Genomic DNA, 51,015 nt, shown 5'->3' on the forward strand with positions numbered 1-51,015 from the left:
TACCTGGCGGTTTCCTGTACTAAAGCAGTAAGGCTCGCCCTATTTTATGGCGATTTTTACAATAGAGACTCGTTTTACCATTTTTCATTACTAATGAAAACGAGCATGATTGATTTACTTCCTTTTCTGTTGCAGACAGTAGCCTGTAGGATCCGCAGGTTGGGAGGGTATGCTTTGCTGGTAAGCGGGTCATTTAGTTCTTTACCTATTTATTGTAAATTATTACCAATGGTACATGGGATCACTGCGATAGATCGTCTGTATCCTATCAAACCTAAGCAGCCTGTTTGAGGCTTAACCCTTTTTTTACCCTGATTGATTCTGTAGATTTTTTGTATTCATCTGCGGGACTATCAAACCTAATCAGGGGCGAATCGGAGTATGAATCTGTTTCCGCCATGGAGAATTCAGATTTCCTCTCTGATTAATTCTAACCAATCCTTTCACATTTTACAAAGCCCCTAGGGCTTGCTGGGAGAAGTCTGCCTTGTAAGTATTGCTTCTGGTGGTGACCCTTGGGCATTTCAAGCATATGAAAAAATTACTACTACTATGCTTACTGGGAGGGGTATGCCTTTTCAGTAATGAACTAAGTGCACAAAATATAGTTGCTGATCCACCCGGGACGAACTTTCTTCATAGGTTCATGTCCCTTCGGGGCGGGGAGACCCGCTCCGACCTATTCTCTAAGGGATTTAGTTTAATTGATGATTCTATTTCTCTAGGGCAGGAGGGCGATAGTCCTTCTGCCCGCATGGGGAAGGCCGCTCCGGTGCTGATCTATGGGGAGTTTATGGGGATGATTCCGGATAAGGAAGTCTATCTGTACACCTGGCCCAGGTATACCGGAAATGGATTTATCTATCAGGAATCCACCAAACAAGAAGTTTCCCTGGACAGACCTACCCTTCAGCGGGGAGGAGCAGGAGAAGTTCGGAGAATATTTAACGCAAGCAGTCCGTCCTATATGGATCCCTTTTATTTTTTACTAAGGGATGAAGACACCCGGCTTACTTCTCACTTTCTGGCCTTTCCCGGAGATTCCCTGATGTTGAGATGGTATAGGTTTACGAACAGGGTTTCCTTTTCGGGGCCTCAGGCTAAACAGTTTGAATTACAGCATGTATTGGCTGGTTTAACGGCCAGTTCGAAATACACGACCGCCCAGAACATCATCGTCAAGGACAGAGAGAAATTCCTGGCAGAATATAACCCAAAGGGAGAGTTGGAAGCTGCCAAAAAGCAGTTGGGACGCCATCTTGAGGTGGTAGTTATGGGCAAGGAAGAACTTGACCTGTTAGAGCATAGTATGGGCGACAGGGAATTTGCTGATCAGGTGGAAAGGATGGTAGAGGCCTACCGGGAAGATATCCCTGCCACCCGGCTTGCCCTGATACAGACAGATGTGCTGAGCAATCATTATGCGTTACAGGCAGAGTCCCTGAGCCGTTTATTGATCCGGTTTCCGGAATGGTTAAAGGAAGCAGAAACAGCAGGTAGAATTACCGATATGTTGACGGACTTGGATCAGAAACTCAAGTCCAAAACTGTTCCGCAAGCCTTGGTTACTTCCGGGTATATCGAGTTTTGGTACCACTATTCAGAAGCTTCAGCCAGTGCTGCGGGGATCGATTTTTTTGATTGGATCGTCTCCCAGGAAGCTGGACTTCCAAGGGATGTTCTCTTTGAGAATTATCTACTGAGGAAAGAGCGCAGACTTCCGGATTTTGATGAAAAGTTGGGACTCATTGCCATTGAAGTCAAAGATCCGGTCATTAAAGCCCGGATTCTGGGAATTCAGGCCAATAAATCCGCAGGGGCCACTATTTCCTCTTCCCCCTTACTTAACTCGGAGGGAAACCCAATCAGTCTGACCGATTATCCGGATCAGGTAATGCTGCTGGAATTTTGGGCTCCGGGCTGTGGTGCCAGCAAGACTTTTTATGAAAAGATAATGAAAGGGCTCCATGAAAGATTTCAGGGAGAAGAACGGTTGCAACTGGTATCCATCGGAGTGGATGTGCCTGAAGGAACACTGGACAGCTTCCTGGGAGAATACTACAGCGATTCCGGGATCAACCTGCAGGCCGAAGACACCACTCCTCCGCTATTGACCCAGTTGGGAATCAGAAGCTATCCCTCCTTTGTCCTGGTCGGAAGAGATTCCCGCCTGTTGAAAGTTTCAGGCTTTCCGGACAATGATCCCAAAGCGTGGGTCAAGCTGTTGGAGGAAACTTTAAATAATGAATTCAAAGACTAAACTGGAAGAGATTAACATGAAAAAATATCTGAATAAACTTGTATTGAGTATCCTGGTACAGCTTTTTGTTGGAGGATTGTATGCCCAAGAAGGAAAGCCCGTTTCAGGAGAAGTGAAGTCAGCAGCAGACAGACAGGCACTTCCCGGAGCCAATGTCCTGATCAAAGGAACTGTTCAGGGGACCGTAACAGATGCCGAGGGAAAATTCTCGCTATCCGTAGCTTCCGACAGCATAACACTGGTGGTTTCCTATCTGGGATTCATCAATCAGGAAAAGGTAGTGGCATCCGGGTCTGCCAGTCCCTTAATTTTCTATCTGGAACCAGACCAGGTGATCTTGGGAGAAGTAGAGGTGCTGTCCACCGGCTATCAGGAGTTGCCCCGAGAGCGTGCCAGCGGATCATTTGTTCAGCTGGGGCAGGAAATGGTGGACAGAAGAGTCAGTACGAATATCCTGGACCGCCTACAGGATATCACCCCGGGTCTGATCTTTAACCGCAGCGTTGAAAGTCAGGATCCCATCAGTATCCGGGGGCGGAGCACCATTTTTGCCAATACCATGCCTTTGGTCATTGTGGATAACTTCCCTTATGATGGACCCTTGGAAAACATCAATCCCAATGATGTGGCATCCTTCACCATCCTTCGGGATGCAGCAGCAGCTTCCATCTGGGGAGCAAGAGCAGGGAATGGAGTGATTGTCATTACCACCAAAAAAGGAACAGCAGGCCAGACTCCCCAGGTGAGCTTTAATTCCAATGTTATCCTCAGTGAAAAGCCTGATCTGTTTTATGCGCCCAGAATGGAAAATACTGATTTTGTGGAGGTCGAACGGATGCTCTTTGACAGAGGGTATTACCTGAACAGCGAAAACTCCAACAGTAAGACGGCACTTTCCCCTGTGGTGGAAACACTAATTGCAGAAAGGGACGGAATCATTACTCCCGAGGAAGCAGAAAGGCGTATCACAGGATATAAAGGCCATGATGTCAGGAATGAGCTTCAGGCATTGTATTACCGTCCCAGAGCGAGCCAACAATATTCACTGGGAGTAACAGGAGGGGGTGCCAGAAATACCTATTCCATTTCTGCTGGATACGACCGGACTGATGAAAGTATCGTCGGAAATTCCCGGGAAAGGGTGACGCTCAACGCCAAGAACTCCTGGCGATTCATCAAGGATAAGCTGCAGGCCAATCTGGGAATGTATTTCGCAGGATCCGGAGTCTCCACTGGAACGGCTCTTCCGTCTCCCTATTCCTATGATTACCTGCAGGATGCCGCAGGAAATCCCTTGCCGATTACCCGGGGATACAGCAGAAGATATATTGAAGGAGAGCTGCCACTTGGTCTTTTGGATTGGAACTACATTCCTTTAAATGAAATAGGTAAGATGCAGAATACCACCCGGGCTTCAGATTTACGGGTCAATGTGGGACTGTCCTATCAGATCCTTCCGGACCTGAAGGCGAGCCTGTCCCACCAGTATTGGCAGAATAACAGTACGCAGCAGAATTATCAGCTTCCAGATAGCTACTTTGTCAGGGACTTGGTGAACCAGTTTTCAGTGCTGGAGGAGGATGGAAGCATCACCCGAAACATTCCCGAAGGAGGGATAGAGGATCGGGTGTCTAATTATGGATACAGCCATAATTTTAGAGCCCAGTTGAATTATCAGAAGAGTTTTGGTAAAAATGAACTGAACATCCTGGGCGGTTTTGAGTCCAAGTCCCTCCGAAGGGAGGGGAGTGCTACCCGTTTTTACGGCTACGAAGAGGAATTGGGAATCAGCAGACAGGTGGATTACATTACCCGTTTCAGACGTTTTTACAATAATTCACTGGCCAATATCCCATCAGTAGATGGACATAACGGGACAGTCGACAATTTCCTGTCGGGGTATTTTAATTCCTCCTTTACCCTGGACAAAAAACTGGTTCTGAATGCCAGTATCCGCAAAGACGCCTCTAATTTATTTGGAGTACGGACCAATCAAAAAGGAGTACCGTTGTGGTCAGCAGGAGCCTCCTGGGTGATCAGTGAGGAAGGGTTTGTTTCAGGATGGAACCTTCCCTTTCTAAGGTTGAGATCTACCTATGGCTATAATGGCAATGTGGACCGGTCCGTCAGTGCCTTCACTACCGCCCAATACATTGCAGGGGGACCCTTCTCCCTGATACCGAGTTTACCTTATGCAGTCATCACTTCTCCACCGAATCCGGATCTGAGATGGGAGAAAATAGGGATTCTGAACTTTGGTCTGGATGTGGAGACCACTGACGGAAGAATTCGTTCCAGCCTGGAATATTATGTCAAAAAAGGAGAAGACCTGCTGGGGGATTTTCCGGTCGCAGCATCCAACGGACTGAGGCAGTTTCGGGGGAACTTTGCCAATACGCTGACCAAAGGGTTTGATTTTGAAATCTCCACCCTGAATACCCAAGGGGCAATCCGATGGGATACCAGGCTGTTTGTAAGTTATGTCAATGAGAAAGTCACCGAATATGAACGGGAGTTTGGCGTAAATTCAGCTTTGCTGGGAGGCATAGGAGCAATTCCATTGCCAGGGAAGCCTCTCTTTTCAATTTTGAGTATTCCATTTGCGGGCTTGGACCCAACTAACGGCAACCCTTTGGGTTATATGGATGGGGAGCCGTCCGATGATTACTCGGCCATTCTGGGGTCCCTGAAGACTTCGGACCTTCGCTACCACGGCCCTTCCAGACCTACGGTATTCGGTTCTATTACCAATAATGTTGGATGGAGAGGTTTTTCCCTTTCAGTGAATATTACTTATAGACTGGGCTATTACTACAGAAGACAAACCGTCAATTACGGGGACTTGCTGACCGGGAGAATCAGTCATTCCGATTATGCGGAGCGATGGACAGAACCCGGAGATGAGTTGGTGACCGATGTGCCTTCCATGCCGGAGATCAATAACGGCAACAGAAACACATTGGTGTTGTATGGATCCAACCTGGTGGAAAAGGGAGATCATATCCGCCTTCAGGATATCCGGCTTTCCTACAGGCTCAATCAAAGTGAGGTGACCTGGTGGCCATTTCAGCAAACGGAATTCTATAGCTATGCAGACAACCTGGGAATAATCTGGAAAGCATCCGAGGATCCATTGGATCCTGATTTCAGAACAGCCAGACCGTCCAGAAGCATTTCTTTCGGAATGAGAATAGGCTTCTGATTTTCCTTTCGATCCATGTTTTCAATCATTCCAAAACCAATCAATAGAAAGATGAAAAAGATAATCAATACGATACTTATACTATTTCTGCTGACATCCTGCGAAGGATTTCTGGAGGAAAAGCCATCCGTGGATATTGTAGTGCCTGACACCTTGCAGGACCTGCAGGCATTGCTGGATAACAGCAGTATGAATTCCTCTTCAGGAATCAGTGTGATAGGAACCGATGATATTGTTACTACCCAAGAAGGCTTGCTAAGTCTGACAAACCAGATAACAGAAGGGAATTCCTATCTCTGGGAAGAGGAGATTTTCGATGGGGGAACTTCCAGTGACTGGAATACCGATTACAACAATATCCTGACAGCAAACCTTGTGTTACAACTAGTGGAAGGTGTTGAAAGAACCAGTCAGAATGAAAATACGTGGAATGGGGTTAAGGGAGCAGCTCTTTTCTATAGGGCATTTAGTTATTATGACCTGTTGCGCTTGTTCGCAGCCCAATATGATCCCGCTTCTGCCTCTACTCAACTGGGAGTCCCGTTGCGGCTTAACCCGGAAATCACCAATAAAGAACCCAGAGCAGATCTGGAAACCTGTTATCAGCAGATCCGGATGGACCTGTTGAGCTCTCTGGAATTGTTGCCGGATTTGCCGGTTGCCTATCCGACCAGAGCCAGTAAGTGGGCGGTTTATGGACTACTTGCAAGAATGTCTCTTCAAATGGGGAACTATCAAGAGGCATTGGAATTTGCGGCAGCCTGTCTGGATATCCAATCAGATCTGATCGATTACAATACCCTTGATCCCGGGGCTACCTATCCCTTCTCCCAATTTAACCAGGAAGTGATTTTCCACAGTTCTATGGTCACGTACTCTTATATCAGTCGGCCCTTGATTCATGTGAATCCTGAATTGGTGGATTTATATGATTCCACAGACTTAAGAAAAAATCTCTATTTAAGACCTGCCAGTGAGGAGGGAAAAAATAATTTCAAAGGCCATTATACTGGGGGAAGGAGTGGCTTCAGTGGGATAGCCTTGGATGAAATCCTATTAATCAGGTCTGAGGCGCTGATCCGGACGGGCCGGGTGCAAGAGGGGATGGAGGAGTTAAATAGATTGCTGGTCAAGCGATATACGATTGGTGAGTTTGAACCACTGGCAGCAGATACCGAACTGGCAGCATTGAGGATCGTCCTGGAGGAAAGAAGAAAGAGCCTAGTCTTTAGAGGACATCGCTGGGATGACCTGAGGAGGTTAAACAGGGAAGAAGAGTTCCAGACCACCTTGGTACGGGAAATAGTGGGGGTTACTTATACCCTGTTACCCAACAGCAACCGGTATGTGTACCCCATCGCACTGAATGAACTGGATTACAATGATATTCAGCAGAACGACAGGAAATAAAAAGAGGCCGTCTCTTGTTAGGGAGACGGCCTCTTTACCGTTTACTCAATCCTATTCTCAGGGAGTCCAGCTGATTTTTCTGTCCTCATTCATAGCTCCTGGAACCGGATCATTGATATCATTGCTTTGGTAGAGACAATGTGTATCAGGGTTTTCAGGACAAGAATACTCGCCTGATGCCACTACATCAGTCACATCAACAAGATTGTTGTTGCTGTCCAGACCGAAGTAAGTCTGTCCCTGTGGAGTTGGCTGCGTAAAGGCAAATGCAGCAATAACAGCCATTGAAAATACCCCTCCCCGTAGGAGATTAAGTGTTGTAAGTTTCATAATTTTAATAATTAAAGTTTACTAATAACTCCGGTCGCTTTTGAATCGCTTCCTAACCACGAATTTGGAAGTTTTCTTTCCGAGAGGGGCGGCCGGTGTTTTAAGCCCCCTGCTGTTGTCCGGCAACCACCTGGTGGCTTCACGGACCGTGTTCTGTTTTTTTTTCTATCGATTAAAAACCGCTCTCAGCGAATGTGCTGAGCAACTCTGGCCAGGTAATATTGTGATATGTTAGGTTGTCCTTTATTTGTTGTTTTTTGAGTCAATTTATTTTTTGGGTTTCAAACCATATTCCATACCCGGTTATTCCCAAAAACACGAGGTTGAAAAGGAAATGCTCTCCCCAATCCATGCTATTCAGGACTCCACCGCATGAACAGGGGATTCTCTCTGTAAGACCTAAACTGATCCATCCGATATAGGCTGTAAATAGGAGCAAGAGCATCCCACTCAACAGGAATCCAAATTTTCTCCAAGCTGAAATAAGGAGCATACTTGCAATTCCGAGTTCAAGGGCAGGAAGTAAAAAGAGCAGAATATCAGCTATCCAAATAGGGAATGCCTGGTTATACATGGCTTTTTGGGTCCCTTGCCAATCGTATACTTTGCTAATAGAAGTGTAGATGAAAAGAGCCACCAAAAGCAGGGCCGCCCCTTCCGCAATCACTGATTGAACAGATCTTATGTAGGTTCCTCTTTTCGTTTCTTTATTTTCCATCGATTTCATTTTTAGGTCAATGTTTAATAAGGTGCTCCGCCCGATTTCAGTAGTTCCTCCAGAGGTGGGGAGAAAAGTAAGTGTTGAGAAGCCCAGCTTCAAAAGGCTGAAATAGGCAGGAGCAATGAGGTAAGTAGAAAATTCACCGTTAACCCGAAATAGGTTTTCTGATTTGCTTCCTGGCGGAAATTCTTTCCTTTTAATTTTTCTTTCTTGTTTGAAATTAAAGACTTCTAACTCATGAATCACCTGTCAAATGTCTGAATATTAGTCGTTTACATATATTTCCGGCATTTGTCGCATTCGGCCGGAAAGGTTGTTCATGGCATTTAGAATGTACTACCATACCAGCCTGAGGACTAGGAAGAATATCAGTAAGATTTCTTTTGGAAAGTAAAAGTTGGTATAATTAGCAGGGATTTCAGTATAACTTGCGGAGTAGAAAGGGATTTTGGCGGGGTTTTTCTCCTAAAAGTCATGTAAAAGCACTGAAAACACGCAAAGGAAAATCTGATCAAATGTTTTCCGAAGCAAAGGGACTACAGTATTGTATGGCGGAAGGATAATTTTGAAAAAATAATGACACTTAATCGTCTAATTAGCTAAACTGAGGTCGATTTTTATGGAATAGAGAGTTTATTCTTAAAAGCCAACGAAGGTTTGCGCTCTTACAAAAAAATTCAATACGATTTACAAATGTGGTATAAACAACAGGGTTATAGGTGAAATTAACATTCTGTAAGGTCCTTAAGGATTTCTTTACTGCTTACAATAGGTATAAATAGATAAATCAATTAAAGGTTTTGGTCCTTACAGAATGTTTTGGTCCTAAATCGTGATGAGTTGTTCGAGGTAAACTTTTTATTCCTCGATATAATATAAAAACCGACTTCGGAGGATTTTCCCCACCACAACCCCGGCAGTGGTGGGCAAGATCGGATTGGCGTCAGACAATCCTACATCTTGCTCATTGCTAAGATGCAATGCTAGAATCTATCATAAAAATGATTCTTTCTCTGAATGTGAGTATTTCTGTTTGGAAAAGAAGTGATGTCCATCTAAAATAAGAAGTTGCACCTTAATTGACCATAAGGACATTATCATTTAATATAAAGACGAATAACCGTTCGAAACAAAATTCAAGCTTATGGAGATGGACAAAAGAATAAAACATAGTTTCAAGTAGCCGTATGATGTCTAGAAGCCAGTCGGATTGGTTATTTGATAATACACCGAATGGGTATCGTCTTTTTTTAGATAAAGGCCTATCGTAGCTCTTGATTAATAAATTTTTGTTTATTCCAATTGGCGATATTTAACTTATATTGAGATATGGAGGTAGCTAAAGGATACATTTCTAATGATTACAACAATCTGGACCTATCAAATCAAAAATCCGCAGATTGGAAAGTAGCAATCAAAATTTTCCAAACCAGAATAGAACTTAGATACCTGGAACCTATCCGTTTACTAATAGCCCATGAAAAGGATCTTCCAGCAAGAGATCAGAATTACGGGTTCACAATCATGGCAATTATTTGCCTTTTGATTGAGACGTTGTACAGTTTTAGAAAGGGAATTACAGATAATTCAGGAAGGGGGAAAGCTAAGGCGGCATTTGTGTCATTTTTGACGGAGTCACAGTCCTTCAAGAAATTTTTTACAGAAGACACAGCTGCCATTTTCTGTGACCATTTCAGAAATGGGATACTCCATCAGGCAGAAACTAAAAGTAAATCACGAATACGGGCAATTGGTCCGGCAGTTAGAATAATTGGGGATAGCATCGCAGTTAATAGAACCATAATTTTCGAGTTATTGGAAAAGGAAATCCGTGATTTCATTAGCGAACTGGAAGATCCTGACAATGTGGAATTACATCAAAGTTTTAAGAAAAAGATGGACTTCATTTGCTCTCGATAAAATGATCCGAATCTTCATAGGGAATGATTCTATAATTCTAGGGTTGATTAGCAGTTTTCAATTGATGAAATAAAAAATTAAATAGTGTCGCAAAGACTAGACGGACTCTTCAAGCCCATAGCACAGTTAAAAGCAAGGGGATGAGCAAGGTTTAATTTTAATGGTTTATTCTCTTTCTTTTCACCCAAGCCTGCCTAATGGATTAACTTTCTATTTTCCTTTAAAATGTATTATCCTAGAGAAGACGTGACCTTAAGGTAAGAATTGCCTATTTTGTAAGTTTTAATACCTAGATTGTTTAAAATGCCTGAACAACAAATATCGAATACAGACCAGTTTGAAAAAGGAATACTTAAAATGGATTTGCTGCTTTGCAAATGCATTGGGCGGTAAAATTAATATAGGCTTTACCAATGTGGGTGTAATTGGTTTCGTTAGTATTATCAGCAGCTTCAAAAATTGTTTGAATGTCTATGTGAACGAGCGTTCCATTCAAAAGATTTTTTAAAAAGAGCAAAAAAATAAGAAGAGTTTCAAAGCAAAATGATTAAGCTTTTTAGACTTTTCCCAATCTGGAATACAACCAGGAGGAGGCTTTTGAGTGGCTAGAGGAATCATTAACAATGAAAATGGTTTAGAGTATGATTTATGATCAGCAGGAAAAGTTCAAAGAATTAATAAGCTTTATATCAACCCATACTATTGATAGAAGCATCAGTCGTGCTGATCAGAATGCCGTAGAAGAAAATCTCAAATGGAATACTTCATTGTTCTTTGCAAAAGTTATTCATCTGGCAAAGCCCAGGAAACAGGAGCTTACACTGGAAGAATTTAACCAGTTCAAAAAAGATTACGAAGGCCGAAGTAGCGTAAAAATCGATTCTGACAACCTGTTTCGAAAATATTGGTTGAGAAATGTACTAGGAAAAATAAAAATCGCAGGAACTGTATGGTCCGCTTGCTACCAGTTTAGTAGAATATCAGGTTTCAAGAATGAATTAATATTCCTGTTTGATCAATATGCTGAAGGGAGAGAAGGCAAGGAGAAAATACCCAGGAAAGATTTTGATCAAATCAGACACAAATATGAGAAGGACAATGATTTGACTTTAAGTGATGAAGGTTTGTTTAAATCAAACTGGCTTTCTGAATCTGGTGATGTCATTGAAATTTCCAACATCAATTTTTACTTCAAGCCCTATATTGATCACTGGGAAGATTTTGAATTTCTTGCTGCTTATAAAGAGCAAATATCAAATGATGCAGAAAAAGGGCTCAAGATTGTTAAAAGTGATTTAGTACAACTAAATGAATCATTCAAACAATTCTATACCCGAACACCTTCTATTGATGATCTGATTAAGCAAAAGATTCTTCGTCAAAATGAAGGAGTTTATTACCTAAATTTCTTCAATACTGAAATTAGCTATTGGTCAACACTAAGTGATTATATCACTGCTTTTTACTGGCAACTACTAATCGAGGATAATCGCTTTTCAGACGACAAAGTCAGAGTAAAGAGGCTTCTTCAACAAACACTATATTGGGGTTGGCCTTCTCATTTTTTATTCCATTCTCTTGATGAATCAAAAAAGCGGTTTTTAGATGCGGCTAGTGACTTGGTTAACGATGAAACCGATTTGGATGGTTTAGAATCAGAGTTCAAAAAGGTTTGCATTGATGGAAATATTGGTTCACGTGAAGTTCAATCACTTTTCCATAGCCGTGAAGAGTTTGACGATTTTTCATTGAATAACTCAGATCACTTTGAACTACTGGAAAGTCTAGATAATTGGGAGAAAAAAGCTCATACTACTTACTTGCATGGACAGAGTTCACGAGATGAACTTTCCTTTCTCATGAAGATAATAATTCTTCATGACTATGAGTTTGAAAGAGAAGAGGCTGAGGATCTGGACAATCCTATAATTCATAATTACAAGAGAATCTTCACACTTCTCGAAAAATCATTGACCAAGCCAACCCTACTTTGGGATATTAAATGCTTTGTCATTATGTGTCGAAGGGAATTCATTCCTTACCTTATAAAAGACTCCAAATACACCTCCTTGGCGTTTCAATTGATTGATCGAATTGGTGAATATCTATTACATGAAGATAGGGAAACGATCCACAAAAATCTCTGGGTAAAATCAATAGAACAAGCTCTTTTTTCCATTCGCTCAACTAATCAAGATACGATAACCTCTAAATTGATTTTTCAGATTTATAGACAACTTAATTCCAATAAATATGATTTACCATACAACCGGCAGCCTCATGCCGAAAAATTAAGCCGAAACCAGAAAAAGGAAAAAGAAGCGGCTGTTCTCTCTTTGATTGAAGATAGTTCCCTACAAAATCATAAAATAAATGGAGGTAATAGCCAATTTTTACTCCCCAAGCTATTTAATGAGTTGGTAAAGCTTCTTATCAATATGCCATCCAAACCATTGTATAATAATGGGACGGTGAGTTTTCCCATGCTTCAGTGGGATGGGCTTGTCTGGCTAATGAAATGCTCAACTTACTGGAAATATAGGGGTCAATTTGAGATAATGCCTTCGGATATCAATACACTTACTAATTCCTTCTTCAAACTATATATTGATCGTGTTGAAGTTTCAGAAGTAAAAAAATATAATTTCTTCGAGAAAAAGGAGGAAAAGGGGCTACCGCTTTGGAGTGAGAAAATTGAAAGATTAGAAAATATCGAATGGGTCTACCCAATTTATTTCATCTATAAACAACAGAGATTAAATAGTTTCCTAGAACCTCGCTTTTATTTTGATTCCACTTCGGAGTTCTATCACAAGGAAAATCATTTTACTGCAGACAAACTAAGAACCCATATTGGAGTATTGCTTCAGGTTCTTCGTCAATTAGTATTGCCATCTATTCCTTACGGTTTTGAGAAAGATGAAATTGAAGAAATTAAATCGAGGATTGAACAACAGATTATTGACTACCTAAAAAGGCACATCAAGGATGTACCGGAAGAAGGACGTGTTGATCTGTTTGACTATAATAAGGAGTGGGCATTTAAAAACTCTGAAAAAGAAGCATTACTTCCGCAAGTTGCCAGAGCTCTAAACTGGTTCGCGAAAAAAGAACAGATTATTGAGGCCATTACTGAGACGCAGGATATAGCCAAAATATTGACTATTGCCGAATGGGTAACATCGGAAGGAGTTAAACAAAAGCTTTTAGAGAAGATACAACAATCAGATATTAAGACTTTTTTAGAGAAGAAACGATGGACACCAGAGGTTCAACAAGTATTGCTTGATATCAGGCAACATCCAAAATTGGAGAAAGAGATTAATCAAGTGGTTGAGTTTTGGGAAAAAGAGGTTTCGAAAAGGAATAGGGAATACGAAGTTCAGCTCTATCAGACTAAGATGTTGTTGGCTTACTTTCATGATGATGAACAAGAATTAGATAATGTTGAAGAACCCGGTAAACCTGCGGTTCATTCGGTAAGAGAACTTTCTTATCGTGACCTTAAGCAATTTTACAGGGCACTAATCAGATTGGAAAAGAATCCGGAATCTTCACATACCATATTCAGTCAATTGAGTACACAATATCCTCAATATCCAGTTTTTGCCTTGAATAAAATGGCAGCTAAAATTAACATAGCCAAAACCAGCGATGATCTAAAAAGCTATAAAGAAGCCCTAGAAGAGTGGAGAGCTTATTCCTCCCAGCAAGAAGATTTGGACGAAGAGGCTTTGGGGTCAACATTTATCGCCAATAAGTCATACATACTACTCAAACTTGGGGAATTAGATGAACTAGACAGGCTTTTTGATAACCTTGAAAAGCCCTATAAAATGCAGCCTGATATCCTTGAAGTGAAGATTGAAAGTCTCTTAGATAGAAAAAGGATTGAAGAGGCATCTATGCTTCTAGAGGAAGCAGGTAATTATCACCAGTTTTCAGGTTCAGAGAATATTGGCTTTATCAATGATTTAAGGAACAAAATCAACGGCATCGACAATGTGGCCGACCTTCACTATCAATACAACAGGATATTCAATAGCACACCAACCAAACTAGTAAGAGTTTTCCCTGAAAAACTCAATGGTAGAACTGATCTTACTGAATTTATTGTAAATGAAGTAGCTAGAGCAGCTTCAAATATGCTTAACAAAGTAAATGCTTTGCCTGAAATCCTGAAATTAAAAAACACCAGCAAGGAAAACAGATTCAATGACCTTGTTCAACTTGCATTAGATTCTAGAATTAGCTCATGGGGATGGTCCGTAAAAGATCAGACAAGAAAAGCTTTTTCTCCTGGAGAATCTGATTTAGGCGAAATTGATTTGGATATTAGGGACTGCAATCAAGATTCTTTTATCACTTGCGAGGCATTTATCATAAGGGATACACCTAGAGTAAAATCACATTTAGAAAAGTTAATTTCACACTACACACATGAAAGAAAAGCCCTTCTGACCTTAGTGTACTTTCAAGGAAAGCAATCAGATTTTCAGAGAAATTGGGATGCATATCATACAGATACCTTAACAACAATTCAATATCCAAATGGATTTGAACTTGATACTAACCAGGTAGTAGATGTGACAAAAGACTTCCAAAGAGAGAAATCAGGAATTAAAATTGGAAAAGCCCACCACAAGGATGGGGTAGTGATATATCACATATTTGTCAACATTAACTACAAGGTCAATGCTTGACTCCCTCACTTCCATATTGAAAGTCCGGTCACTGGTAGATTCGGCTGTAACCTTGAAGCTACTACGTGCAAGGAATCTGCCTTTGATTATCTCTTTCCTGTATCGGGAATACAAATTAGGTGAACAAATTTCAATCCCCTACCAGCATTTGGTTCAAAGACTGGCAGACTTCCTGGAGGAAATTGAATACAGGGATGAAGATGATGAGGTCAAATCCGACAGGCTGATCCTAGCTTTTGATGAAAAGGCCAAATTGTATATCGATCGATGGATTGATGCCCATTACCTCCGTAACATGATGGATGATGCTCGGAAAGAACCTTTGGTATTCCTGTCCAAACATGTGGAGAAAGCTTTTCAGGTATTTGAATTATTGAAGGATCGGGAATTTGTGGGGACAGAATCCAAATTCAAAGACATTTTCACCAAACTCAGGGACATCATAGAAAATGCCAACCCGGATAAGGAAAAGAGGTTAGCCGAACTGGAACGAAGAAAGCTGACGATAGAGGAAGAAATCCGAAAAATCAAGATTGATGGGTATTTGAACACTTATGAAGATTATCAGGTCAAGTCCCGGTATGAAGAGGTAAACCGTTTAGCCAATGAATTAATCGGAGATTTCAAAGAAGTGGAAGACAACTTTAAGGAAATCACCCGCAAGATTTATGAACGGCAGCAGCAAGCCGAACTCTCGAAGGGAAAGCTTTTGTCAGAAACCTTTGATGCCCTGTACGAACTTCGAAACACTGACCAGGGCAAAAGTTTTTATGCCTTTTGGCAATTCATGCTGGACGATGCAAGCCAAACGGATTTTCAAAAGTTGACCAAGGAAGTATACGATGTAATGGAAGATCGTGGTATCGAGATTTCTTCCCGCTCATTGAGAAAACTAAAATCACTTCTACACCTGGCAGCCCGAAAAGTACTGGACAAAAACGGGGTGCTTGCTGACAAACTGAGCAGAGAAATCGTGTCAAAAGAACAATTGGAATCAAGAAAGGCAAAAGAACTCATGTCAGGAATCCGGCAGCTAGCCATCCAGTTGGTCAATCACGCTTCATCCAAAGAGACTTATCTGGAAATTCAGGGCAACCCTGAAATCTACCTTCCCTTGGAGCGAAAGCTTGGGGAAAGACCGGAAAACAATTCATTTATAGCAAAGGCCGAACAGGCTCAACTGGCGCTGGAAGACCTGGAAGATCTATCAAAAATTTACAACGCCGACTTGATTAACAAGCAGCAATTACTGGCCAACATACACGACATATTGCAATCAAGATCGCAGGTTTCACTTCAGGAAGTAGTGAAAGAAAAAGGGCTTAATAAAGGCTTGGCTGAACTCTTGGCTTATGTCACCCTTGTAAATGCCAACAACAAATTTTTTATCAATGATAAGATACGGGAAAGCATTATGTTCAATTTAACGGAAAGAAAGTACCTTGACTTGCCGCAAATCATTTTCACCAGATAGCCAATGGAACACCAAAATAGAAATATTGCTTCTTATGCCAAGTCTGCTGTGAAGCTTTTGCAAGGCCCTGTTTTTGAAGATCAGCAAGATGTTTGGAACGAGGTCCTACAATATCAGGTCGAACTAACTCAGTACTTTGAAAGAATCGCTCTTGAGGTGGTCATTGATAAAAGAGATGGGTATGCTTACCTGAAACAAATCGAACTTGATGAATCAGGAAGCACCATCGGATTAATTCGAAGAATGCCACTGACATACGATCTCACGTTGGTTTGTGTATTGCTAAGAGAATGGCTGCTTGAATTTGAATCGAGCGATCTTGAGACAGCCAATTTGTACATTACTCCTAAAGAATTCAGAGATCGGATGGAGATGTTTTTCAAAGAGAAAACTAATGAACTAAAGTTTATCAAGGAACTCAATCGCCACCTGGAACAATGTGTGGAGATGGGATTTCTGAAACTGGTGCATAAGGACGCAACATCTCCCGATGAATACAGATACGAAGTAAAGCGGATCCTGAAAGCCAGGGTCACCACAGATGAGTTGTTAAAATTTAAACAACAATTGGAAGATGAACTTAAGTCTGTTTAGTACTAAACCGAGTCAATCTGGCTTTCGTCTGCATACTTTTGAGGTATGGAATTGGGGAACCTTTGATAAGGATATTTTTTCCATTGAGCCAGGAGGTGAAACCTCCCTGCTTACCGGAGGCAATGGTTCCGGTAAAACAACTTTAGTGGATGGTCTACTGACCCTATTATTGCCTGAGCGTAGGGCACGGGCATACAATCAGACCGCTGGCGAAAAAGGTGAGCGGACTGAGGAGACCTATTTACTTGGAGAATTTGGTGAAACTGAAAATTCAGAATCCAAAACAAGAGAAGTAAAAAAGCTTAGAGGAGACAAATCAAAAGCACAATCGGTATTAATAGCAGTCTTTCAAAATGAATCCCAATTCGTCACGGTGGCCCAGGCTCGGTGGTTCTCGGGTAGTGAGTTGAAGAGAAACTTTGTAATCTCGTATAAGAAGCTTTCCATAAAAGATGACTTTATGCCTTTTGATAGCAATGGGGAGTGGAAAAAGAGATTGAAGCAAAAATATCCTAAGCAAGGAGTCAAAGATTCTATATTATTTACCGATAGTCCTGGCGAATATGGCCGATGGATGCGTAAGGCATTTGGAATGAGATCGGACAAAGCCCAAACGCTATTCAATAAAACCATCGGGCTCAAGGTATTGGGTAACTTGGACGAATTTGTCCGGCTACAAATGCTGGAAGGACGGGAGTCAGAAGAGGAGTTTCAGAAGATCAAAAGCTATTTCAAAACACTCAATGATGCACACCGAGCTATCGAAAAAGCCCATAAACAAATCGAATTGCTAGCTCCTGTAAGGGACAAATCCATCAGGCTAACAACACTGAATGCAGACTTGATCCATAAAGAAATTTTCAAACAGACAGCCCCACTTTGGTTTGCCAAAAAACAAGATGCTTTGATTCAGGAATTCATGGCTTCCACAAATGAGCAAATACAGGAAAATGAGGAAAAACTTGTGATATTGACCAATGAGGTGGAAGAACTGGATCATAACCGGATAAAGCTTGACGTACAAATTGAATCTGATGAGGTTGGTCGGCAAATCCGTGATTTAGAAAAGGACAATAAGAGGTTCGAACAAGAAAAGTCTGATAGGGAAAAAGAACTGAGTTTATATAATCAGCTGGCTGAGAACCTGGAATTCCAGCAAAGCCCCCAAACAAGAGAGCTGTTTGACGATCAAAGAAAGCTAGCTTTGGATAAAAAGAAAAAGACGGCTGAAGTATTGGAGCAGAATGAGGAGGAGCTTTTTCAAACCCGTAAAGAATCTGAGGAAGCAAGAGCAAAGTTTGACAATATTTCCAACGAACTAGGTATCCTGAGATCGCAAAAGAACAATATCACAGGTCATCCTGCCCGTATTAGAAGCGAAATCCTAGAAGCCATCGGGGCAACTGAAAAGGAAATTCCATTTGTCGGTGAACTCCTAAAAGTTCGGAAGGAAGCCCGTGAATGGGAGTCGGCCATCGAGCGACTACTTCACAATTTTGCATTAAGGCTTATAGTCCCAGAAGAATATTACCAACAAGTCAACCAGTATGTCAAAGAGAATGATTTAAGAGGTAGGATCATCTATCACAAATTCAATAAAAAAGAAGTAGCCCCTCGCATCTTCATACAGCAGGATGAACAGGAGCTGATCAGCAAGTTGGACTTCAAAACATCCGAATACACCGAGTGGATTAAGAACGAGATCAGTTCAAAGTTCAATTATTTATGTGTCGATGATCTTGAGTCGTTCAGGTTGGCAAAAAGGGCAATAACAAGAGAGGGGCTAACCAAAAATGTCAGCCGACATGAAAAGGACGACCGACCAGAAGTTAGGAGCCGACAGCAGTATGTCCTAGGGTGGGATAATGGAGAGAAAATAGCCGTCTTAAAAGAAGAAGCAGCCCAGCTGAATGACAAGATCAATACAATTGACAACAGGTTGAAAGCAATAAGAGCACACCAGACGAGGGTACGCAAGGAAGCAGAAGACCTCACCCGTTTCATTGATTTTAAAGCGTTTAAGAAAATAGATTGGTGGTCTTTATCAGCTGAAATTCAGGAGAATAAGCTGAAAATAGAAGGCCTAGAAAAGACTAACGATAGGGTAAACACCCTCAAAAAACAAAGAGAAGAGATCGCTAAGACAATCAAAGCCAAACAGGAAGTGATCAGAGACCTGGAGAAGGAAATTAACCTAATTGATTCACAATTAAATATTCAGCAGCAAAAGTTGAGAGAGGCCAGGGAGGTAATTGAACGTTATGCTGATCTTGAAATAGCTGATAAATTAGTTGCATTCGATGAACACTTTATGAAAGAAATAGAGTGTGACATTGATTCCATCGAAAAAGTCAGGATTAAAATCATTGGTGAAATCAATCAGGACCTTGATCGACTGAAAGATGATATTCGCAAAATCGAAAGTGCCGCTGAAGGACTGATGAGACTTTTTAAGAATCCTGATAAGGAGATCGTAGAAAAGTTCAGTGATTGGAATTCAGACACCCACCGGCTTAGCGAAAGTGCCGAGTTTATTGAGGAGTACGTTGCTTTATTGGAGAAGATTGAAAAAGAGGAATTGGCTGAATACAAACAACAATTCAAACAGTACCTGAATGAAGAAATGATTACTAAAATGTCTGACTTTCAAACTTGGATGGAAAGGCAGGAAGAGGATATTGAGGAAAACATCGAGACTTTGAACAAATCATTAGAAAAGATCAATTTCAAGAGTAATCCACCAACCTTCATAAAACTTCATGTGGAAAAAGACTACTCCCCGAAAGTGAAGGAGTTTAGGTTTCGTCTGAATGCATGGAAACCAAACCTGGCTGAGTTCGAAAGAACGAAAGATGATAGCATTCTGGAAGAAAGCTTCAATAAAATTAAGACGCTACTTGATCATTTAACAGAAGATGAAAATCTCAGAAAGGAAGTATTAGATGTTCGGAACTGGTTGAAATTTAAAGCTGTAGAACATCACAAAGAAGATCCTAGAATGATCTTTCGCAGCTATACCGGAACTGCCAAGCTCTCAGGAGGAGAAGGAGCTCAGCTAACCTATACAATTCTTGGTTCTGCGATAGCCTATCAATTTGGCATTCATAGTGAAGGGCTCAATACCAATTCATTCCGGTTCATTTGTGTAGATGAAGCTTTTAGCAAACAGGACGATGAAAAAGCCCAATTCCTGATGGAGCTTTGTAAACAACTTCACCTCCAAGTGATGGTCGTATCTCCGGCCAAAGCGGAAGAAGTGTCCATCGTGGAGCCTTACATTGCCAGGGTGCATTTTGTACAGAGAAAAGACAACCGGCATTCGGTGGTATATGATATGCCTATCAAACAACTTCAGGAGCAAAGAGAGCAATATTTACAATCGGTTGTGTAGGGTATGATAACGGCAGATGAAATACGGAAAAAGTCCGCGGGGAAATATCTTGAGGTACTTCAGTCTTCACTGAAAGGTGAAGACTGTTTTCCACTCATTGTCCGATCCAATAAAACTCTTTCAAAAGACTTTATCCAGATGAAGAAGGAAATTGAGGAGGTCTTTAGTGCTGCGAAAGACAGAAAAGGATATGGTTATTCGGTGATTTCAGAACCGGTTAAAACCCGGCAACATGGTACTCAAGACATACCTAAGTTCATTACATTTGAGAGCCTGCCAGATTACCTGAAATTCCTCAATAAAGAGAAGGAGTATCGTTTGATGATGGAAAATTATAGTTTCATCAAGTCAGAACTCCCTCAGCTTAACCAATGGTTAGTTCAAAATGCTAAGGCTATCATATCAAACGTTGATATTTGGCCGGATCTCATTAAAGTTTGCCTTTGGTTTATAAACCATTATGAATCCCGGAAATACTATCTTAGAGAATTACCCATTCCTGTTCACACCAAGTTCATTGAAGAGAACAGAGCGGTTTTGAGGCTCTTACTAGATGAACTGGTTCCTGATATTATTGTATCTACTGAGAACCTTTTTGAAAAACGATATAGCTTAAAATATGATCAGCCATTGGTCAGATTTCGGTCACTGGACAAGGTTTGTTGGCACATCAACCACTTTGATGACCTAACCGTTCCGATTGAGCAATTCACAAGGAATCCTATCAGTTGTTCAAAGGTTTTCATTATCGAGAACAAAATGAATTTTCTAACCTTTCCTCAAACGCCATTTTCGATAGCAGTTTGGGGGAAAGGTTTCGCCCTTGAATCTTTGAAAAATATAAGATGGCTTCACAACAAGGAGATTTATTATTGGAGTGATTTAGATGCACAAGGATTTCAAATGCTTTCCCAGTTGCGATCATATTTCCCGCAAACCCAATCCTTTTTAATGGAGATGTCAGTTATCGAGAAATATATAGATTTTATTGTAAAAGGAACCCCAACGTTTACCAAATTGCCATCTTATCTTTCAGATCAAGAATTTGAGGTTTATCATTACCTATCAAATAATAACTACCGTTTGGAACAGGAACGGATTCACCAAAACCTCGTATTAGACCGTTTACGTCAGATTGTTAATTGAACATTAGGCCCCTCTTTAAGTGCTATTTCTACAAATAATTTGGCAAGGGCTTGATGGAGCACTTGCCAATAGTCCTTCACGATAATTCTGATAGTAATAAAGGGTTGAGCATTTGGAAGAATTCTTTTCTTAAGAAGACTATTTGTTCATGCAAACCCTCAGATATTAGAACCACTTAAGAAACCTGACTGCTAACTTGAGGTATTAACTTTGCTTTTATACAAGTGTGTGCAAGTACAGGAATGGGCTTGATTTTATTCCTTCAGTTGTTCAAAATTTGATTTAATGAGCTTGTGAATACAGTCAAATCTCCTCAAATCTTCCTCTAAATAGTTCATTATTTGCCCTGCTGGGGCTACTTTCAATTTTGAATCGTAGGATTGTAATATTCTACTCCCCAACCAACCTCACTTTGATCTTGGTTTGATCTCCTTCAATTGTCCAAGCGGGGATTCGGATCTCAATTCTCTTTAAGCCTTTTATTTGTCTGTCCAATTCCAATGGGGCTGGATCTAGAGATACTACGGAAACTACTAGTTCTGGATGAGAGATATTTTCAAGATAAAGGGTTTTGCCATCTTGCCTCAAGATCGCTCCTCCATCGGTGATTTCAACTTCGGCAGTGGTCATCATCTGCCATGTGATGAGTTTGGTACTTTCTGAAAGTGTAATCTCATCCTCAATAGTGATGGAAGCAGGGCTGTCCTTGATGAATTTTCTGGAAGCAGACTTCACTTGACCTTCCAATGTTTTGCTCAAATCAAAAATCGCTTCTGGCTTTTCTCCCTCTTTGAAAGAAAGTAACTCAGATTGTCCTTCGGTTCTGTGAAGGGAGTCATTGACAGTCAATGTGCTGTGTCCATAATTGTTTTTAGTCAATAAAGTCCAGCGCTCACAGGATTGGCATCTTCCCCAGAGGTCAAAACCCGTTTGTTCAAGCTCATTATAACTCTGATTACCGGGATCAATAGACCAACGAACTCCGTCTAATTCAAAAATGAAAGAACCGGCATCCATATTTCCATGATTGACCATTCCTCGGCCACCTTTTCCTCCAAAATAATAACCTCGGGGATCATTTTCTCCTCCCGTGAAGAATACAACAGGATTAGATCCTTCGCCTTTCCAGGCTGTTGGAACACCTTCACCTCCTTTTTCTTCGTATTGAGAAATCCAGGCCATGGCGGCTCCGGCAAGTCGGAATAGTTTTCCGGTTTCCTCTGCGGGAAGGAGAAATCTTTCTTTTTCAAAAAACTGAGGGTTACCGGATTTCGAGGCAAACCATGCCAAAGTGATATCTCCGGCTGCGCTTCTTTTGTCGCCACAGTCCGCGAAATTGTAATACCAGCCTGATGGTGCATTGGCCAAGGTTCTAAATATGGCACTTTCCTTAAATGCAGGGAATTCCCAATGTCCAAAATCACTTCCAAATGCACTTTCCAGCATTGCTGCAGTAGTTACCGAAAAGCTGGTTCCGTAGGCCCAATAGGTGGATCCTTCTGGATAAACTCCGTCTGGTCCATATTCTACCAAGGAATGAGGTAGGCCATCTAAGGCACGACTGATAGTTTTGGAGGCCAATTCAGGTTCATCCTCGGCAATAGCTATGGATGCAGCGATCATCCCGCCATTGCAGACCTGATTCCAATTATTGGTGCCATAGGCCCACCAAGGGTTTTCTCCATATTCAGGCCAACTTGGGAGTAACGCTTTTTCGATAAGAGCCTTCTTGGCCAATTCTTGCGTGGATTGAGGTAAATCTCCAGCTGTCCAGTCCAAAGCGAAAGAAACAGCAAGCGCCATTTCAGCAACATCGAGAAAATGGGATGGATTCCAATCCGAAAAATTACAAACCGCTATGACTTCCTCATTGATTCGGGCTAGGACCTCAGGATCTTTTTCCATCAAATAAACAAAGCCGAGCATGTTGATCCGATAGAGCATTTCTCGAGAAACACTCAGCAGACGCCTCCCTTCCATGATCCTTTCCAAAAGCGGCTGCTCATAAATGGTCTCTGCACTTTCCTGAATAACCGCATACATGTTCTGCAAGACCGGATCGGATTTCATATTCTTTTTTAGATCTTTCAAAATCGGCTTGTCAAAAACCAATCTTGGGGAAGATTTCCGAAGGTTTTTTTGAAGATAAGCCATCGACATGGGATTGTCGAGATGAGGTATTTCGGTCTCTTGAGCTTGAGTTTGAAAAGTGGTGAAAGCAAAAAGAATAATAAAAAATAGGCTTAGCTTCATTTTCATTGTGATGGGTTTTTGTTAAAAATCAGGCATGAAACATCAAGATAACTATTTTGCTCTATTGGCGGTGGACTCACTTTCTCTATAATCTTCCAATAGGGCACTTAATTCGGTTATCTTCTCTGGATATTTTTCAAACAAATTATCTCTTTGCTCTGGATCTTCTTTCATATTGAAGAGAAGGCCAGGGGTATGAAAATCTGTATATCCTGTCAATTCTTTGAAAGATTCAGGCATTGGTCTTAGTCCTCCAGTCGAATCATTGATGTAGAGCCAATCACCTTTTCTGATCCCCCAGATTTTTGCATTGGTATTGTGGATGGTAGCTTCTCTTAGAGGTGAATTATACTCTTTTCCAGTGAAAACCGCCGTAAAATCATAGCTGTCTGGAGCAGCTTTTTCTGGTATTTCAATCCCGATAATATTGGCAATGGTAGCCATGACATCAATTTGAGAAATCAATTCATTTGAAACGGATTCTGCTTGAATATGCCCTGGCCATTTGACGATGAATGGTACATGATGTCCTCCTTCCCAAACGTCCCTTTTTAAACCTCGAAAATCCCCCATGCTGAAGTGATCAAATTTTTCTGCTCTTTCCCAAGCATAGTGCTCTGGACCATTATCCGCACTGAAGATCACGATGGTATTTTCTTCTAATCCTTGTTCCTCGAGAGCAGCCAATACTTCTCCAATCACCCAGTCTGTTTGGACCATAAAGTCTCCATATGGACCTGCTTGTGACTTTCCGTCAAACTCATCATTCGGAATAATAGGGGCATGCGGCGAAGGAAGGGCAAAGTATAAAAAGAAAGGCTTGTTCTTATCTTGGGCTTTGATCCATTCTTTGGTCTTTTTTGCCAAAGTTGGTAGTACCTCATAAGGATTCCAGTCTTTGACTTTTGGACCCGGACGGAATTCCCAACTTCCTTCTTTTACGTCAAAGCCAATATTGTTAATATCCATAGTTTCAGATGGTGCTTGGATAATTCGGTCGTTTTCTACCCATGCATAAGGGGGGAAATTGATTGTTCCATCTCCGAAATAATAGTCAAAGCCTCTGTCTAATGGTCCCCCGGAAACGGGTTTACTCCAATCAATATCTTCAGATAGATAATACTTGGTCATATTTCCCCATTGCTCGACTTCGCCGGTTGGTTGGTTTTGGAATTCCCAGTTCCAGCCTAAATGCCATTTGCCTATGCAAGCAGTTGAATACCCTTCAGCCTTCAATAGCTGAGGTAAAGTGATGTCTGTTTCTGCGAAAAATGGTTTGCCAAAAGCCCCTACAATTCCGAATTGCCGTCTCCAGTGATATGTCCCGGTCAATAAGGCATATCGACTAGGAGAGCAGATTCCTGAAGAACTATGAGCGTCCGTAAACCGCATTCCCTCTTTGGCCAAATTATCTAGATTTGGGGTAGGAATTTTGGAGTTTGAATTTTGAATAGCCAAATCTCCATAACCCATGTCATCGGCATAAATGATGACGATATTGGGAGGAGTTGAAGGCTCTTTTGAGCAAGCTGAAATAGTAAGAAATAGAAAAAGGAATGCAAAGATGTTTGACTTGGGAACGGAAAGGGCCTGCATGTTTTATGATTTTTGGAATCGAGTCTTGCAATTAGTCCAATTACCCTAAAAATTCAAATCAATTGTTTACAAATGGACTTTATTCTTTGACTTATTGGCGGTTTTTATTCCACGGCAACCGGGCAATTCCCATTCTCATGTAGCAACGGTCAATAATGGAGGTGAAGATCAAACCCACACAAAGAATGATCGGAATTACCAATGCATTATGGATTCCAAAGAAATATAGAATCAGGAAAATTGCTAACAAAAGGCCGAGTGTCATTCTAAACTGGCGATCAATTGACCATCCTTTAATTTGGACAGGCTGCTGAATACTTTCCATATGATTTTCCAAAATCTTTACATTGGAAAAACCATCTGCAATCAATTGAAATCCTACTCCCGTTGCACGATTCCCACTTTGACAGACTAAGTAAATATTTTGATTTTCAAAAGAGGAGAAAAATGACTTTTGATAATTGCTTGAAGGGATATTCAGTGCTCCAGGAATGTGATATTCTAAAAATTCGCTCGGCTCCCTTACATCAATAATTACTGCCGTTCTATTGATCAATTGAGATTGAGCCAAATGATTGCTAATCCGATCCATAATTTAAAGCGCAACTATAAAATATATTCACTATAAAGTAAGTAAATATAGTTTTTAAAAAAAACCTGGTTCGAGATTATCAGGTGCTGTGTGTTTTAATCAATCGATTTTGCCAACATTTGTCTCAAATCCTCTTATTTTAACTTGCACCAAAAACACATCTCCACTTTGAGGGAATTGGCTTAGTTGATCGGGGCTAAGATTTTCTTGAGCTGTTGTGATTAGAAGTTGGTCCAGATTTGGGCCACCAAAAGCACAGGAAGTGATATGAGGAACTGGAAGTTCTATTTTATCCAAAAGCTCTCCTGTTTTTGGATTCCAGCGATAGACACCCGAACCTCCATAATGCGCAATCCAAAGCATTCCTTCCTGATCAATGCACATGCCGTCTGGTGTCCCGATTTCTTTTGGAACGTCAATAGCAATTCGTTTAAAACTGATTTCACCTGAAACAGCATCAAAGCCAAATTCCTGGACTTTTTGGGTAGGGGAGTCGATGAAATAAAAAGTGGATTGATCTTCAGTCCATGCCATTCCATTGGAAATAGTCAGGTCTTCCAGTTTCTTATCGACAGTCAGATCTTCCGAAATACGATATAATGAACCAGCTCCCTCTGTGAATAGAGTGCTTAATGTTCCGATCCAGATTCTTCCTTTAGGATCTACTTTGCCGTCATTGAATCGATGAAGTTGAAAGTCTTGTTCTATTTCCAAAAGTTTTTCTTGTTTCCCTGTTTGAAGGTCAAATCGAATTAAACTTCGGTCTAATCCCAGAATCAATTCATTTCCTTTTCCCTCCAAAGCCACCGCCAATCTTCCGGGAAATTTAAAAGTTTTCAGCTCCTTGGAAGGAAATGCCATTTTAAATAAAGTCCCATTTTCAATATCTACCCAGAAAAAGGATTGATGTTTTTTGATCCAAATGGGCCCTTCTCCCAAGAAGCATTGACATGGAAAAGCAGTGTAATTGTAAGTTTTCAATTGAATTTGGAATTCGTTTATCTTAAATCAAAATTCGTAAATCACTGATGCCAGTATTGGGCTATTTTTTTCTTTAGAAAAGCAACGCTTCGTTCCAACTGATCCATCCCATCTACACCATCTTCAATACTGATCCAAGAGTCAAACCCGACCCTTTTAAGCTCAGTGAAAATCGCATCATAATCATTCATTCCCTTTCCGATTTCTCCGTGACTCAATCGCTTGGCATATCCTTGAGCACCTCCCTCTTCCTTACGAAGGTCTTCGATGGTTCCATATTTCAAGAACCTGTCGCTGGCATGCATAGTGACTACTCTTTCAGACACATCATACAATAAGTCCAAAGGGTCTTCTCCAGCCAAAAAAGTGTTGCTGGGATCGTAATTGACCCCGAAATTAGGATGGTGGATGCTATTGACTAATTGAGTGAAAATCGCTCTTTTCTGTGCAAATTCAGGGTATTCCCAAAAGTCATCTTTGTAATGATTTTCGATGATTAAAGTAATTCCGAGCGATTGTGCGTAGGGAAGGCAAGCCTCAATGCATTCTTTGGCCAATTGAATTCCTTCCTCTACAGAAAGCTCAGGTCTGTACTGACCTGAAAGGACACGGCAATAAGAGCCGCCTAAAACATCGGTCATTTCTATCCATCGCTTTTGTTTTTGGATTTCTCTTTCTCGGAATTTTTTGTCCCGATGTGTGAAATCCGGTGAACAGCACATCATGGGAATGACCATGCCTTCGTCTTCTACCATTCGGCGAAAAAGTGGCCATTTCTTTTCATCTTCCATTTCTAAAAATCCTGCATACCACTCCAATCCTTCGATTTCTAGAGGGGCTGCGAGTTTGATCCATTCGGAAATTTTCATACTTCCGTCTTTGCAGAGTGCCTGCATAAATGCTTTTGGGAAAGCTGCGAGTTTGGGCATTGTTGTTAGTTTATGGTACTAGTGTCTTTAGGGGCATTTCTGCCAATCATGGGATGCTGCTCGAGATCGACTACTTGACCGCTGATCGGGCCACTTTCATCTGAAAGCCAATAAATCGCTGCAGCGGCAATCTCTTCTGGCCAGAGAATTCTTCCAGATGGAGCATACATCGCCGGGAGTTTTTCATACCAGGTTTCGGAAAGTCCATGTTGTTTTTTTCGTTCTCTTTCCCGCTCAGTCAAAACCCAGCCTGGATTGATTTGATTGACTCGGACTCCATAGTCTCGCATCAAGGCATCACCCAAATTTCGGGTCAAAGTCATCAATCCACCTTTGGAAATGCTATATCCAAGCAAATTGGGCTCACCACTATAGGCGTTGACAGAGCCGATATTGAGTACACATCCTCTAGATTTTTGCAATTCTTCCATTCCAGCTTGGATCAAAAGGAAAGGTGCAATTGTGTTGATCTCTATTACTTTTTGGAGTAAGTTTTTATCAGTTGTCTGAATGTCTGAAGAAACCACCCAAGCGGCATTGTTGACGATTGCGTCTAATTTTCCAAAGTTTTTTTTTGCAAGCGAAACCAATCGGTCCGCACAACCTTCGGCGGATATATCTTCATCATGGAAAACGGCATTTTCTTCTCCAATTTCAGCCAAAACTTCCTTCCCCAGGTCTTCTTCCAGACCTGTCAAAATGACTTTGGCTCCTTCCAGAACACATCGCTTAGCAATTGCTTTTCCAATTCCGGTCGTGCTCCCGGTGACGATGATGACTTTATTTTCGAGTCTCATCATTAGACAGGTTTCAAAACTGATTTCACTACATCTCCATGATGCATTTTTTCAAATGCTTCTTTCCATTCGGTAATGGGCCACACGCCACCAATTATAGGTTTGACATTCAAAGCTCCAGAGGTTAAAAGAGCCAAAACCCTTTCCCAAATCGGCCAATTGTGACTAAAGCTCCCCTGAAGTCTTACATTTTTTTGGACGATGGGGTCAATAGAAAAATTCAAAGGTTTTGGTCCCCAGCCTACTTTGGTGATTTGACCATTGGGGCGAACCAGTTTCATAGCCATTTGAAGGGTGGCGCTAACTCCGGCAGCATCAATAATCAAGTCTGCACCCATACCGTCCCGCTTTCTAGCCCAGATTTCTGCGGCAGCTTCTCCGACTAATGGATCACAGCCATAGGCTTGCTGGGCAATCCCCAATCTGCCTTTGTCTGCTTCCAAACCTACAATCCCAACCTCTGCACCACAGATTTTTGCCACTGCTGCACAAAGGATTCCTATAGTACCCGGACCTATGACAATGACACGATCTCCGGGTTTGATAGAAGAATTTCCTACCACCGCATTGTAGGCAACACAGCAAGGTTCTGTCAGGCAAGCTTCCTCGAAAGACAATGTGTCGGGAACACTGTGGAGGCATCTGGCAGGAACCCGCACAAATCTCGTCATGGCCCCATTTACTCCATAGCCGAATCCTTTTCGGGTTGGGTCGAGATTATAAAGTCCCACTTTACTCATGGGATTCATTGGGTCAATGATGGCGGCGGTTTCACTTACCACTCTGTCACCTACTTTCCAAGAGGACACGTTGGTACCCAAAGAGGCAATTTTTCCTCCAAATTCATGGCCTAAAACGACAGGGTAATTTACAGGCCAACTATGATCAGAAGTCCACTGATGGAGATCAGAACCACAGACACCGACATTTTCTACTTCCAATAAGATGTCATCAGGGCCAATTTCCGGAACTGGGATTTCTCGAATTTCTACTGAATATTTTTCCTCTGAAAAATTTACTACTGCAGCTGATTTAGACATGGATTAGGATTTGGATGGGATTACTGTTTCTTGGCTGTGAATCGCTTCACAAATCATACGGAGGGAACTTTCCAGATCTCCGCTTGCGGTCTTGAAAGAGTCGGCATCAATAGTAAGTGGAGCTCCCAAAACCACCAAAGGAGCTCCATATTGTGGGCATTGGATTGCCTGCTCAAGGGATAGTCCGCCTACCGCTTGAACTGGAATGTCAACAGCCGCAACAACTTCTTTCAACTGATCAAGAGGACTGGGCATTCGATGACCGGCAGCCGCAATTCCTCTTCTTTCATCATATCCGATATGGTGAATGACATAGTCACAACCTAGATCTTCTAAAAATTTTGCGCCAGCGACCATGTCTGGACAGACCATATTGTCGCCCATGACTTTGGCACCGAAATCTTTCCCTGCTTGCACTACGCATTTGATGGTTTCGGCATGTGCTCTGGCCATCACAACGACATGAGTCGCTCCGGCTTTAGCCATCATTTCAGCTTCGAGGTAGCCTCCATCCATGGTTTTTAGATCAGCTACGATTGGAATTCCCGGAAAAGCTTCTCTCAATTTTCTGACTCCATGGAGACCTTCTGCAAGAATAAGTGGGGTTCCTGCCTCTAACCAGTCCACTCCAGCCCGCATTGCCATTGCTGCAGTTTCGAGCGCTTCATCGATATTGGTAAGGTCAAGGGATATTTGAACAATAGGTTTCATCTTTGGGTTAATTTTAAAAGTAATACCTTGAAATACAGGTTTTGGACTAAGCTTTTTAAGATAAGGATTTTCACAACGCAAACTTTCAGGCACTTTCTGTTTCCCGTAAATTTTTACTTGAATCGGCCTGAAAAAATCACTAATCTGTAGTTTGTTAAAACCCCTTCCACATGCGAAATCTTCTCTATTTGGCAGTAGCTATACTCTTTTTTCAATGTCAAAAAGAAACTGAATCCCCTGAGGCTTCTACTTTGGAAGCTCAGAGTTTTTCTGATATAAAAATTACAGATTCTTTTTGGCGTCCCAAATTGGAAAAAGTTGCAAATTCTGCACTTCCAGCTTCCATTTTCCAAACTGAGGAAAATACAGGGCGGATTCGGAATTTTGAAAAAGCAGCTCGAAAAGCAGGTGAGGAGCATGAAGGGATTTATTACGATGACAGTGATGTCTACAAAGCGTTGGAAGCGATCGCTTATTCATTGCAAAATATTCCCAATGCAGCGCTTGAGACTAAGGCCGATGAATGGATTTCCAAAATCGCCTCCGCTCAGGAGCCGGATGGCTACATCAATACTTATTATTCATTGAAAGGTCTGGAGGGACGCTGGCAGGATATGGAAAAGCATGAGGCTTATTGTGCTGGACATTTGATGGAGGCAGGAGTAGCCTATTATCAAGCAACAGGAAAGGAGACGCTCTTGAATGTTGCTACAAAGATGGCAGATCATATCGATCAGGAGTTCCGACAAGCCAATAAACCTTGGGTTTCAGGTCATGAAGAAATTGAATTGGCTTTGGTGAAGCTCTACAAGGTGACTGGGGTTCAGAAGTATTTGGACTTGGCAGATTGGTTTTTGGATCAGCGGGGTAGAGGTTATGGAAAAGGAGCGATTTGGGATAAAGAGGAATGGGGTCCTGCCTATGCGCAGGACGCAGTGCCAGTAAAAGAGCAAAAGGAAATTACCGGGCATGCTGTGAGAGCCATGTATCTATATACCGGAGCGGCTGATGTGGCTGTGGCTAAAAAGGATACGGGATATATGCAGGCTATGAAAACTGTCTGGGAGGATGTGGTGTATAGAAATATGTATGTGACTGGTGGAATAGGCTCTTCAGGAAGTAATGAAGGCTTTTCAGTCGATTATGAACTACCAAATGAGCATGCATACAGTGAAACATGTGCGTCTGTGGGTATGGTTTTTTGGAACCAGCGAATGAACTTGATCGAAGGACAAGCCCAATACATTGATGTGCTGGAAAGAAGCTTATATAATGCTGCTTTGGATGGATTGAGCCTGACAGGAGACCATTTTTTCTATGGAAATCCTTTGGCTTCAAGTGGTCAGCATAGCCGGAGAGAATGGTTCGGAACTGCTTGTTGTCCTTCCAATATTTCGCGATTGGTAGCCTCAGTTGGTGATTATATTTATGCGAAAAACAATACCGGGATTTGGGTCAATCTATTTATCGGAAATCAGACTTCATTCAATTTGGGGGGAGTAAATATCCCTGTGGAAATGAAAACCAATTTCCCTTGGGATGGAGAGGTTTCGATTGAGCTTTCTCCCGAAAAAAACAAAGAGTTTGGGGTGCATTTGAGGATTCCGGGTTGGTTGAGAGAAGAGCCAGTTCCTGGAGAGCTTTACTCATTTGTGTCCAATGAAGAGGATCAGTTTTCTATTTTAGTAAATGGAGAAAAAGCGATTTACACCATTGAAAATGGCTACGCTTTGATTCAAAGAGAATGGAAAAAGGGAGATAAAATCACCTATTCTATGCCTTTGGAAGTGCGAGAATTGAAATCTAGGCCGGAAGTCTTGGCCAACACCAACCGAATAGCCATTCAAAGAGGCCCTTTGGTTTATTGTGTGGAGGGTGCGGATAATGCTGGTAAAGTATTAGATATGGAAATAGCATCCAATGCTGGTTTCCTAGTAAAGGATTATGAGGTGTTGGATGAGAATGTGAAAGCAATCGAGTTTTCTGCTTTTGAAAATGGAAGTGAAATGAAGGCCTTGGCTATTCCATATTACACTTGGGCAAACAGAGGCCAAAATGAAATGGAAGTTTGGATAAAAAAGGCTGAAAAGTAAAAAACCTCAAAGCAATGCCTTGAGGTTTCGGGTTGGTTGTTAGGTGGTTGTTTTATTGTAGTCTGGCCTGAATTTCTTGGATCAAACCTTCATATTTCTTTAGGATTCTTGACCAATCCTGGAATTTCTCATCATCCTTGACAGTAACCTGATTTCTACCATCCAAGTAAGCTTCTTGGCTGATCAATTTTACGGCATAAGCCAATTGATCTGAATTCCCTCCGCTACTCACGATTACTCGCGTTCGAATGATGCTGGAAGCAAAATTTTCTACTTGCCAGGAGGTAGTTAAATAACCTGTATTGTAGTCTACAGTTTCTAAAATATCAAAATACCTGGTAACAATGGAAGAAAGAATTCTCCAGGCTTCTTCAGAAGTATGGGCTGAATTTACTGGGACAGTAATTCTTACGTTTGCCAAATCTGAAGATACAGAGGAAGTATACGCCTCATCAACTGCCATTTCTATGAAGTCAGTTGTTGGCGGTTCCTGCATATTGGCTTGGTTGTAATAGTTCTTAGTGTATCGAACATAGCCATCTTTCATCACGCGTACTTCAACACTACCATTGGAAGGGACTTTCAAGTCGTAATTTCCAGTTCCTACAGTTTTCCCTCCGATTTCGATGATGGCATCACTTGGGTTAGTTGTGATTTTGACCAATCTATCAGAAAGGACTGCTTGCTCTCTTACCGGAGGCTCTGGATCGGTATCAGGCTTGTTACAAAATACTTTGGTGTATTCTACATACCCGTCTTTGTTGACAGTGACAGTCACACAGTCTCCCAAAGGAACATTGACATCCTGATTTCCTTTTCCTAAAGAAACACCATTTGCCATGACATTTCCGTCTGCAGGAAGAACTTCCAAACGAACTTGTCTATCCTTTAATTCAAAATAGTCTTTCGCAGGAGGAGTTTCTCGATCTGGAGAATTGTAATAGGTTTTTGTTTGGGGTGCAAAACCAGCTTTTTTTACCTCAACAGTGTGGAATCTGTCTTTTTCAATGACTAAATAGATGGCTTTTTTTCCAATACTTCTACCATCGACTAGGATATCAGCATCATAAGGTTCAGCAGAGATTTCTACTCTCCTAGCATCCAAAGAAACTCTTTGGTCCTTGTCCCATTTCAGGTCTTTGTTGTATTCCTTGACAACTGGCTGGAAACCTGGTTTTGTAACTTTGATTCTGTTTCTTGAGTTTTTGTCCAATTTGTACTCAATGGCACCAGTTCCTAATTCCTGTTTGTCGGAATCATCATAGTCATTAAGAAGGATAAATTTGGCGTCTGAGTGGTTTGCAGTGATTGTGAGTTTTTGGGCCTGAGCAGAAAAGACAAAAAGTCCCAGGACCAAAAAGGTCAGTAAAGATTTAAAATACATAGATATAAGGTTGGCGATTGATACCTGCAAATAATTGAATTCGCATTATTTATGCAACCAATTCTATGATTGATTTGTACAAAAAGACCCCAGTTATCCCCAACTAATCTTTAAAAAGTTCAACCAATTTCCGTGCATTACCTTAGAAATATCAGAATCAGAATATCCTCTAGCTTTCAGAAGATCAGGGATTTTGGATAAATCTGAGATGCTTTCCAGGTCCCAAGGACATTGCTCACGGCCGAATGCGCCATCCAAATCCGAGCCAATTCCGATGTGATTTGCATTTCCAGCTATTTGACAGATATGATCTAAATGATCTAAAACAGTGGCAATTTTTACATCTCTTTCCTTTGGAGTTGATTTTCCTCTTTCCCAATTTGAGCTAAGCATCCAGGCGTCAAAAGCACCTCCGATAACTGCCCCTCTATCAATCAAAGCCTTGATCATTTCATCCGAAAATTGGCGATTGTGATTGACCAGAGAGCGGCAGTTGTTATGACTTGCCCAGACTGGTCCCTGATAAATATCCAATGCGTCCCAAAAAGCCAAATCGCACAAATGCGTAGCATCTAAAATAATACCCAACTCATCCATTTTCTTGATGAGCTCCTTTCCTTTAGCATTGAGGGGAGCCGAGGCATCCGTTCCATGAGCATAGCGTCCCGGTCCATAATGAGCAGGCCCCAATGCTCGGAGACCACTTTCGTAGGCCTTATCCAAATAGTCTAGATTGACAATGGAGTCAGCTCCTTCCAGAGATAAAATAAATCCAACTGGTTTTGAATGATTGTCCTGGCTATCGTTCCAAAGTGCCAAATGTTGCTCTAGGTCGGATCCATTTTTGATTTGAACCATCTCACCTTTTTCAGCCATAGCCTGATACCAAGCCAATTGCCCTTGAGTCTGTGCCCAGGCTTGCTCTGGTGAATGCCATCCGGGAAGGGGATTGTCAGGTGCTACATATCGGGCAATTTGAGTTGCAACCACCAAACCGATGTTTCCTTTTCGAAGCTCTGGAAGTGAAACCACTGCCTTGGCTCTGTCAGGTTTGTCTGTCAAGCCTTCTTCTCTTACGTTGATTTCAGAGACTGGTAAAGTCAAATCTCTGTTCCACTCAAGCGCATTCATACTCAAGTCTAAATGGGCATCGATTGTAAACATGGCTAAAAACTTTGGATGATAAAGACGGTTGGAATTTTATGAAGATCGATGTTGGTTTTCTTCCATTCTTGGATTGTTTTGGTCTGGATCAGTTCATCTTTCGCAGTAATGTTTTTTGCAATGCAAAGTTTGGTTTGAGGGTTCAAGCTTTGGATTACATCCTGAAGCAATTGATTATTCCGAAAAGGAGTTTCCATGAAAATCTGAGCTCTTTTTTCTTTCAGAGATTCAGCTTCCAGTTTTCTCAATTCCTGCGCTCTTTCTTTTTTATCGATGGGGATGTATCCATGGAAGGCGAAAGACTGACCTGAAAAACCGGATCCCATCAATGCCATAAACATGGAACTAGGGCCTGAAAGTGGTACAACTTGTATGCCTCTGGTATGCGCATGTGCCACAGCCAAAGCTCCCGGATCTGCAATTCCTGGACATCCCGCTTCTGAGATAATCCCTACATCAGCTCCTTTAAGTAGTGGCTGGATCAATCTATTGATTGCCTCAGGTGGGGTATTTTTGTCCAAAATCTCCATGTGGACTTCCTCCAGGTTGACTCCCAGTTTCAGGCTGGAAATGTAACGTCTGGTAGTTCTCATATTTTCTACCAAGAAAATTTTGGTGTTTTTGATAACCTCGCGAACCTGAGGAGTGATGACATCATCTGCAGTATTGTCTGCAAGGACATTGGGTATTAAGAAAAGCTTTCCTTGTGGCATATTCCAAAAGTCGCAAGAATTTTAAGAAAGGTTAGAATATTTGGTTGATAAAAAATATTTAGTAGAATAATTTGGTAGTTTGATTTTTTTTTCTTCTTGAATGATCTTTAATTATTTAACCTTAATTTTTATGAAAAAGCAAATTTTAAAATTGGGAGTTTTTGTTCTTCCAGTAGTCTTTGGGTGGGGATGCATTTCTGGTTCTATAGAGGAAGAACCTAAAATCGAATCTATTGCCAATTTCAAAGTTATAGGCAAATCTTTAAGTTTTGATAGTTTTGAGTCCTATGAAAATTCAATCCAAAACCCTGAATCTATCACAAAGACCCCGTTCACTTCATTGGCACGCTTGGTCAGCAATGAAGAATTGAATGTTAATAAAAGGGTGCTTTCAGATGAACAAACCTTTGCTTTGAAAGAATATGAAAACTCTTTGATCTTGGATATTTTGGATGAAGACGGCATGGTGGTGATTGATGGAAAACTGTTTTATTTGGATTTTGTAAATAAAGTAGCACTCGTTACGTCAAATTTGGATCTTCGTGAATCGTTAAAAGATATTCAAAATGGTTCAGATGAAGTTTTTATCTTTTCTTTTGAAGATGATATCATTGGACTTTTAGAAGAGGGTTCGACAGGAACTATAAGTTCATTAAGTCAATCTATTACAGAAAATAATAGAGTAAATGTTTTTGTTGGTGATAATTGTGATTGGGATGAGTGTCGATATAATAATAATGTTGATGGTGATACTGGATATGAATACAGAGTTGAAGCTAAACATGTATACCAATCCTCAGGGATTTACTTTAAGCTTTTTTCTCAAGCAAAGCATATGAAAAGACAATCTCCTCCTATTTATAGCGCAGAAGATACAGATATTACAATTTCATGGGATTATTGGTATAAGAGTAAGAAAAACAGCATAGGAACAAGGTATGATATTGGAACAAGATCTAAATGGGATAATGTTTTTGAAATACAACACTATGCTTCTTCTAGAGGTTTAGAGAAATATCGTTTAGATAGTGAATTCTATGTAGAAGTTGGTGGAGATCATGGAAGTGGTATTGGAGGATTTACCTATTGGAGTTTTGAACTATTTAGAATAAGTAAAGGAATGTAATAAGTGAAAAAGTTAATAATTGTCATATTTCTATTGGTTGGTCTTGTGCCTACTATTTACTCTCAAACATCAACCAGTCTTTCATTTGGTGTCCCAAAAATATTTTGGGACTACAGTGGAAACATAGATGGGTTGAGAACTGTAAACCGAAATGGTTGGTCAATAAATCTATCTCATGAAAAACTGAATGAAAAAGGTCTTATTCTAGGGATGGAACTAGGCGTAAATAAATACACGAATAGGTTCCAGTTTGGTAGAGTTAGTTATGGAATTAAAGAAATCCATCACTTTTCAATTTTGCCTTTTATTGGATTTAGGCATTTAATAAAAGGAAGTAGGATAGGGGTAAAAGGGAAAATGGCTTTTGGAATTGGATGGAATAATCAGGATAATTTAGAATACCTAGATGATCATGCATTTCAAGCTAGTAGAACCGCTTATAATGAACCTCTCTATGATATTACCTTCTCAGGAACCCAAACAGTCAACCATCGGATCTTTCCTATACTAAAGCCCAATCTGGAATTGCACTATGCGGTTGGAAAAAGTTCTTCCATCTTTATTAGAGGAGTGCTAGGTTTTACCTTTATCAAAGATGTGATCGAAAGGGATTTTCCGGAGGTGATTTACGAAGGAGAAACCTACCATGCGAATCACACCACGAGTCTGAGTTATTCGAGCTTGGAGTTGGGCTATTCGATCCGATGGAGGAATTAAAAAAGGGCTTTCAAAAGCCCTTTTTTAATTTTCGTGCTTTCTGCCCTTTTTCATAATAGCAGAAATCTGTCCTGAATGATGAAAGTGATGAAAGAGGATGTGAGAGAATAAGCGGAATCGGCTCACCTCACCAAAGAATGGAGTGAAAATAATTCCTTTCCAGTACTCCTCTTCAGCGCTTTCGATGAGATCCTTCAAGTTGGAAAATCCTCTTTTGATCAGTCCCTTGCTTTCCTGAATATCCTTTCCCTGTCCATTGTCTTCAAAGCCCATCGTAGTGTTTTGGACATCAGTTGGGATTTCAAAAAAGGTCCCAAATAGATTGACTGTTTCAGCCATATGCAAGAGAATAAACCCAATGGAATTGGACTCTGCATTCAATTTCCAATTCCAATGTTCATCCTGAACTTGTTGAAGATTTGAGCTGGTCAGTTCGGCCTGAACCAGCATCTCAAGCATGGCTTCTTTCATTAATTTGATTTTAGGTTATTTTAGAAATCTACGAATTTCTTGAATAACAGCAGCTGGCTGCTCCGCATGAAGCCAATGTCCTGCATTGGAGACAAACTCAATTTCATAAGCAGGGAAGTGTTCATGGATATCTTCCAGATCACTTTGTTGGATGTAATTGGAATTACCTCCTGCAAGGAATAGCGTAGGACCTTCGTATTTATCGCCTTCGTCTAGAGATTTACCAACCTCTTCTATTTTTTCAGTAATCACTGGTAGGTTGATTTTCCAAACAAAACCATTGCTGTCACGGCTGAGACTTTTGAGAAGAAATTGGCGAATTCCAATCTCAGAAATGTATTGTGCCAATTGATCATCCGCATCTTTTCTGGATTTGATTTGATCCAATTTGATAGAATTCAGTCCCGCTAGGATCGTTTGGTGATGGATTGGATAATATCTTGGAGCAATGTCAGCCACGATCAATTTTTCGACTCTTTCCGGATGCTCAACAGCGAATTTCATGGCAGTTTTTCCTCCCATGGAATGGCCCATCAGGTAGAATTTTCTCATTCCTTCCGAATCGACAAGCTCCAATAAATCTTCAACCATGGCATCATAATTCCAAACATCTGAATGTGGTGAATCCCCATGATTTCGTTGATCGACTAGATAAAGGGTATAATTCTTTTCAAGCTCTTTGGCGATAGAAAACCAGTTGTCTGCAGACCCAAAAAGGCCATGAAGTATAATTAAAGGACTACCGCTTCCGGTTTTTTTAAAGTTTAATTGCATGTTATTGTTGTCTACAGTCCATGGTCCATAGACCACTGAAGGAAAAGATAAATCTTTTAGTTCAAAACGAATTTTTACGAGCTTAGATATAGGAAATTAAAACTCCAACCTTCTTCTATACATCTGGATAGTGTTTTCCAAACCATAATATAAAGCATCGCAAATCAAGGCATGGCCGATGGACACCTCATCCAAAAATGGAATGCTATGCTTTAAAAATGCCAGGTTCTCCAAATCCAAATCATGTCCTGCATTCAAACCTAAACCCAATTCTTTGGCCAAATTGGCCACTTCCACGTAGGGTTTAACGGCTTTTTCACGATCTGCATGAAATTGGGAAGCATAAGGCTCTGTATAAAGTTCTACTCGGTCTGTTCCAGTTTCCTTGGCTGGTTCGAAATACTTGGTTTCAGGATTGATGAAAATAGATACACGGCAACCAGATTCTTTTAGTTCCGCCACAATATCCTTCAACATGCTTTGGTGAGCGATGGTATCCCAACCTGTATTGGAAGTGATCGCTTCAGGTGGATCTGGGACCAAAGTAGCCTGAGCAGGCTTGACCAATTTTACCATCTCCATATAGCGTTTGTCAGGATACCCTTCGATGTTGAATTCAGTTGTCACCACCTTCGAAAGATCCATTACATCTTGGTATCGGATATGTCTTTCATCAGGACGAGGGTGAACGGTTATTCCTTGTGCGCCGAATCTTTCAGCATCCAATGCCACCTGTACCAGATTGGGATTGTTTGCTCCCCTTGCATTTCTGATAGTGGCGATTTTGTTAATATTTACGCTTAGCTTAGTCATAAATGAGTCAAAAAGGTATTTTTGTCAAAATAACAATCGTATAACACAAACTTAGGAGTAATGAGTTTAAAGCAGAAGATAGAAAGCGAAATTAAATCAGCAATGATCGCCAAAGATAAGAGCAGACTAACTGCCTTGAGAGCTGTCAAATCTCTGATTTTATTGGAAGAAACCAAAGGAGGAGCCAAGGGAGATTTGTCTGCTGAAGATGAAATGAAGCTTCTTACCAAGGCGGCAAAGCAAAGAAAAGACTCTGCGGATATTTATGAGCAACAAGGTAGATTCGATCTTCACGAAGTGGAAATCGCTGAATTGAAGGTGATTCAGGAGTTTTTGCCAGCTGCGATGTCTGATGAAGAATTGACCCAAGCTGTAAAAGATATTATTGTTCAAACTGGAGCTTCCAGTCCAAAAGACATGGGCAAAGTAATGGGTGTAGCAAGCAAGCAATTGGCTGGAAAAGCAGATGGCAAGGCTATTGCTGATAAAGTAAAATCACTTTTAAATAGCTAAGTTGGAGATTAAATCATTAGCAGATATTGTCATCGCAGGAGTTCTGTTGATCGGAGCTTTCGAAGGATATAAGCGAGGGTTCCTTTTGGGGATCCTCGGTTTAGTTGGCTTTGTAGTAGCAGTTATTTTGGGTTTTTATTTTATGGACCCCATGGTTACCTGGCTCGATGAGAATGTAGAGACTATCAATATTGCTTATCCTACTACCGCCTTTTTACTTATTTTTTTGATCAGTATAATTTTAATTAATACTGTCGGTTGGTTGCTAAAAAAAGTCATGGATTTGACGATTTTAGGCACATTTGATGCTTTTGCTGGAATCCTTTTTGGAGTTATTAAGGCCGGGTTTTTCTTGAGTTTGTTCCTTTGGATGACCAAAGAGTTTGATTTGGATTGGGCGAAAGGAATAGAAAAAGACTCCGAATTGGTAGGATATATTGAACCTTGGGCCCCTGCCATTATTGATTGGATTGAGCCTTTTGTACCAGAGGTTGAATCAACAAAAAGCAAGTTGGAGGAGTTTGTGGAGAAAATCAAAGATGCTACTACTGATTGATAATTTTGACTCTTTCAGTTACATTTTAGCAGATTTGGTTCGCCAAACAGGGGAGGAGCTGAAGGTAGTTCGGAATGATATTTCTCTGGGAGAAATCAAGAAAATTCCATTTGATGGATTAATCCTTTCTCCGGGTCCAGGGATTCCAAAAGAGGCTGGAAATCTGTTGGATATTTTTAAATCCTATTATCAAAAGGTTCCGATTTTGGGAGTTTGCCTCGGGCATCAGGCCATTGGAGAATTTTTCGGAGCCAAAATCATCAAGAATGATTTCCCAACACATGGGAAAGTTCGGGAGGTGCTTAAAGTTGGGGATCCTACGATTCTGAAAAGCTTCCCTGCGAGATTCAAAGTTACCCGGTATCATTCCTTGCAGCTAGATGATTTGCCGGATTGTTTAATGCCGATTTTGAAAACTGAAACTCAAGAAATCATGGGGATTCAACATAAATCTTTACCGATTTTGGGAGTTCAATACCATCCGGAAGCATTGTTGAGTGAGTATGGATTGGAGTTGGTTCAGGCTTGGCTTGGAGAATTTAAAAAGGAAGAAAACTAAATTCTTGAAAATTCGACTTCCAGCTTCCTACTTCTTAACTTCTATCTCAAATCAATTACCTCTATTCCTGGATATTTTTTAGCGTCAAAAGCAAAGTAGGTCGCAGGTAAATTTGCGTTTTGCTTTAGGTTTTTGAAGGTATAGGAAAACATTCCTCCTTGACCATCATACATTTCCCAGCCCAAAAGATCTTTACTGATTTTATCAATCATCAATTTGACGCTTTCGAATGGGCTATTGCTGGAAGTAGCTATCAATTCCACTACTTGAACGGATTTGCCTTGGTACTGCTTTTCTCCGACTAGCTTGTAATCAAATCCTGACTCATACATCCTATAGATATTTGAAGGAGTCAATTCACCTTCCATCTGAGAAACGTCGTTGATGGTTACTTCTTTGTATCCGTCAGATTGGATATAGGTCCATACGGTTTTGCCGTCGTTGAAGATTTCCTGCTCAGGAAGTTTCAATCGGTATTGCTCTCCTTTCACAGCGATTTCACCGCTTTGGCGGTCACTGGCTCCAATTTCATCCTGAAAAACAAAGTCAAATTCAGCCGTAAAGCCATTCATACTTTGAAACTTTTGACTCATGGCATCCAGGACAGTTTTTGCTTTTGGATCCTTTTGAGCAGAAGAATTAGAAACGAAAATTATGGAAAGAAATAAGGTAAAAACCAGGGCTAGTTTATTCATGTGTATGATACCGACAGTGTTCGAATTCGGTACTTACAGGCTACTCAATAACTGTTCCAAACTAACCTCATCTTGGATCAATACTTCTCTGGCTTTGGAACCTTCGAAAGCACCTACTACCCCAGCTGCTTCCAATTGATCAATGATTCTTCCGGCTCGGTTGTATCCGAGTTTCAGTTTTCTTTGGATCAAAGAAGTACTTCCTTGCTGATGCATCACAATAAGCCTAGCGGCATCATCAAACAAAGGATCACGGTCCGAAAGATCCACTTCACCAATGTTGCTTTCTCCATCTTCCCCTTCAAATTCAGGAAGTAGATAGGCGTCTGAATATCCTTTTTGCTCTCCAATCCAATCGCAAATCGCATCGACCTCAGGTGTATCCAAAAATGCACATTGTAAACGAGTCATATCAGAACCTTGCGAAAGCAACATGTCTCCCATACCGATCAACTGGTCTGCTCCACCGGCATCCAAGATGGTTCTGGAATCGATTTTTGAAGTTACGCGGAAGGAAAGTCTTGCAGGGAAGTTTGCTTTGATAATACCTGTAATCACATTGACGGAAGGTCTCTGCGTAGCCACTACCAAGTGAATACCGATCGCTCGAGCAAGCTGAGCCAATCTTGCAATTGGAGCTTCGATCTCCTTACCGGCTGTCATCATCAAATCCGCCAACTCATCAATCACCAAGACGATATATGGCATAAAGCGATGTCCCTTTTCAGGGTTAAGCTTTCTTGCGATGAATTTCCCGTTGTATTCTTTCAGATTTCTTGCTCCTGCATCTTTTAGCAAGTTGTACCGATTGTCCATCTCGATACAAAGGGAATTCAAGGTGTAAATTACCTTTTTGGTATCAGTAATGATCGCCTCTTCTGAGCCTGGTAGTTTTGCTAAAAAGTGTCTTTCAATCTTATTGAAAAGTGTCAATTCCACCTTTTTTGGATCGACCAAGACAAACTTCAACTGGGAAGGATGCTTCTTATAGATCAAAGAAGCCAAAATCATGTTTAAGCCGACTGATTTACCTTGTCCGGTAGCACCTGCCATCAATAGGTGAGGCATTTTTGCCAAATCACCCACAAAGACCTCGTTGGAAATAGTTTTTCCCAATGCAATAGGAAGATCCTTATCAGATCTCATAAATTTCTCAGTTCCCAAAACTGCTCGTGCAGGAACCAATTCACGATTCTTATTAGGAACTTCAATACCGATGGTGCCTTTTCCAGGGATAGGAGCGATGATACGGATTCCCAAAGCCGCCAAACTCAAGGCGATATCATCTTCCAAATTCTTGATTTTGGAGATTTTCACACCCGGCTCCGGTACGATTTCATACAAGGTAACAGTAGGGCCGATTGTCGCTTTGATTTCTTGAATTCCAATTTTGAAGTTTTCAAGTGTCTCAACAATCTTGTTTTTGTTTTCCTCTAGCTCAGATCTGGTAACTGTGACTTTTTGAAGGTCATATTCATTGAGCAGTTCCAGAGTTGGGTATTTGTATCGGGGAAGGTCCAAAGTAGGATCATATGGATCTAGATTTTCAACCTCCTCTGCAGTTTTTTCCTCATGAACAGGTTTGGTAACCGAAAATTGTTTTTCTTCAACTACCGGCTCTGGTTCTTTGGTTTCCTCCAAAAGATTAACTTGTGGTACATCAAATGGAATTTCGTCTTTAATTTTCTCAGTCTTTTCCTTTGGTAACTCAGGAGTAGAATCATTTCCTGACACTATCCATTCCGAACCATCATCCTCAATATCTTCCTCTTCTTCATCTAGGTTAAAAGGATCCTCATTTTTGGCATTTGGCTTAATGGCCATTTCCTCAGACCCCGCCAATTCATCTTCATCATATGGGATTTCATCACCAGTGTTTTTGAGGCTAAACCAATCCAATTTGTCTATATCGAAGAAGAAAATCACGAAAATCAACAAGGCTCCACCGATCAGTATGAAGGTTCCCCAGCCCAAGAAATCAGAGGAAAGCTTGGCCAATTCATAGCCAAAGCCTCCGGAAAGAAAGCTCCAATAGGAATATCCCTGAACCAAAATCACAATATATCCGGTCAGCAATCCTAGCCAAAAGGTAAAGAACAGTGCGAAAGTTGCATATCTGGTCAATGAGACGATGGAAATCTTAAATGCCCATCTGAATCCCAGAATAAACAAAAGTGGAGGGAAAAGAAATGCCGCCAAGCCAAACCATCTGTAAATCATCCAGTGACCTGCCTGAGCTCCCAAGTACCCGAGCCAGTTTCTTGATTCTCTGGCTGTTTCACGAATTTCCTCAGAAGGATTGTTCATGACCAAACTCTGGTCAGAAGGTCCATTGAGGAGATAACTAATAAAGGCGATAAACAAAAATATCCCAGCAGACATGAGGATAATTCCTAGTGTCAGAACGAGTTTTGAGCTTTTGAACCCTCCAAAAGAAGGTTTCCAACTCGACTTGCTTGAGCTGGATTTTTTAGCTTTTTCTCCTTTTTTCCTAAAAGTATTGGTCCTGGGTGAATTGGTGGCCATGTATGAAATTCAAATCCGATTAATAGTTAAGGCTTGGAGGGAATTTAGGCTAATTACCTTGAAAAATAAGCCAATAATCCCTTTTTGATGCGCTTGATCAACCCAGGTCCTTCATAAATCATGCCTGAATACACCTGGACCAAGCTTGCCCCGGCTTCTAATTTCTCAATTGCATCTTCGGGAGAATAAATCCCTCCCACTCCAATGATAGGGAAGGCTTTTTCAGATTTTTCGGATAAATACCGGATTACTTCTGTGCTTCTGTTTTTCAAAACTTTCCCACTGACTCCGCCTGCACCGATGGCTTTCACTTCGTTTTTGTCCGTTCTGAGTTGACTTCGATCGATGGTTGTGTTTGTAGCGATCACTCCATCAATTCCCGTTTCTTTGACGATTTCGATGATATCATCCAATTGGCCATTTGTCAAATCCGGGGCGATTTTCAATAGAATCGGCTTAGGTTTGTCTTTTGTGTCATTGGCCGTTTTTACTGCGGAAAGTAAAGCTTTTAAAGGTTCCTTTTCCTGCAAATCCCTCAAATTTGGAGTGTTTGGCGAGCTGACATTGACTACAAAATAATCCACATAAGGATGAAGTGCTTCTAAGCAAATCAGGTAATCATCTACCGCGTTTTCGTTGGGAGTGACTTTGTTTTTGCCAATATTTCCACCTACCAAAACATCAGATTTTCGCTTTTTTAGTCTTTCGACAGCTTCTGTAACTCCTCCATTATTGAAGCCCATACGGTTGATCAAAGCTTCGTCTTGAGGAAGCCGGAATAACCGAGGTTTCGGGTTTCCATCTTGCGGTTTGGGAGTCAATGTTCCGATTTCTATAAACCCAAATCCCAACATCGCCATCTCGTCAATTACCTTTGCATCCTTGTCGAACCCTGCTGCCAAGCCCACTGGGTTTTTGAATTTCAAACCAAAAACTTCCCGCTCCAATCTAGGGTCATCTAATTTGAAAGTAGACTTCACAATGGAAGAAACGATTGGGAAATTGAAGGTGAATTTGGTCAGGCCTGTGGTGAAGTAGTGAGCGTCCTCAGGTTTCTTTAGAAAAAATAGAGGTTTGAGCAGGGATTTATACACGATTCGCTTGATTTTTTACCAAATGCAAAGGTAATATTCCCTGCCGGAATTGAGCTTTCCAAAGGACTAAATCAACAAGAACAATCTTTAATTAAATTTTTAATCCCTTTTCTCGTGGCAATCCCTACGGCCTGAGAAATTGATCCGAAATTCAAATCCATGGTTTCGCCACCACCAATTGGGATAGGGATTCCATTCTGGACCGTTTGGATTGAATAGTCAGAGACGATATTGGCCGTTTCACTCTCCACCAAAGCCATTTGAAGTGTGGCAGTGACAGTTTCATCTTCCTCCCAGTATTGGTTGGAACTCGGGTTGTTTAGATCGGGAAATTCCCACTCTCCTTTCCATTTGGCTTCTCCCAAAATGAGTCCCAGTAGGTAAGGGTATCCCAGTTCTTTATGGATTTTTGCACGTTGAAAGGGATCGTTAAGATCTTTGATTCCTGCATTGAGCAGCTCGTAATCTAACTGATCCAAGAGTTCTACTTTTGTAAAACCCTCTTTTCGGAGATTTTCTAAAATTTGCTGTTCCAATTCATTTTGCTGAGCTGTACTCAGGTTTCTAAAACTCGGGTCCCAAGCCAGAGGCATCAGCAAGATTCCATCTGATTGACGCAGGCAGACATGACATTTTATTTTAGGATAGATTTTGGTGCTGGAGCATGCAAGGAGGCATGCCCCTAAGATGATAAAGGGAAACAATTTTCTCATTAGAAATAAAATTGGGTTATTCAGTAAAGCTTAAAATCCGGTTTTTATACCAGTCAAGAGTTTGTTCGTTCGCAATTGGTAGTGTGATTTTTTCTACCAAAACTCCATCTTTGACAATAAAATGAGTTGGGGATACAGTTACTAGGAAAGTGCTTTCAATCCATTTCCTTTCCACAGTTGCTGTTTGATAGCCAAAATCTCCCCCTTTGGAAAAATAACGTTCGATTCTTTGGGGCGAAGACATTGCAAAACTTAGGAATACGATCTTTTTATCGCCTGAAAGCTCCTGGGTCAATTTTCTCAGATTTTCTTCCTCTTGTTTGCATCCGGTGCATCCTACAAACCAACTATTGATCACAACCAATTTATCTGTGAGATCATCAGAATAAATGACTTCTCCTTGGAGGTTTCGATATTCGAATTCGGGGAATTTTTCTCCTAGTTCAGGACCCAAAGTTTGGGATTTATATTTTTCAATAAATGCTTCAAATTGGGCTTTATCAGCTAGATTATGTGATTGTGCAAAAGATAAAGGAGAGAAGCATAAAATTGATAGTGTTAGAAGTAAATAGCGCATCACTTATCGAGGCCCATGGTTTGACCATTTACTCACCAAACCAGCTACTGAAACGATTTGAAAAATCATTCCTGCAATCAATAGGATTTCACCATTTTGATTGCCAGTAATTTTGAAAAATGTTCCTAGGATTCCAGCCCAAAAACTGAGGATTAATAATTGGACTAAAAGTCTTTTTCTTTGGTTGAGATTTTTGAAAAATAACTTGAACATTACTCTACAATTTTAAATTTTTCGCCTGCTTCTTTCCTGGAATATGCGTTGAAATGCCACCACTCGGATCCGATTCCAGAAAAGCCATTGGAGTTCATGATTTTCCTCAATAAAGTACGGTTGACTATGTGTTTCGGTTGTAGTTTTTTCTCTTTGAGCATTTGTTCTTCCCGATCAGGGTAGGCTGGGTACCCAAAATAGTCATAGCCAGTTCCCATATCTAGCGCAGAATCAGCTTTTGTATCAAAAATTGTCAAGTCCACAGCCACTCCAAAATTGTGCAAACTTCCCACTTTGGGATCCGCAACATACAAGGGTTTGAGACTATCCGGTTTGTCCAGATTATTCCATAAAATCTGTTGAACAGAACGAGGTCTCACTCCATCATAAATTAGAAGCGTATAGTCCGGGTTTTCTGCCTGAAGCATTTCCTGAGCCTTTTTCAATTGCTCTGCTACGATGGGCTGAAGATATGCCTCTGTCAATTCACCATAGACATCCTGGCCAAAGAAGTTATCAGTCGTAGAGTATTTGAGATCTACTTTGATGTCTGGAATGATATCCTTCACATTGCTTAAACCTTGATCTATCAAGGCTTGCTCTAATTCAGAAACGGATACTGAATCAGGTGATGCAAGAGGTTTTGGTTCTGCTTTTTGTTGCTCGGAAAAAGTTTCCTGATCACTTTTTGGAGTGGAACAGGCTATGAAAATGATTAAGAGCAGGAAAGAAGAGTATTTCAAGGTTTATAGATTTTTGTTGACAATGGTAGCGGAGGCTTGTGCTGTTGGTAAAACGACGATGTCAGCCAAAACTACATGAGGAGGTCGATTGACGCAGAATTCTACGATCTCGGCAATGTCTTGAGCGAGCAACGGATCAAAGCCTTGGTATACTTTGTCGGCTTTTTCTTCGTCTCCTTTGAATCGGACTACAGAAAACTCAGTTTCTACCAATCCAGGATGGATGGCTATCACTTTGATCCCAAAAGGATTCAAATCAATCCTCATTCCTTTGGTAATGGCATCCACGGCATGTTTTGAGCCGCAATACACATTCCCATTAGGATAGACTTCCTTGCCTGCAATAGAACCGATATTGATGATTGTGCCTGATTTCCTTTCGGTCATCCCCGGAATTACCGCTTTGGAAACATAAAGCAATCCTTTCACATTAATGTCCATCATGGCATCCCAATCATCAAGGTTACCTGTCTGGATTGGGTCAAGTCCATGTGCATTTCCTGCATTATTGAGAAGTACATCTATATTTTTCCAGTTTTCAGGAAGGTTTTCTATCAATTTGAAAACTGCTTCTTTCTCTCTCACATCGAATACAAGAGGAAGTACTTCAATCCCTTCCGGAACTTCATTTTTCAATGCATCCAATCTTTCAGATCTTCTTCCAGTAGCGATGATGTCGTATCCGTTTTTAGCTAAAATAAGTGCGCATGTTTTTCCAATTCCGGAAGTAGCGCCAGTAACCATTGCAATTTTTCTTTCCATGCCTTGAAGTTAAGGGAAAAGAAAAATATCTAAAACCTGGAAATAGACAGGTTTACTGGAAGTTTAAATAAATAGTAATAGTTTTTCTTCGAATAGAAGCGATGGCATCTCTAAAAGCAGGGTTACTGTTTTCAGCTTGGTAAAGATCATTCAGACCATGTGAAAAGCGGATTTCAGGAGCGAACTTGAAATACTTGAAATAAATCTCAAAGCCCATTCCCATCTCGATAGTGAAATCTTGTCCTGTAGTCACCAAGTCTTCCAGATTGGCTTCATCCTGCGATTTAGTGCGGAATTGATAGCTTCCGCCTCCCAAAAAGTACATTCTGGTATTGTTGAATCGGACTGATTTGTATTTCAAAAGCAAAGGAAGCTCCACCAAGGTCGCTTCAGACTTGTACTCAACAATATTTCCTAAATTTTCCGTATTACCAGTATCTCCACCTGTGTCAATTACGAGGTCTGTCTGGTCAGCAAAATACTGGACTTCCGTATTGAATTCATAGAAACCCACTTTAGGAGTGAATAGGAGCTGAACTTGATCATGAAATCGCAGCATCCCAATGAATCCTAATGAAAAACCAGGAGAAAACTTAGGAAAGATAGCCCTAACATTTGCAGCTGCAGGGTCCACAGGATTCATAAATTCATCAGAATACTTTATCCGATAAGTGCTATTGTGTCCAGCCAGGAAAAATCCATATGAAATGGTTTTATCATCGGAGCCAGAAGTACTGGTCAGGCCGAAAATCCCTTGTCCAAATGAAAAGCTGGAAATAAAAAGAATCGCAAAAAATACCAGGGGAATTATTTTTCCCCCACGTAGATTGAGCTGATTCCGAAAGTTAATGGTTTGCATACAGTGCTGTGAAATCCTACCTTTTTCAAAACCGCAAGAAAGTCCTGACCATCCGGGAATGCCTGTACGGATTCTGGAAGATAAGTATACGCAGAATTGTCCTTGGATACAATCTTTCCTACTTGAGGCAGAATGGTGTTGGAATAAAAGGAATAAGCTTGTTTCATCGGGAATGCCTTAGGCTTACTGAATTCCAAGATGACAGTTTTACCTCCCGGCTTCAAAACCCTGTACATATCCGCTAGTCCTTTTTCCAAGTTTTCGAAGTTTCTAACTCCAAAAGAAACGATGACAGCATCAAACTTATTATCCTCAAAAAGTAATCCTTCAGAATCCCCGAGTTGCATTTCGATTTTGTCCTGAAGACCTCTTTTTTCCATTTTTTTGCGACCCTCTGAAAGCATTCCTTCAGAAATGTCCACCCCGATAATTTTATCTGGATTCAGTGCCAAAGCTTCGATCGCAAAGTCACCAGTACCTGTAGCGATATCCAGAATCAACTTAGGCTGAAGCTTTTTTAGCATTTTGATTGCCTTTTTTCTCCAGATGATATCAATGCCCATGCTCAAGACATGATTTAGCAAATCATACTTAGGGCTGATATTGTTGAACATCTCAGCCACCTGGGCTTTTTTAGGGTCTTCTTTATCTTTGTAAGGGACGACAGACATCGTTTTTCAATCTAATGGGATGCAATATTACTCAAGAAACCCGAGGAATCGAAAAATGTTGCACACCTTAACGATTCGAATGTCAAAGAATAAAGCCTTATTTTTGTGGCGAACTCGAAAATCATGATCCAAAAAGCAGAATTTGTAGTCTCGAACACCAATCCTGGAAATTGTCCAAAGCCAGATCGGGCTGAGGTAGCCTTCATTGGTAGATCCAATGTGGGAAAAAGCTCCCTAATCAATATGCTGACCAATAGAAAGGAGTTGGCAAAAACTTCCCAGAAGCCGGGTAAAACTCAATTGATCAACCATTTCAAAATTGATGACCGTTGGTTTTTGGTCGATTTACCGGGGTATGGCTTTGCCAAAGTTAATGTCAAAGTGAAGTTGGGATGGGAGCAGATGATCAGTACTTACTTGACTAAAAGAGAAAATCTTTGTGGAGTGTTTGTTCTGATTGACAGTCGGCTGGAGCCTCAAAAAATCGATTTGGAGTTTTTGCTTTGGTGCGGAACCGAAGGGGTTCCTACAGCGATAGTATTTACTAAAGCAGATAAACAGTCCAAAAATAAAACCCAACAGAATATTCAGAAGTTTCTAAAGAAGATGAGAGAGATTTTCGAGGAAACGCCTGATTATTTTGTAACCAGTTCAGAAACAGGAGACGGCAAGGATGAATTGCTGAATTTCATTATGGGATTGGTTAATGAATACGAAAATGAAGAGATGATTTAATCTCAAATTCTATATTTGCAAGCTGAAAATTAAAGCAGATGAATTTTAAAGACATAGCCACAGTATCTGGTAAGCCCGGATTGTACAAAGTATTGAAGCCTTCAAGAACCGGAGTGATCTTGGAAAGCCTAGATGCTAAAAAAGGAAAATTGGTAGCAGGGATGTCCCAGCGAGTATCCATTTTGAGCGATATCTCTATTTATACCTTGACTGAAGAAGGTGCAGAGCCTTTAGAGTCCGTGATGAAGAAAATCGAAGCTGAATTCGCAGGTGATTTAGGATTGGATGCCAATCCAGATGATACCGAGTTGAGAGCTTTTATGAAACACATCCTTCCTGACGTTGATGAGGATAGAGTTTATACTTCTGATATCAAGAAATTGATTTCTTGGTATAAAATCATTAGAACACAAGCTCCTGAGGTACTTCAGGAATCAGCTGAATCCTCCGAGGAGACAGAAGAAAAAGAATCATAAAAATTAAGCCCCGATTAA

General features: G+C 41.0%; 44 protein-coding genes. 18 read left to right on the top strand and 26 right to left on the bottom strand.

The window, feature by feature from the left end:
- Nucleotides 1-93 precede the first annotated feature (93 nt).
- From O0V13_RS14130 to O0V13_RS14145, 4 genes are all read left to right on the top strand, one after another.
- Nucleotides 94-291 carry a hypothetical protein gene (locus O0V13_RS14130; protein WP_268035609.1) on the top strand — a complete coding sequence of 66 codons (198 nt, stop codon included), beginning with the start codon at nucleotides 94-96 and terminating at the stop codon, nucleotides 289-291.
- A gap of 241 nt (nucleotides 292-532) precedes the next feature.
- Nucleotides 533-2,260 carry a TlpA family protein disulfide reductase gene (locus O0V13_RS14135; protein ID WP_268035610.1) on the top strand — a complete coding sequence of 576 codons (1,728 nt, stop codon included), beginning with the start codon at nucleotides 533-535 and terminating at the stop codon, nucleotides 2,258-2,260.
- Between the two features lie 16 nt (nucleotides 2,261-2,276).
- On the top strand, nucleotides 2,277-5,462 hold the full coding sequence (locus O0V13_RS14140; protein WP_268035611.1) for a SusC/RagA family TonB-linked outer membrane protein: 3,186 nt from the start codon (nucleotides 2,277-2,279) through the stop codon (nucleotides 5,460-5,462).
- 51 nt (nucleotides 5,463-5,513) lie between these two features.
- The gene (locus O0V13_RS14145) at nucleotides 5,514-6,872 is read left to right on the top strand and encodes a RagB/SusD family nutrient uptake outer membrane protein (protein WP_268035612.1); all 1,359 of its coding nucleotides are present in this window, start codon (nucleotides 5,514-5,516) and stop codon (nucleotides 6,870-6,872) included.
- Between the two features lie 57 nt (nucleotides 6,873-6,929).
- Here the strand turns inward: O0V13_RS14145 and O0V13_RS14150 are convergent, their stop codons facing one another.
- Both O0V13_RS14150 and O0V13_RS14155 read right to left on the bottom strand, forming a co-directional pair.
- Nucleotides 6,930-7,202, bottom strand: coding sequence for a hypothetical protein (locus O0V13_RS14150; protein WP_268035613.1), 273 nt, complete (start codon nucleotides 7,200-7,202; stop codon nucleotides 6,930-6,932).
- A gap of 262 nt (nucleotides 7,203-7,464) precedes the next feature.
- A complete protein-coding gene (locus O0V13_RS14155) occupies nucleotides 7,465-7,920 on the bottom strand; it encodes a MauE/DoxX family redox-associated membrane protein (protein WP_268035614.1) in 456 nt (151 codons plus the stop codon).
- 1,332 nt (nucleotides 7,921-9,252) lie between these two features.
- On the opposite strand from O0V13_RS14155, the gene O0V13_RS14160 reads away from it, so the two are divergent.
- From O0V13_RS14160 to O0V13_RS14185, 6 genes are all read left to right on the top strand, one after another.
- Complete coding sequence (locus O0V13_RS14160; RefSeq protein WP_268035615.1) at nucleotides 9,253-9,843, top strand: hypothetical protein; 591 nt, start codon at nucleotides 9,253-9,255, stop codon at nucleotides 9,841-9,843.
- 641 nt (nucleotides 9,844-10,484) lie between these two features.
- The gene (locus O0V13_RS14165; protein WP_268035616.1) at nucleotides 10,485-14,546 is read left to right on the top strand and encodes a hypothetical protein; all 4,062 of its coding nucleotides are present in this window, start codon (nucleotides 10,485-10,487) and stop codon (nucleotides 14,544-14,546) included.
- Nucleotides 14,539-16,020 carry a DUF3375 domain-containing protein gene (locus tag O0V13_RS14170; protein WP_268035617.1) on the top strand — a complete coding sequence of 494 codons (1,482 nt, stop codon included), beginning with the start codon at nucleotides 14,539-14,541 and terminating at the stop codon, nucleotides 16,018-16,020. The genes O0V13_RS14165 and O0V13_RS14170 overlap by 8 nt, the downstream gene beginning before the upstream one ends.
- 3 nt (nucleotides 16,021-16,023) lie before the next feature.
- On the top strand, nucleotides 16,024-16,614 hold the full coding sequence (locus O0V13_RS14175; protein WP_268035618.1) for a DUF4194 domain-containing protein: 591 nt from the start codon (nucleotides 16,024-16,026) through the stop codon (nucleotides 16,612-16,614).
- Nucleotides 16,595-20,005 (top strand): ATP-binding protein, encoded by a 3,411-nt coding sequence (locus tag O0V13_RS14180; RefSeq protein ID WP_268035619.1) that lies wholly within the window; start codon nucleotides 16,595-16,597, stop codon nucleotides 20,003-20,005. The genes O0V13_RS14175 and O0V13_RS14180 overlap by 20 nt, the downstream gene beginning before the upstream one ends.
- Before the next feature lie 3 nt (nucleotides 20,006-20,008).
- Nucleotides 20,009-21,151 carry a Wadjet anti-phage system protein JetD domain-containing protein gene (locus O0V13_RS14185; protein ID WP_268035620.1) on the top strand — a complete coding sequence of 381 codons (1,143 nt, stop codon included), beginning with the start codon at nucleotides 20,009-20,011 and terminating at the stop codon, nucleotides 21,149-21,151.
- 390 nt (nucleotides 21,152-21,541) lie between these two features.
- On the opposite strand, the gene O0V13_RS14190 is transcribed toward O0V13_RS14185, so the two are convergent.
- The 8 genes from O0V13_RS14190 to O0V13_RS14225 all read right to left on the bottom strand — a co-directional run bounded on the left by O0V13_RS14190 (nucleotide 21,542) and on the right by O0V13_RS14225 (nucleotide 30,050).
- Nucleotides 21,542-23,410, bottom strand: coding sequence for a heparinase II/III domain-containing protein (locus tag O0V13_RS14190; RefSeq protein WP_268035621.1), 1,869 nt, complete (start codon nucleotides 23,408-23,410; stop codon nucleotides 21,542-21,544).
- Nucleotides 23,411-23,455: 45 nt separating this feature from the next.
- Nucleotides 23,456-25,000: a sulfatase family protein gene (locus O0V13_RS14195; protein ID WP_268035622.1), complete on the bottom strand. Its 1,545-nt coding sequence runs from the start codon at nucleotides 24,998-25,000 to the stop codon at nucleotides 23,456-23,458.
- A gap of 91 nt (nucleotides 25,001-25,091) precedes the next feature.
- On the bottom strand, nucleotides 25,092-25,592 hold the full coding sequence (locus tag O0V13_RS14200; protein WP_268035623.1) for a rhodanese-like domain-containing protein: 501 nt from the start codon (nucleotides 25,590-25,592) through the stop codon (nucleotides 25,092-25,094).
- A 99-nt stretch (nucleotides 25,593-25,691) separates the two neighbouring features.
- Nucleotides 25,692-26,573: an SMP-30/gluconolactonase/LRE family protein gene (locus O0V13_RS14205; protein ID WP_268035624.1), complete on the bottom strand. Its 882-nt coding sequence runs from the start codon at nucleotides 26,571-26,573 to the stop codon at nucleotides 25,692-25,694.
- Between the two features lie 41 nt (nucleotides 26,574-26,614).
- Entirely contained in the window at nucleotides 26,615-27,502 is an 888-nt protein-coding gene (locus tag O0V13_RS14210) for a sugar phosphate isomerase/epimerase family protein (protein ID WP_268035625.1), read from the bottom strand.
- Nucleotides 27,503-27,507: 5 nt separating this feature from the next.
- The gene (locus O0V13_RS14215) at nucleotides 27,508-28,299 is read right to left on the bottom strand and encodes an SDR family oxidoreductase (RefSeq protein ID WP_268035656.1); all 792 of its coding nucleotides are present in this window, start codon (nucleotides 28,297-28,299) and stop codon (nucleotides 27,508-27,510) included.
- 2 nt (nucleotides 28,300-28,301) lie between these two features.
- On the bottom strand, nucleotides 28,302-29,339 hold the full coding sequence (locus O0V13_RS14220) for a zinc-binding dehydrogenase (protein WP_268035626.1): 1,038 nt from the start codon (nucleotides 29,337-29,339) through the stop codon (nucleotides 28,302-28,304).
- Nucleotides 29,340-29,342: 3 nt separating this feature from the next.
- Nucleotides 29,343-30,050 carry an orotidine 5'-phosphate decarboxylase / HUMPS family protein gene (locus tag O0V13_RS14225; protein WP_268035627.1) on the bottom strand — a complete coding sequence of 236 codons (708 nt, stop codon included), beginning with the start codon at nucleotides 30,048-30,050 and terminating at the stop codon, nucleotides 29,343-29,345.
- A gap of 170 nt (nucleotides 30,051-30,220) precedes the next feature.
- Between O0V13_RS14225 and O0V13_RS14230 the strand changes: the two genes are divergently transcribed.
- A complete protein-coding gene (locus tag O0V13_RS14230; protein ID WP_268035628.1) occupies nucleotides 30,221-32,143 on the top strand; it encodes a glycoside hydrolase family 127 protein in 1,923 nt (640 codons plus the stop codon).
- Nucleotides 32,144-32,195: 52 nt separating this feature from the next.
- Here O0V13_RS14230 and O0V13_RS14235 read toward each other — a convergent pair whose 3' ends face one another.
- The 3 genes from O0V13_RS14235 to O0V13_RS14245 all read right to left on the bottom strand — a co-directional run bounded on the left by O0V13_RS14235 (nucleotide 32,196) and on the right by O0V13_RS14245 (nucleotide 35,404).
- The gene (locus O0V13_RS14235; protein WP_268035629.1) at nucleotides 32,196-33,527 is read right to left on the bottom strand and encodes a PEGA domain-containing protein; all 1,332 of its coding nucleotides are present in this window, start codon (nucleotides 33,525-33,527) and stop codon (nucleotides 32,196-32,198) included.
- Nucleotides 33,528-33,620: 93 nt separating this feature from the next.
- Nucleotides 33,621-34,691 (bottom strand): dipeptidase, encoded by a 1,071-nt coding sequence (locus O0V13_RS14240; protein WP_268035630.1) that lies wholly within the window; start codon nucleotides 34,689-34,691, stop codon nucleotides 33,621-33,623.
- 2 nt (nucleotides 34,692-34,693) lie between these two features.
- Nucleotides 34,694-35,404, bottom strand: a complete 711-nt coding sequence (locus O0V13_RS14245) for an SAM-dependent methyltransferase (RefSeq protein WP_268035631.1) — start codon at nucleotides 35,402-35,404, stop codon at nucleotides 34,694-34,696.
- Between the two features lie 130 nt (nucleotides 35,405-35,534).
- Between O0V13_RS14245 and O0V13_RS14250 the strand changes: the two genes are divergently transcribed.
- Together O0V13_RS14250 and O0V13_RS14255 are read left to right on the top strand one after the other, a co-directional pair.
- The gene (locus O0V13_RS14250) at nucleotides 35,535-36,530 is read left to right on the top strand and encodes a hypothetical protein (RefSeq protein ID WP_268035632.1); all 996 of its coding nucleotides are present in this window, start codon (nucleotides 35,535-35,537) and stop codon (nucleotides 36,528-36,530) included.
- Nucleotides 36,531-36,533: 3 nt separating this feature from the next.
- Nucleotides 36,534-37,247: a hypothetical protein gene (locus O0V13_RS14255; protein ID WP_268035633.1), complete on the top strand. Its 714-nt coding sequence runs from the start codon at nucleotides 36,534-36,536 to the stop codon at nucleotides 37,245-37,247.
- Between the two features lie 24 nt (nucleotides 37,248-37,271).
- Here O0V13_RS14255 and O0V13_RS14260 read toward each other — a convergent pair whose 3' ends face one another.
- From O0V13_RS14260 to O0V13_RS14270, 3 genes are all read right to left on the bottom strand, one after another.
- On the bottom strand, nucleotides 37,272-37,718 hold the full coding sequence (locus O0V13_RS14260; RefSeq protein WP_268035634.1) for a DinB family protein: 447 nt from the start codon (nucleotides 37,716-37,718) through the stop codon (nucleotides 37,272-37,274).
- A 15-nt stretch (nucleotides 37,719-37,733) separates the two neighbouring features.
- Nucleotides 37,734-38,492: an alpha/beta fold hydrolase gene (locus O0V13_RS14265; RefSeq protein ID WP_268035635.1), complete on the bottom strand. Its 759-nt coding sequence runs from the start codon at nucleotides 38,490-38,492 to the stop codon at nucleotides 37,734-37,736.
- A 96-nt stretch (nucleotides 38,493-38,588) separates the two neighbouring features.
- Complete coding sequence (locus O0V13_RS14270) at nucleotides 38,589-39,305, bottom strand: pyridoxine 5'-phosphate synthase (protein ID WP_268035636.1); 717 nt, start codon at nucleotides 39,303-39,305, stop codon at nucleotides 38,589-38,591.
- Nucleotides 39,306-39,365: 60 nt separating this feature from the next.
- On the opposite strand from O0V13_RS14270, the gene O0V13_RS14275 reads away from it, so the two are divergent.
- From O0V13_RS14275 to O0V13_RS14285, 3 genes are read left to right on the top strand one after another with little or no spacing between them, the layout of a single operon-like run.
- Nucleotides 39,366-39,818, top strand: coding sequence for a GatB/YqeY domain-containing protein (locus O0V13_RS14275; protein ID WP_268035637.1), 453 nt, complete (start codon nucleotides 39,366-39,368; stop codon nucleotides 39,816-39,818).
- 1 nt (nucleotide 39,819) lies between these two features.
- Nucleotides 39,820-40,374: a CvpA family protein gene (locus tag O0V13_RS14280; protein ID WP_268035638.1), complete on the top strand. Its 555-nt coding sequence runs from the start codon at nucleotides 39,820-39,822 to the stop codon at nucleotides 40,372-40,374.
- Nucleotides 40,358-40,933 (top strand): anthranilate synthase component II, encoded by a 576-nt coding sequence (locus tag O0V13_RS14285; protein ID WP_268035639.1) that lies wholly within the window; start codon nucleotides 40,358-40,360, stop codon nucleotides 40,931-40,933. Before O0V13_RS14280 ends, O0V13_RS14285 begins: the two co-directional genes overlap by 17 nt.
- A 41-nt stretch (nucleotides 40,934-40,974) precedes the next feature.
- Here O0V13_RS14285 and O0V13_RS14290 read toward each other — a convergent pair whose 3' ends face one another.
- From O0V13_RS14290 to ubiE, 10 genes are all read right to left on the bottom strand, one after another.
- Complete coding sequence (locus O0V13_RS14290) at nucleotides 40,975-41,628, bottom strand: LolA family protein (RefSeq protein ID WP_268035640.1); 654 nt, start codon at nucleotides 41,626-41,628, stop codon at nucleotides 40,975-40,977.
- Between the two features lie 33 nt (nucleotides 41,629-41,661).
- The gene (locus O0V13_RS14295) at nucleotides 41,662-44,154 is read right to left on the bottom strand and encodes an FtsK/SpoIIIE family DNA translocase (protein ID WP_268035641.1); all 2,493 of its coding nucleotides are present in this window, start codon (nucleotides 44,152-44,154) and stop codon (nucleotides 41,662-41,664) included.
- A 53-nt stretch (nucleotides 44,155-44,207) separates the two neighbouring features.
- A complete protein-coding gene (locus O0V13_RS14300; RefSeq protein ID WP_268035642.1) occupies nucleotides 44,208-45,248 on the bottom strand; it encodes a quinone-dependent dihydroorotate dehydrogenase in 1,041 nt (346 codons plus the stop codon).
- 71 nt (nucleotides 45,249-45,319) lie between these two features.
- Nucleotides 45,320-45,961 (bottom strand): hypothetical protein, encoded by a 642-nt coding sequence (locus tag O0V13_RS14305; protein WP_268035643.1) that lies wholly within the window; start codon nucleotides 45,959-45,961, stop codon nucleotides 45,320-45,322.
- Nucleotides 45,962-45,977: 16 nt separating this feature from the next.
- Nucleotides 45,978-46,538 carry a TlpA family protein disulfide reductase gene (locus O0V13_RS14310; RefSeq protein WP_268035644.1) on the bottom strand — a complete coding sequence of 187 codons (561 nt, stop codon included), beginning with the start codon at nucleotides 46,536-46,538 and terminating at the stop codon, nucleotides 45,978-45,980.
- A 3-nt stretch (nucleotides 46,539-46,541) separates the two neighbouring features.
- Nucleotides 46,542-46,751, bottom strand: a complete 210-nt coding sequence (locus O0V13_RS14315; RefSeq protein WP_268035646.1) for a hypothetical protein — start codon at nucleotides 46,749-46,751, stop codon at nucleotides 46,542-46,544.
- On the bottom strand, nucleotides 46,751-47,494 hold the full coding sequence (locus O0V13_RS14320; protein WP_268035647.1) for a M15 family metallopeptidase: 744 nt from the start codon (nucleotides 47,492-47,494) through the stop codon (nucleotides 46,751-46,753). Before O0V13_RS14320 ends, O0V13_RS14315 begins: the two co-directional genes overlap by 1 nt.
- A 3-nt stretch (nucleotides 47,495-47,497) precedes the next feature.
- The gene (locus tag O0V13_RS14325) at nucleotides 47,498-48,256 is read right to left on the bottom strand and encodes an SDR family NAD(P)-dependent oxidoreductase (RefSeq protein ID WP_268035648.1); all 759 of its coding nucleotides are present in this window, start codon (nucleotides 48,254-48,256) and stop codon (nucleotides 47,498-47,500) included.
- A 52-nt stretch (nucleotides 48,257-48,308) separates the two neighbouring features.
- Nucleotides 48,309-49,115 carry a type IX secretion/gliding motility protein PorT/SprT gene (porT, locus tag O0V13_RS14330; RefSeq protein ID WP_268035649.1) on the bottom strand — a complete coding sequence of 269 codons (807 nt, stop codon included), beginning with the start codon at nucleotides 49,113-49,115 and terminating at the stop codon, nucleotides 48,309-48,311.
- Nucleotides 49,064-49,786, bottom strand: a complete 723-nt coding sequence (gene ubiE / locus O0V13_RS14335; protein ID WP_268035650.1) for a bifunctional demethylmenaquinone methyltransferase/2-methoxy-6-polyprenyl-1,4-benzoquinol methylase UbiE — start codon at nucleotides 49,784-49,786, stop codon at nucleotides 49,064-49,066. Before ubiE ends, porT begins: the two co-directional genes overlap by 52 nt.
- 123 nt (nucleotides 49,787-49,909) lie before the next feature.
- Here ubiE and yihA point away from each other — a divergent pair, with 123 nt between their 5' ends.
- Both yihA and O0V13_RS14345 read left to right on the top strand, forming a co-directional pair.
- Entirely contained in the window at nucleotides 49,910-50,521 is a 612-nt protein-coding gene (yihA, locus tag O0V13_RS14340; RefSeq protein ID WP_268035651.1) for a ribosome biogenesis GTP-binding protein YihA/YsxC, read from the top strand.
- Nucleotides 50,522-50,559: 38 nt separating this feature from the next.
- Nucleotides 50,560-50,997, top strand: coding sequence for a DUF5606 family protein (locus O0V13_RS14345; RefSeq protein ID WP_268035652.1), 438 nt, complete (start codon nucleotides 50,560-50,562; stop codon nucleotides 50,995-50,997).
- Nucleotides 50,998-51,015 lie beyond the last annotated feature (18 nt).

Source organism: Algoriphagus sp. PAP.12 (assembly GCF_026652115.1).
Classification (GTDB): Bacteria; Bacteroidota; Bacteroidia; order Cytophagales; family Cyclobacteriaceae; genus Algoriphagus.

Coding starts and splice junctions, on each gene's coding strand:
- O0V13_RS14130 (WP_268035609.1), top strand. CDS start 94: ATGAAAACGAGCATGATTGATTTACTTCCTTTTCTGTTGCAGACAGTA.
- O0V13_RS14135 (WP_268035610.1), top strand. CDS start 533: ATGAAAAAATTACTACTACTATGCTTACTGGGAGGGGTATGCCTTTTC.
- O0V13_RS14140 (WP_268035611.1), top strand. CDS start 2,277: ATGAAAAAATATCTGAATAAACTTGTATTGAGTATCCTGGTACAGCTT.
- O0V13_RS14145 (WP_268035612.1), top strand. CDS start 5,514: ATGAAAAAGATAATCAATACGATACTTATACTATTTCTGCTGACATCC.
- O0V13_RS14150 (WP_268035613.1), bottom strand. CDS start 7,202: ATGAAACTTACAACACTTAATCTCCTACGGGGAGGGGTATTTTCAATG.
- O0V13_RS14155 (WP_268035614.1), bottom strand. CDS start 7,920: ATGGAAAATAAAGAAACGAAAAGAGGAACCTACATAAGATCTGTTCAA.
- O0V13_RS14160 (WP_268035615.1), top strand. CDS start 9,253: ATGGAGGTAGCTAAAGGATACATTTCTAATGATTACAACAATCTGGAC.
- O0V13_RS14165 (WP_268035616.1), top strand. CDS start 10,485: ATGATTTATGATCAGCAGGAAAAGTTCAAAGAATTAATAAGCTTTATA.
- O0V13_RS14170 (WP_268035617.1), top strand. CDS start 14,539: ATGCTTGACTCCCTCACTTCCATATTGAAAGTCCGGTCACTGGTAGAT.
- O0V13_RS14175 (WP_268035618.1), top strand. CDS start 16,024: ATGGAACACCAAAATAGAAATATTGCTTCTTATGCCAAGTCTGCTGTG.
- O0V13_RS14180 (WP_268035619.1), top strand. CDS start 16,595: ATGAACTTAAGTCTGTTTAGTACTAAACCGAGTCAATCTGGCTTTCGT.
- O0V13_RS14185 (WP_268035620.1), top strand. CDS start 20,009: ATGATAACGGCAGATGAAATACGGAAAAAGTCCGCGGGGAAATATCTT.
- O0V13_RS14190 (WP_268035621.1), bottom strand. CDS start 23,410: ATGAAAATGAAGCTAAGCCTATTTTTTATTATTCTTTTTGCTTTCACC.
- O0V13_RS14195 (WP_268035622.1), bottom strand. CDS start 25,000: ATGCAGGCCCTTTCCGTTCCCAAGTCAAACATCTTTGCATTCCTTTTT.
- O0V13_RS14200 (WP_268035623.1), bottom strand. CDS start 25,592: ATGGATCGGATTAGCAATCATTTGGCTCAATCTCAATTGATCAATAGA.
- O0V13_RS14210 (WP_268035625.1), bottom strand. CDS start 27,502: ATGCCCAAACTCGCAGCTTTCCCAAAAGCATTTATGCAGGCACTCTGC.
- O0V13_RS14215 (WP_268035656.1), bottom strand. CDS start 28,299: ATGAGACTCGAAAATAAAGTCATCATCGTCACCGGGAGCACGACCGGA.
- O0V13_RS14220 (WP_268035626.1), bottom strand. CDS start 29,339: ATGTCTAAATCAGCTGCAGTAGTAAATTTTTCAGAGGAAAAATATTCA.
- O0V13_RS14225 (WP_268035627.1), bottom strand. CDS start 30,050: ATGAAACCTATTGTTCAAATATCCCTTGACCTTACCAATATCGATGAA.
- O0V13_RS14230 (WP_268035628.1), top strand. CDS start 30,221: ATGCGAAATCTTCTCTATTTGGCAGTAGCTATACTCTTTTTTCAATGT.
- O0V13_RS14235 (WP_268035629.1), bottom strand. CDS start 33,527: ATGTATTTTAAATCTTTACTGACCTTTTTGGTCCTGGGACTTTTTGTC.
- O0V13_RS14240 (WP_268035630.1), bottom strand. CDS start 34,691: ATGTTTACAATCGATGCCCATTTAGACTTGAGTATGAATGCGCTTGAG.
- O0V13_RS14245 (WP_268035631.1), bottom strand. CDS start 35,404: ATGCCACAAGGAAAGCTTTTCTTAATACCCAATGTCCTTGCAGACAAT.
- O0V13_RS14250 (WP_268035632.1), top strand. CDS start 35,535: ATGAAAAAGCAAATTTTAAAATTGGGAGTTTTTGTTCTTCCAGTAGTC.
- O0V13_RS14260 (WP_268035634.1), bottom strand. CDS start 37,718: ATGAAAGAAGCCATGCTTGAGATGCTGGTTCAGGCCGAACTGACCAGC.
- O0V13_RS14265 (WP_268035635.1), bottom strand. CDS start 38,492: ATGCAATTAAACTTTAAAAAAACCGGAAGCGGTAGTCCTTTAATTATA.
- O0V13_RS14270 (WP_268035636.1), bottom strand. CDS start 39,305: ATGACTAAGCTAAGCGTAAATATTAACAAAATCGCCACTATCAGAAAT.
- O0V13_RS14275 (WP_268035637.1), top strand. CDS start 39,366: ATGAGTTTAAAGCAGAAGATAGAAAGCGAAATTAAATCAGCAATGATC.
- O0V13_RS14285 (WP_268035639.1), top strand. CDS start 40,358: ATGCTACTACTGATTGATAATTTTGACTCTTTCAGTTACATTTTAGCA.
- O0V13_RS14290 (WP_268035640.1), bottom strand. CDS start 41,628: ATGAATAAACTAGCCCTGGTTTTTACCTTATTTCTTTCCATAATTTTC.
- O0V13_RS14295 (WP_268035641.1), bottom strand. CDS start 44,154: ATGGCCACCAATTCACCCAGGACCAATACTTTTAGGAAAAAAGGAGAA.
- O0V13_RS14305 (WP_268035643.1), bottom strand. CDS start 45,961: ATGAGAAAATTGTTTCCCTTTATCATCTTAGGGGCATGCCTCCTTGCA.
- O0V13_RS14310 (WP_268035644.1), bottom strand. CDS start 46,538: ATGCGCTATTTACTTCTAACACTATCAATTTTATGCTTCTCTCCTTTA.
- O0V13_RS14315 (WP_268035646.1), bottom strand. CDS start 46,751: ATGTTCAAGTTATTTTTCAAAAATCTCAACCAAAGAAAAAGACTTTTA.
- O0V13_RS14325 (WP_268035648.1), bottom strand. CDS start 48,256: ATGGAAAGAAAAATTGCAATGGTTACTGGCGCTACTTCCGGAATTGGA.
- porT (WP_268035649.1), bottom strand. CDS start 49,115: ATGCAAACCATTAACTTTCGGAATCAGCTCAATCTACGTGGGGGAAAA.
- ubiE (WP_268035650.1), bottom strand. CDS start 49,786: ATGTCTGTCGTCCCTTACAAAGATAAAGAAGACCCTAAAAAAGCCCAG.
- yihA (WP_268035651.1), top strand. CDS start 49,910: ATGATCCAAAAAGCAGAATTTGTAGTCTCGAACACCAATCCTGGAAAT.
- O0V13_RS14345 (WP_268035652.1), top strand. CDS start 50,560: ATGAATTTTAAAGACATAGCCACAGTATCTGGTAAGCCCGGATTGTAC.